The sequence below is a fragment of the Rahnella woolbedingensis genome (assembly GCF_003602095.1).
Classification (GTDB): domain Bacteria; phylum Pseudomonadota; class Gammaproteobacteria; order Enterobacterales; family Enterobacteriaceae; genus Rahnella; species Rahnella woolbedingensis.
In genome coordinates, this window is the sequence record NZ_RAHH01000017.1 from 57672 (window position 1) to 115342 (window position 57671).

Genomic DNA, 57671 nt, shown 5'->3' on the forward strand with positions numbered 1-57671 from the left:
CGCACTGCAATTCCACGAAGAGCACGGCGAAGTGTGCCCGGCTCAGTGGGAAAAAGGCAAAAAAGGTATGGGCGCATCTCCGGACGGCGTAGCTAAATACCTGACAGAAAACGCGTCAAACCTGTAATCCCTTCACGGATTACAAGGTCAATAACGGTCAGCCCAGCTGGCCGTTTTTTTTGCCTGCAATCCTTCGCGATCACATTTTCCTCTCCCCGTTCCTCATTCCTCCCCTTTTGCGTCTACGCTGAAAACGTTCCGGTGACGTCATTATGGCGTGCAGTTTGCATAATTATTTGTCTGAACACTGCCGGAAAAAATCACAAAAAAGCGTTTTCACACAATAACCTGAAGGTTATGACTCATAAGACAGGGTAATAAACAGGAGCCCCTATGTTACGGAAATCACTCATCGCGCTGGCCTTGCTGACCAGCTTTCCGTTGTACGCCGCGTCCAGTCCTGCGGTTGAAGCCAAAAACGGCATGGTTGTCACCTCGCAATATCTGGCCTCTCAGGTCGGTGTCGATATTCTCAAAATGGGCGGTAATGCCATTGATGCCGCCGTGGCTGTCGGTTACGCGCAGGCCGTCGTCAACCCATGTTGTGGCAATATCGGTGGCGGTGGCTTCATGACGGTGCATCTTGCCGATGGCAAAGACACCTTTATCAACTTTCGTGAAACCGCCCCTGCTGCCGCCAGCGCCAATATGTATCTGGATGCCGATGGTAACGTGAAAAAAGGCGCCAGCCTGTACGGCTATCTTGCCGCTGGCGTGCCCGGCACGGTGCTGGGGCTGGATACGGTGCAAAAGGAATACGGCAAACTGACGCGCCAGCAGGTGATGGCACCGGCGATTAAACTTGCCCGTCAGGGCTTTGTGCTGACCCGCGCCGATACCGATATTCTCGATACCAAAGTCGACCGTTTCAAAGAAGATCCAGAAGCGGCACGTATTTTCCTGCGCAAAGACGGCAGTGCGCTGCAGCCCGGCGATAAACTGGTGCAAACCGATTTAGCCAATACGCTGGAATCCATCTCAAAACACGGACCGGATGCTTTCTATAAAGGCAAAATCCCGGCGGCTGTCGAAGCAGCCTCGAAAAAAGGCGGCGGTATCCTGACAGCTGCAGATTTCGCGAACTATAAAGTCACCGAAGACGCGCCGATCACCTGCAGCTATCGCGGCTATAAATTCGTTTCAGCCCCACCGCCAAGCTCCGGCGGCGTGACGATGTGTGAAATTCTCAACATCGTGGAAGGCTATGACATAAAAAGCATGGGCTTCAATTCAGCGGCGTCGATTCACGTTCTTACCGAAGCCATGCGCCATGCTTATATGGACCGAAATACCTATCTCGGCGACCCCGAGTTTGTAAAAAACCCCATCGACCGCTTGATCAGCAAAAGCTACGCCGAAGAAATCCGCAAGAAAATAGAAGCCGACAAAGCCACGCCGTCTACGGCCGTTCAGCCGGGCATGGAGCCGCATGAGAAACCGGAAACGACCCATTACTCTATCGTCGATAAAATGGGTAACGCCGTCTCTACCACTTACACCATCAACGGCCTCTTTGGCTCGGTGGTTATCGCGCCGGGTACCGGTTTCTTCCTAAACGATGAAATGGATGATTTCACCACCAAAGTCGGCGAGAAAAATCTCTTCGGTCTGGTTCAGGGTGTTAAAAACTCAATCGCCCCCGGTAAGCGCCCACTATCGTCGATGAGCCCGAGTTTAGTTACTAAGGACGGCAAAACCTTCATGGTTCTCGGCTCGCCGGGCGGTTCGCGTATCATCACCATTACTTTGCAGACGGCGCTGAATGTCATCGATCACGGTATGCCGCCGCAGGAAGCGGTAAATGCGCCACGTATTCATCATCAGTGGCTGCCGGATGAAGTCTATTACGAGCAGCGCGGCGTTTCTCAGGACAGCCTGAATATCCTGCAGAAGATGGGCTACAAAATGGTGGAACAGACGCCATGGGGTGCTGCAGAACTGATTATGGTGGGATTACCGGGTGCTGCTGGCGTGACATCCGCCACCTCAGGTAATGACTCGGCGGTATCAGGCAAGGTTCGCGAAGGTTATCTGTATGGCGCGAATGATGTGCGGCGACCAGCAGGCGCTGCCATCGGTTATTAACCAGCATCCTTCGGGCTGTCTCTGCGTTGGCTGCCTTCATTCAGTTGCCGCCTTGATAAAGCCTGAATGATTTCGTTAATCAGATTGTTACACAATAAAAAGCCCCCGGGATCGCTAAGATCTCGGGGGCTTTTCTTTACCGCAAGGTAAGTGTTTGCTTACGCTTTGTCGTTCAGCGTCAGTGCTTCATTCTTACGATCGTTGCGGCGTTTGAAGGCATAACCGACCAGCAGCGCGACGACCCAAACCATACCGACATACAACGAAACGCGGGTATCCGGGAAGTAGCCAATCAGGCCGATGATGAACACCAGGAAAATAATACCGAATACGGAGGTGTATACACCGCCACGCAGCGGGAATTCCAGCTCTTTCACCTGTTGTTTGCTCAGCTTGCGACGGAATCCAATCTGGGAGAACAGGATCATAATCCATACCCAAACGGTCGCGAACGTCGCCAGAGAAGCGATCACCAGGAACACGTTTGACGGCATAATGTAGTTCAGATAAACCGCCACCAGCAGTGCCGCCATCATCACCAGAACGGTGACCCACGGCGTGCCCAGACGCGAAACCTTGCTGAACATTTTCGGTGCCTGTCCCTGCTCTGCCATCCCGTGCAGCATACGACCGACGCCGAACACATCAGAGTTAATCGCAGAAAGGGACGCAGTGATCACCACGAAATTCAGGATCGCCGCCGCCGCAGTAATGCCCATATGCTGGAAGGTCAGTACGAACGGACTGCCCTGCGTACCCACCTGATTCCATGGGAAAATGGACATAATTACAAACAGCGTACCCACGTAAAACACCAGAATACGCAGCGGAACGGAGTTAATCGCTTTCGGGATAGATTGCTTTGGATTTTCAGCTTCACCGGCCGTGATCCCGATGATTTCGATGCCGCCATAAGCAAACATCACCAGCTGGAGCGACAGAACCGTCCCCATGATGCCCTGGCTGAAGAAGCCGCCATTGCTCCAAAGATTGTGGATGCCGGTCGCCTGCCCGCCGTTGCCAATGCCCCAGAAGATAATGCCAAAGCCCGCCACGATCATGATGATAATGGTCAGTACCTTGAAGAATGAGAACCAGAATTCGAGCTCGCCGAAGACTTTCACGCTGACCAGATTGATCGCGCCGATAATCAGCACTACGCTGAGCACCCAGGTCCATTGCGGCACATCCGGGAACCAGACGCCCATATAAATGCCGAATGCCGTCACATCAGCGATGGCAACGATCAGGATTTCGAAACAATATGTCCAGCCGGTGATGTAACCCGCCATCGGCCCGAGATAATCCTGTGCGTAACGTGCAAATGAACCGCTCTGAGGATTGTGAACGGACATCTCGCCAAGGGCTCGCATAATGATGAATGCGATAATCCCACCGACCAGATAAGCCAGCAATACGCTCGGCCCCGCCATTTTGATGGCATCTGCAGAGCCATAAAACAGACCGGTTCCGATGGCTGATCCCAGTGCCATAAAGCGAATATGGCGCGTTGTCAGACCACGTTTTAGCTTCGTGCCCGGCCCTTCGTTCTGTGCTGTTGGTTGTTCAGCTTCTTGCTGCATGTGCATTAACCCGTGTTGTTTTTAAATATCAAAAAATCGAATTCTAAAAAAATAACTTTTAACCTGCCAATGAAAAAGCCACGGAAGGGTTCTCCGTGGCCTTTTTGGCTAAATATTCGTCAGACAATCGTTATTTAAAGCCTTCGAACATTCACCCGATAATCATTGGTGCGCGGTAACACTGCGCGGGCCGCTGATTTTGTCATAAATTCCGACCAGTACCAGCATTAATAATGACGGTGGTAACCAGGCGAGACCTTGCGCAGCCAGTGGCAGGTTCGCGGTCCAGGCTGGCATCAGGTCAGCAAAAGCAGAAGCCTTGATACCATCAACAATGCCGAATACCAGACTCACCACCATCACCGGTGCCACGATGCGTGTGGTGCTGTTCCACCAGCGCAGGGTGAAGCTCAGTACAACCAGCGCGATACATGGCGGATAAATCGCTGTCAGTACTGGCACGGAAATCTGAATCAGATGGCTCAACCCGAGGTTGGACACCAGCATCGAGAACAGACCCAGAATGAACACCAGCGTTTTGTAAGACAGCGGCAGATATTGGGCAAAGAATTCTGCGCAGGCGCAGGTCAGGCCAACCGCCGTAACCATACAGGCGATGAAGATCAGCGCACCGAGGAAGAAGCTACCGATACCACCGAAAGTATGTGCCACGTAAGCATGCAGGATAACCGCACCATTAGTTGCATCCGGCACCAGCGAGGCGCTGTTTTCACCGAGTTTGAACAGGCTCAGGTAAACCAGCATCAGGCCAAGACCGGCAATCAGCCCGGCCAGAACAGTATAGCGGGTCAGCAATTTCGCATCAGTCACACCGCGTGAACGCGCCGCATTGACGATAACAATGCCGAAGACCAGCGCACCCAGCGTATCCATTGTCAGATAGCCGTTAACAAAGCCGCTGGAGAAAGGAACCGTCTGGTAAGCGCCGACAGCAGGCATTGGCTGACCGGCCGGCCACAGCAATGCGGCGATACCCAGTGCAGCCAGAGCGACCATTTTCAGCGGTGCCAGGAAATGGCCGACGGTATCGAGCAGACGGCCCGGATACAGGGAAATACCGATCACCAGAGAGAAATAAATCACACTGTAGATAAGCAGCGGCAGCGGGCCGTCACCGGTCATCGGTGCAATACCGACTTCAAAGGAAACCGTCGCGGTACGCGGCGTGGCAAACAGAGGCCCGACGGCCAGATAACAGATGGTCGCCAGAAGAATACCGGCACCACGGCCAATTGGCGTACTCAGGGCATCCACTCCGCCGCCAACGCGGGCGAGCGCAATGACTGTCATCACCGGGAGTCCGACCGCGGTAATCATAAAGCCGGCAGCAGCCCACCAGACGTCATGACCTGCCTGCAGACCCACCATTGGCGGGAAGATGATATTCCCTGCCCCGACGAATAAGGCGAAAGTCATGAAACCCAGCGCCAGAATATCTTTATTTGTTAAACGAGTACTCATGATTGGTGTCGTGTTGCCTGTTCAAATGAATAAAGTGTCCGTTACTGTCGTCGTGCCACGTCGTCATAAGGATTAATGGCGTAAATCAGCCAGAGAGCACCATGTGAGGAACGAAGTGAGCTAAAAACGCCTGATGATATGCAGAAAATTACGTTGTTATGCAGGGAGTATCGAGCGACAGCGGACGCTAAGGTAAACGTTTATAGCGTATAAAGGCAAGCCGTGATCCAAAAAGCAGAGTGTTTGACCAGATTAATGTCAGCAGGCAGGTATATTCACTAAATACAGTGAAAAACACACCATATGATATGTATGATTTTTGAACTAATGAAGCACAAGATATGCTCCGATAAGACGAAAAATGCGTGAAATCACCATTCTCAGGTTATTTCACGCACAGTTCACAGCATTTTTACAAGGTCATAATTTAACCACTTTCAGTTATCACCAGACGCGGGCGGCGATATCGACGACCAGCTTCAGTTTTTCCCACTGTTGCGCTTCAGTCAGGCTGTTGCCCTCTTCCGTTGAAGCGAAACCACATTGCGGGCTGAGGCAAATCTGATTGATATCCAGATATTCTGCTGCTTCTGCCAGACGCGCTTCTACAGTTTTCGCCAGCTCCAGTTCACCTGATTTGGTGGTAATCAGACCCAGTACCGCCTGCTGATGGCCTTTTTTGATGAAACGCAACGGCTCAAAGCCACCGGAACGTTCGTTGTCGTATTCCAGGAAGAAAGCGTCGATGTTCACGCCGCCGAACAAAATCTCTGCCACCGGTTCATAGCCGCCTTCTGAAATCCAGGTTGAACGGAAGTTGCCACGGCAAACATGCAGACCTATCACCATGTCATCCGGTTTACCGGCGATGGCTTTGTTCAGCACGTCAGCGTAAGTACGCGCTAACTCTTGCGGAGAATCACCCCGTTCGCGGATTTGCTTCTTCTGATCTTCAGAACACAGATAAGCCCACACGGTGTCATCGAGTTGCAGATAGCGACAACCGGCATCGTAGAACTCCTTAATAGCTTCACGGTAAACCTGCGCCAGATCGTCAAAGTAGTCTTTCAAATCCGGATACACTTCTTTACTGATGGCGTTACGGCCACCGCGGAAATGCATCACACTCGGGCTTGGAATTGTCATTTTCGGTACGGCGGTTCCGCTGATACTTTTCAGGAAACGGAAATCTTCCAGCATCGGGTGTGAGCCAAAACCGAGTTTGCTGACCACTTTGATGCTGCGCGCTTTGGTTTGAACGCCGTTGAACTGGATCCCCTGCACCGCATCGTAACCTTCCACGCCTTCCAGACCTTCGAAGAAATCGAAGTGCCACCATGCACGGCGGAACTCACCGTCAGTGACCACCTGCAGACCCGCTTCACGTTGTAAATCCACCACCCGGCGAATTTCCGTGTCTTCCACCGCACGCAACTGTGCGGCATCAATCTCACCGGCCTGGAATTGCTTACGCGCTTCTTTAATCGCCGCAGGGCGCAGGAAACTGCCGACGACGTCAGCGCGGAATGGAGGTGTTGTACGTTGCATGAAGAACTCCTTAATAACATCCCGCCGGTAGCGAAATGCGAATGGTTCACAAAGTAAATAATTACGCTGCGTTACATTTAGACATCTGGATGTCTAAACGTCTTTAACAGGATACTGTCATGCAGATTATTCACGGGCAACAGAGGAATCTTCATGGGACGTGAAAGAAATTCATGATCGGTTCTTCATATTTCATGATGCCGGACAAACTTTTGTCTTTGTATAAGGCAGTTGCTAAAGATTTGCTCAATTTCACACAACAGCAACTTGAAATAGAACTTCGAACTGGATTAATTAAAGAGGTGATTTCTAATGGTTGATGAACGTTTGCTAAAATTGCAGCGGATGGCTCAACGCTTCCATGATTCATCTGGCGTGATTTCACAAACCACGATGCGCGAAATTAACAAAATTGTTGATGAAGCCGTGCAGGAAGAGAGGCTGAAAGCCCTTGCAGAAAGCTCTGCTGAACGTATTCGCGCTTTGCGTGCAAAAGAAAATATCAGTCAGGGTGTACTGGCAAGACTCATCAATATGTCGGCCAACAGTATTCAGAAGTGGGAGCGGGATGAAACCAAACCCACTGGTGCGGCTCTGATCTTACTGATGCTAATCGAAGAAAAAGGTCTGCAAATCATTTGTTGAAAAAAGCCACAGTCATTTGCTGTGGCTTGTTTACTTATCCCTTCACACCGCTTTCGCTGGACTGCTCCTGAGGAACAATCAGCTTCGGCGCCAGCGTAAATATAAAGCGGGTGCCGACGCCGACTTCACTCATTACTTCAAGCTTGGCGTTGTGATGGCTCAGGGCGTGCTTGACGATGGCCAGCCCGAGCCCGCTGCCGCCGGTCTGGCGTGAACGGGCTTTATCGACACGGTAGAAACGTTCGGTGAGGCGCGGCAGGTGCTGTGGCGCTATGCCCGGCCCGTTATCGCTTATCTGGAATTGCGCCCCGTGAGGCGTTTGCTGCCAGCTGACTTCAATCCGCGTGCCGGTCGGGGTGTGATTGACGGCGTTGTACACCAGATTCGACACCGCGCTGCGCAGCTGATCTTCGTTCCCGAAAACCTTCAGCTTCTCGTTTACGCGGAACACCACTTCATGGCGGCCACCGCTTAAGGATTGCACTTCGCGCTCCAGCATGCCGAGCATCACCGAAATATCGACTTTCTCGTGCATATCGATATTTGCCGATGCTTCGATTTTCGACAGCGTCAGCAGCTGTTTGACCAGCCCGTCCATACGCCGCGTTTGCTCCTGCATGGTGTCCAGCGCTTTGGTACGGAAGGGCTCTTCCAGCTTAGCGTCTTCCATCATTTCCAGATAACCCTGCAATACGGTCAGCGGGGTTCTCAGTTCATGACTGACGTTAGCGAAGAAGTTCCGCCGTGCGCCTTCCAGCTGACGCATCTGCGTGACATCGCGCGCCACCATCAGCAACTGTCCTTCGGAATACGGCATGACGCGAAACTCAACATAATGCTCATTGTTGAGTTGCAGATTCAGGGCACGGCTGAAATCACGGGTCTGGACCCAGGTACGAAATTCCGGGTAACGCAGCAGGTTAAAGATGTGCTGTCCGTTATCTTCCGGCCAGCGGAAGCCGAGCAAATCCTGCGCCAGTCCGTTACACCAGAAAATATTGCCCTCTTCCGTGGTCAGTACCACGGCGTCCGGTAACGATTCCGCACCGCTGCGAAAACGTTTGATGAGTTGCCCTAATTCGCGACGGCGACGGCGGTTACGCATCTGCATCTGGTTGAGCCCGTAAAACAGGGGCTCCCAGCTCCAGCGGCCATTTGGCGGGGTGATGCTGCGGTCAAGCCACAGCCAGTGAGAGAGTTTGAGCTGGTTATAATAATTCCAGCCCAGTGCCGCCATCAGCGACACAAAGAGTAGCCAGCCAAAATGGCCGACAAAAATACCGAGGATTAACGCTGGCAGGCAAAAGAGAAAGAATTCACCGGCCAATCGTTTCCATGACAAACGTTCTAGCACACAGATTCTCCGCTGTGGGGACTCAATAACGCGTTGAAAAACGGTATCCGGTTCCACGAACAGTTTGGATCATTCTGTCATGTCCACTGGTTTCCAGCGCTTTACGTAAACGACGAATATGCACGTCTACCGTGCGATCTTCCACATAAACGTTAGTGCCCCAGACGTTATTGAGCAACTGTTCGCGGCTGTAAACACGTTCGGAGTGGGTCATAAAGAAGTGCAATAGCTTAAATTCGGTCGGCCCCATGTCGAGCGCCTGCTCATTGGCCATTACCCGGTGAGATGACGGATCCAGACTCAGACCCTGCATGTCGATCACTTCTTCTACCGCCATTGGCGAGATGCGGCGCATCACGGCTTTAATGCGGGCAACCAGTTCTTTCGGAGAAAACGGTTTGGTGATGTAATCATCGGCACCGACTTCCAGGCCGCGTACCCGGTCTTCTTCTTCACCGCGGGCGGTCAGCATCATCACCGGAATTTCGCGGGTCAGAGCTTCGCGTTTCAGATGTTTGATAAACTGAATACCGGAACCGCCGGGTAACATCCAGTCAAGCAGGATGAGTTCAGGATAAGGTTCTACCAGCTGGCCAACGGCTGAATCAAAATCTTCAGCTTCTACTGCCTGATAACCATTTTGTTCCAGTACAAAACACACCATTTCACGGATTGGAGCTTCGTCTTCAACCACCAGTATACGTCTTGCCATCGTAGGTCCTGCCAATAGGTTAGCTTTCTTTTATTTGCTTGCGGGCGCCATTATGCGTCAGTTTTGTGACAGATTTATGAATGAAAATGATGGCTCAATAAAGGCAAATATGACAGATATTTTCCTGCCATCTTCCTGAAACTGAGCTGATTTATCGGGGACAGGTTCCCCCGCCGACGTTTATACTTTGCCCCATTGTCATCATCCAGGATCCACACGGGAGTCTCATGCGCCTGATCCACACGTCAGACTGGCACCTCGGCCAGTACTTTTTCACCAAAAGCCGTGCTGCCGAACATCAGGCATTTTTGCGCTGGCTGACCGGTCAGGTGCAGCAACATCAGGTAGATGCCGTGATAGTCGCGGGCGATATTTTCGATACAGGCTCTCCGCCGAGCTATGCCCGTGAGCTTTACAATCGCTTCGTCGTCGAGTTGCAACAAACCGGCTGTCAGCTGGTGGTACTGGCCGGAAATCACGATTCTGTCGCCACGCTAAATGAATCACGTGAGTTGCTTTCCTGCCTGAATACGCGGGTGATTGCGACCGTCGGCGAAAACCTCTCTGAACAGATTTTAGTGCTCAACCAGCGGGACGGGAAACCGGGCGCGGTGCTTTGCGCTATTCCGTTTTTACGCCCGCGTGATTTGCTCGCCAGCCAGGCGGGACAATCTGGCAACGACAAACAGCTGGCATTACAGGAAGCCATCGCCGCACATTACGACGCGCTGTGGCAGGCCGCGCAGGCTAAACGAGATGAGCTCGGCGTACCACTGCCCATTATTGCCACCGGCCATCTGACCACCGTTGGCGTCAGTACGTCCGATTCCGTGCGCGACATTTATATAGGCACGCTCGATGCGTTTCCGGCGCAGGCATTTCCGCCGGTTGATTACGTAGCGCTCGGCCATATTCACCGCGCACAATGCGTCGCCAAAACCGAACATATCCGTTACAGCGGTTCGCCGATTGCCCTGAGTTTTGACGAACTGAGCAAAGCCAAAAGTGTGTACTTACTTGATTTCGACGGCGCGACGCTTAACGCCATCGACACGCTGGAAATCCCCGTTTTTCAGCCGATGCAGATAATCAAAGGCTCACTGGCAGAGATTGAAAAACAGCTGGTGCAGTTTACCGGCGGCGACGCGCAAAAGCCGGTCTGGCTGGATATCGAAGTCGCCACGCAAGATTATCTCAGTGATATTCAGCGCCGCATCCAGGCGCTGACCGCCGATCTGCCGGTGGAAGTGGTGCTGTTACGGCGCAGCAAAGAGCAGCGCATTCACAGTATTGAGCAGCAGGAAAAGGAAACGCTCAGCGAACTGAGCGTCAGCGATGTATTTGAACGACGGCTGGCGCTGGAGCCAGACCCTGACGAGCCGCGTCAGGCGCGGATGCGCACGTTGTTTGCGCAGGTCGTTGAACAGGTCACCAGCGGTCAGAATACGGAGGATGGCGCACAATGAAAATTCTCAGCCTGCGTTTAAAAAACCTGAACTCGCTGGAAGGCGAATGGAAAATTGATTTCACCGCCGAACCGTTCGCCAGCAACGGATTATTCGCCATCACCGGCCCGACCGGTGCGGGGAAAACGACCCTACTCGATGCCATTTGTCTGGCGCTTTATCACCAGACGCCACGTCTGAACATCACGCCAAGTCAGAATGAACTGATGACCCGCCACACCGCAGAGTCGCTGGCGGAAGTGGAGTTTGAAGTCAAAGGCATAGGTTACCGCGCATTCTGGAGCCAGCGCCGCGCCAAAAACTCCCCGGACGGTAATTTGCAGGCGCCAAAAGTCGAGCTGGCCTTGCTGGCCGACGGCAAAATTCTGGCCGATAAAGTACGCGACAAACTCGACGCCATCGCCACGCTGACCGGGCTGGATTTTGGCCGTTTCACCAAATCGATGATGCTTTCACAGGGGCAGTTCGCCGCGTTTCTCAATGCCGATGCCAATGATCGCGCCGAATTGCTGGAAGAACTCACCGGCACCGAAATTTACGGGCTGCTGTCTGAACGCGTGTTTGAGCAACATAAAGAAGCGCGTATTACGCTCGACGGCCTGCATCAGCGCATGGCCGGGATCGAGCTGCTCAGCGAGGAACAGCGCCAGGCGCTCGAGGCGCAACTTGCTGAACTGAATACGCAGGAAATCAGCCTCAGCCAGCAGGCGCAACAACGCCAGCGGGATCTTAACTGGCTGCAACAATGGCAGCAGGTGCAGCAAAAACAGCAGCAGTCTCAGCAACAGCTGACTGCCGCCGAGCAGGAAAATCTGGCCGCTGCGCCGCAGTTACAGCAGCTGGCGCGCAGCGAACCGGCAGAAAAACTGCGTCCGTTGCTCAATGATCGCCAGCGTTGTCAGGATGAATCGCAGCGTCTTCAGCAACAACTGACGCACCTGACGCAGCAACAGCAACGGCAAATCGCGCAGATGACACCGCTGAATCTGGCGGTGGAGCAGGCGCAAACGGCGCGCCAGAAACAGGCGGAAGAACAGCGTCAGATGCAGACGCTGATCGAAGAAAAAATCCTGCCGCTGGATGGCGAAATTATCCAGTGGCGTAAATCACTGGCTGAAACGCAGCAGTCGGTCAGTGACGTGCAGAAACTGGTCAGCGAGCATAACGCGGCACTGGTACAAATGACCGCCGAACGGCAGAAACTGGATGAAGAAAGCCGTCAGCATCAGACCCGCCAGACCACGCTGACAGATGCGCTGAACGCCGCACAACAACGTCAGGCGGAGCTGGAAAAACAGCATCCGCTGGCAGCGTTGCAGAAACGGCAAACCGAACTGACGCAGCTTCGTCCGGTGCGCCAGCAGCTGTTCTCACTCGCGCAAATTTTCCCGCAGCTGAACCGGCGCGTGCAGCAACAGCATAAAGATTTTGCGCAGAACCAGACTCAACTGGCTGAAGAAGAACAGCGTCTGGGCGCGATCCGTCTGCAATGTCAGAAACAGCTGGAACACCTGAACGATGTGAAAGCGCTGCATAAACAGGAAATGCTGATTGTCAGCCTCGAGGCCGAGCGCGCGAATCTGCAAAGCGGCAAAGCCTGTCCATTGTGCGGCTCGACAACTCATCCGGCGATTGAACATTATCAGGAAGTTAAGCCTTCTGAAACGGCGCAACGCGTCGAGAAAATGCAGCTGGAATTCGATGCGGCAAAAGCCAGCGGCATCGAGCTGTCAGCAAAAATCAAAAGTCTGAAAGAGCAGCAAACTCGCCTGCAAACCCAGCTGGAGCAGGATAGCCAGCAACTTAACGCGCATACCGAAAACTGGCAGCGACTCAGCGCGCCGCTGAACCTGACATTCACATTGCATAACGCCGCTGACATCACGCAATGGCTGACCGCCCGCGACGAAGAAGAGCAGCAATTGCAGGCGCTGACTGGCCAGCACGAACACCTGGCGCGGGCGTTGCAACAGGCGAAAGACGCCCTGAATGACGCCCTGAATGCGCAGCAAAAAGTGCAGCAGCAAAGCGCGTTGCTGACCGAACGCGTTACCCGGCTGGAAGAAACACAGGCCAAATCTCAGCAGGACTTTGCGCGGCTGCAAAAGCTGTTCGCAGAAGGTGAGAAATCCCTTTCTGAACTGAATGCCAAACGTCTTGAACTGTTCGGTGACCGGCAGGTGGCGCAGGTTCGCGAGCACTTACATCAGCAACAGCAGGCGGCAGAAAAAGCGGTCAGCGAAGCACAGACCGCACTGCAAAAAGCACAGGAACTGCGCGATCAGCTGGCCGGTCAGCTTGCGGGGACGCAGCAGCAACAATTGCAGGCCGCAGAACAACTGACGCAGGCGGAACAGGCGTGGCAACAGGCGCTGAGCGCCAGCGGATTTGCTGATGAAGCCACGGTGAAACTGGCGCTGCTCGATGATGCACTGCGCCAGCAACTTCAGCAGCGCAAAGAACATCTGCAACAGCAACTGGCGCAGGCGAACGCATTGCTGAGCGATGCCCAACAACAGCTGGAAAAACATCGGCTCGCCCGCCCTGCTCATCTTAGTGAAACACAAAGTGATCTTGAAGCCCTGACGGCGCAGCAGGCCGAACTGGCGCAACAGCTGAAAGCGTTACAACAACGTCTGGGCGAAATCACCAATAAACTCAATGACGATAAAGCGCGCAGCGGCAATCAGCAGGCGCTGATTACACAGATTGCGCAGGCGCAGCTGACCTGTGATGACTGGGGTTATCTCAATCAGATGATAGGCTCCAGCGACGGCGCGAAATTCCGTAAATTCGCGCAGGGTCTGACGCTCGACCATCTGGTGTATCTGGCGAACCGTCAGCTGGAAAAACTGCACGGGCGTTATCTGTTGCAGCGTAAAACCAGCGATGCGCTGGAGTTACAGGTCGTCGATACCTGGCAGGCCGATGCGGTGCGCGACACCCGCACGTTATCCGGCGGCGAAAGTTTCCTGGTCAGTCTGGCACTGGCGCTGGCGCTTTCGGATCTGGTCAGCGATAAAACCCGTATTGATTCACTGTTCCTCGACGAAGGTTTCGGCACGCTCGACGCCGATACGCTGGATACCGCGCTGGACGCGCTCGATAGCCTGAATGCCTCGGGCAAAACCATCGGCGTCATCAGCCATGTCGAAGCGATGAAAGACCGCATTCCGGTACAGATAAAAGTGACCAAGGTGAACGGTCTGGGCGTCAGCCGCCTGAGCAGTGAGTTTAAAGTCTGACCCGTTTTACAGCGGAGTATCTGACTGAATAATTGCTAGCCATCTGCTCCGCAATGGATCCGGATTGTGAGCGCCTGCACAAAATTCGCACCAGTGCAGTGCGTTCATTCATCCCAACCTGCTGAATTCCCGCTAATTCCCTTCTCCCGATAAACTGGCACGCCCTGTGCTTAAGGTTATGTATACAAGTTGCAGTACAAGTTGCAGCGCCTACATAACCGCTAAGGGAACCGCCCATGAAAAACATCAAACCTGAAGTCGATAAGAAACGCCGCCAGCTGATGAAATGGCTCGCCATTACCGGCGGCGTATCCACGCTTGGCGGCATGATCCCCACCTCTGTTTTTGCAGCTGACGACGATGAAATTCGCATTGGTTACTGGCCGATTGTTGGCGGTTTACCGTTATATGTCGCACTGGAGCAAGGCTTTTTTAAAGAGGCCGGACTGAATGTGAAAGGCGTGAAATTTGCCAGCGCACAGCAAATTGTCGAAGGGATGATCACCGGCAGGATCCACGGCTGCGCCAATGGTACAGCCACCGGCGCACTGGGACTGGGGGCGATCACCTCGCCGGATTTGTTCAAAATCATCTGCTCGAATCCGTCTAATCATCAGCTGGTTCTGGATGAATTTCTGGTGCCGCTGAACAGCACCGCGAAAGCGATCAGTGATCTGAAAGGCAAGAAGATCGCCTGCGGTCCGGGGATCCAGAACGTGACGATGGCGAAGATCATTCTGAAGAAAAATGGTTTCACCAATCCTTCCGTGATCGAACTGCCGGTCGGGCAGCACGCCCCGGCTCTGGCCGCCGGACAAATTGACGGCGTATATACGCTCGAGCCAACCGGCACCGTCGGGCGCATGAAGAATCTCTCCCGCACGCTGGAAACCGGCGTGATTTCTAAATATGTGCTCGGCAATGCCGATGCTCCGTGGTTTGGCGGCGCAGCGGCGCTGAACTCCAGCTTTATCGCCAGCAAACCCGAACAAACCAAAAAGTTTATTGCCGCTTATCAGAAAGCGGTGGATTTCATTGCGGCGCATCCAGATAAAGCCCGCGAAAATGTCGCCGGTTACACCAGCATCGAACCGGCGCTGGTCAAAGAAGTGCCGCTGCCGGGCTTTGTGATGTATCCCGATTTGAAAGGCGACAATCTGCAATGGTTCCAGAAGTTTTATGACGTCTTTACCCAAAGAAAAATCTTCAGCAAGCCGGTGGATGTCGCTTCGCTGATTTATCAGGGATAAGGAGAAACAGGATGACTTCACGCTGGTCTTCAAGGTTACTGCCGCTGGTCGGCCCCGTACTGCTGTTTTTATTCTGGCAACTGGCCGTCAGTGCAAAATGGCTGAATCCCGTGCTTCTGCCTTCGCCCGTCGAGACGATTGGCTATATGTTTCAGTCATTTTTCGATGCGTCCATGCGCACCGACATCGGTGCCACGCTGTACCGCACGCTGGTGTCCTTCGCCTTTGCCGCGGTGATCGGCGTGCCGCTGGGCGTGATTTTAGGCAGCAACGAAAAGATTTACCGCAGCCTGGAATTTCTGATCGACTTCTTCCGCTCCACGCCGTCATCAGCGCTGATCCCGCTGTTTATGCTGATTTTCGGCATTACTGATGCCAACAAAATTGCCATCGCCGCCTTTGCCGCGGTGCTGGTTATTCTGTTTAACAGCGCGTACGGCGTAATGAATGCGAAGAAAACCCGCCTGATGGCGGCAAGAGTCATGGGGATCTCCCGCTGGCATATTTTCAAAGACATCCTGCTGATGGAAAGTCTGGCGCAAACCTTTGTTGGCCTGCGCACCGGCGTGTCGATTGCACTGGTGATCGTGATCGTCGCCGAAATGTTTATCGGATCCGAAACCGGCCTCGGCCACCGGATCATTGATGCCCAGCAGGTGTTCAACATTAAAGATATGTACGCGTCGATCCTGATAACCGGCGCGCTGGGTTATCTGCTGAATCTGGCCTTTTTGCTGATCGAGAAAAAAACCGTCCACTGGAGTAGCAAAGCATGACGCAACCTCTCTCGCTGAATCCTGATTACAAAGGCCCGCAGTTGCCGCAATACGCCACGCGCCCGGACACTCATGTGACCATCCGCGGACTGAGCAAGGCGTTTGCCGGACAACCGCTGTATACCGATCTCAATCTCGACTTGCCGCGCGGAAAAATTGTGTCGATCTTCGGCCCGAACGGCTGCGGTAAATCGACCTTAATGAACATGGTCGCCGGGCTGATCCCGGTGGACAAAGGCGACATTCTGTTTGACGGCAAAACGCTGGCGCAGACCACCATCGGTTATGTGTTTCAGAACTACCGTGACGCGCTGTTTCCGTGGATGAGTGCGCGCGCAAACATCGCGTATCCGCTGATCCGCCACGGCATGAGTAAAGCGGACGTCAATGCACGCGTGGAAGAACTGACGCAGATGTTTGATATCCGCTTCGACCTCAAACGCTATCCGTATGAGCTTTCCGGCGGCCAGCAGCAAACCGTGTGCATCATGCGGGCGCTGGCGACGCGTCCGGAGGTCATGTTCCTTGACGAGCCTTTCTCGGCGCTGGATTTTGAAATGACGCTGTTTATCCGCGATAAATTGCAGGAAGTTCAGCTGGCGACTGGCGTCACCATGCTGATCGTATCGCACGATCTGGAAGATGCGGTGTTTCTGGCGGATGAGATTTTACTGCTGACGCGACGACCGACGCAGATTGCGGAAATTGTCCCGTTCGACCTGCCGCGCCCGCGTGGTTCAGAAATTATGAGCCATCCGGAATTTATCCGCGTGAAAGCGCATACGCTGGAAGTGTTTAAACGGGAGATGGCGCTTTAACTGCGGAGTCATGAATAAGATCAGGGGCGCGAATTCTGCGCCCCTGTGATTTTCATATGATGAATCAATACTTACAGCGCAAAACGCGATTGTGGCCACAGCCAGGCCGCGCCGCGCACCCCGCTCGAATCACCGTGAACGGCTTTGAGGATTGGCGTTTCACATTCGCCGCCAAACACCCATTGTTTGATAAGCAGCGGAACGGTCTGATACAAACGGTCCACATTGCTCATGCCGCCGCCCAAAACAATCACGTCCGGGTCGAGAATATTCACCACGTTCGCCAGGGCTTTTGCCAGACGACGCTCGTAACGACCCAGCGCCAGTTCTGCCATTTCGTCGCCCTGCTCCACCAGCGCAATAATCTCTGCCCCTTTCAACCTCTGACCTGTATGACGGAAGTAGTCCTCGGCAAAACCGGTGCCGGAAACAAACGTCTCAACACAGCCAGATTTTCCGCAATAACACGGCACTTCGCGGGCAAACTGCATTTCTTCCTCGTCCTGCCACGGCAGCGGATTGTGGCCCCATTCGCCTGCGTTACCGTTGCCGCCCGCGTGCGCCACGCCGTTAAGCGCAATGCCGGAACCACAGCCGGTGCCGATAATCACGGCAAACACGGTATGACGACCTGCGCCTGCGCCATCGGTGGCTTCAGATACCGCCAGACAATTGGCGTCGTTAGCAATATGCACTTCGCGTTTCAGCAACAGCGCCAGATCCTCATCCAGTTGCTGACCGTTCAACCAGACCGAATTGGCATTCTTCACTTTGCCGGTGAACGGCGATAACGTGCCGGGGATGCCGAGCCCCACGCTGCCGCGCTGGCCGGTGCCTTTCTCGGCGTCCAGCACCAGCCCTTCAATGGCTTTAAGTGTGCGCTCGTAGTCATTTCTCGGCGTATCGACGCGTTTGCGAAACAGCTCCTTGCCTTCATCAGATAACGCAATGACTTCTATTTTTGTGCCGCCTAAATCAATGCCAATTCGCACGTTTTCGTCTCCTTTTTATATCCTGCAGGGTCAGTTTTTCTGAGTCTGTTCAGTTTAGAAGCCAGCGGCTTCTCTCACCAGAATAAGCTGTTATGCAATGTTACAGGCCGCGGCGATTTCTTAACGACGACCGGCGCTCAATTGGTTATCATGCCGCCCTGTATTCATTTACTCAGCGTACCACGAGTGCGCCGGAACAGGGATAACGCCATGTTATGGTTTAAGAATTTGTTGGTTTACCGTTTGAGCCGTGAAGTTTCGTTATCTGCTGACGAAATGGAAAAACAGCTCAGTGCTTTCACCTTTACCCCGTGCGGCAGCCAGGATATGGCGAAAACCGGCTGGGTTTCACCGATGGGTTCTCACGGTGGCGACGCACTGACGCACGTCAACGGCGGGCAGATCCTGATATGCGCACGCAAAGAAGAAAAAATTCTGCCTTCTCCGGTGATTAAACAGGAGTTACAGGCCAAAATTGATCAGCTCGAAGGTGAGCAACACCGCAAGCTGAAAAAGACTGAAAAAGATTCCCTGAAAGATGAAGTGCTGCACAGCCTGATGCCGCGCGCATTCAGCCGCTTCAGCCAGACTTTCATGTGGATTGATACCGTCAACGGTCTGATTATGGTCGATGCCGCCAGCGCCAAAAAGGCCGAAGATATGCTGGCTCTGCTGCGTAAAAGCCTGGGTTCGCTGCCGGTCGTACCGCTGACCATGGAAAGCCCGATCGAACTGACGATGACCGAATGGGTGCGCTCCGGCGAAACGCCTGCCGGTTTCACCTTACAGGACGAAGCCGAGCTGAAAGCGATTCTGGAAGAAGGCGGCGTGATCCGCTGTAAGAAACAGGCGCTGGTCAGCGACGAAATTGCCACGCACATTGAGAACGGCAAACTGGTGACCAAGCTGGCGGTTGACTGGCAGGAACGTATCGCTGTGGTACTGGCCGACGACGGCAGCATTAAACGCCTGAAATTCAGCGACGTAATTCGTGATCAAAATGAAGACATCGACCGCGAAGATTTCGCCGGACGTTTCGATGCCGATTTCGTGCTGATGACCGGTGAACTGGCGGCGTTAATCCAGAACCTGATCGAAGCATTAGGCGGCGAAGCGCAGAGATAATCCCTCTTGCTGCAGAAATAAGAAAAGGCGCTCGAATGGGCGCCTTTCTTGTTTTTGCTGTGTCTGAATACGTTATTTGGTCAGATACTTACAGAGATATGACGTGGTTTCGCCAACCTGCAAGTTGAATTCACTTTTGCCCGGAATGTAGAAGGTTTCGCCTGGCTTGAAGACCTGCCAGTCCGGAGATCCTGGGATCAGCACTTTCAGTGAGCCGCTGATGACGGTCATTTCTTCCGGCTTTGCAGTCCCGAACGTGTATTCACCGACGGCCATCACACCAACACTGGCTGAACCGGTACTTTCGCTGTCGAAACCAATCGACTTCACTTTCCCGTCAAAATACTCATTATTTTTCAACATAGATTGGCCCTTTGCGATAATTTTCAGAGCCTTCATATTAGGGGCAGAAACTGTCTTCTGTCACTGATTATTACCGCTTTATCTGCACCAGACGACACCGCCCGCAAAGCGGTGTCACTGATTTGATTTTACGGCCACACAGTGCCATTGTGGATAGCTGTATGCCCCGTCCGCCACATCTTCAGACCACCAGCTCCGCCGCCAGTTTGGCCATCAGCACATTCGATAACAACACCGGAATATTCAGATGCTTTTTCAGCACATCCACGTGATGTTTGTTGAAGCCGATACAATCGAGCACCACCACTTCCGCACCCTGTTCAGCCAGGCGCATCGCGGCTTCCGTCAGCGCCTGATCGTCAGAAAGGTACGGACTGGCGACAGCGAAACACGGCGCTTTGGCTAATTTGCGCCATTTGTTAGCCTGTTCAATCACCTGTGATTCTACCGGCACCACAATGCCTGCCCGGTGCTCACCCACCATCGAGCCAATCAGCGGTGGAATAATGCGATCCGGCTCGAGAAGCAGGGCATTACTGGCATGCAGATGGTTAAACTCACCGGTACACAGCAGCAGAATGGTCATGCAGCCCAGCGCTTCCAGCACATCAATCTTTTCCTGTAAGCCGTGCTCCACGCGCGGCGCGGCCAGCGAGACCTGCGAACCATCCAGCAAACGGGTGACCAGCACCGCGTCGCCTGGCGCAGGTGCATATCGCTCTTCAATTTGCTCCGTGCTTAACCCGTCCAGCAGCCCCACATGGGTGACTGATTTGGCCGGCAGATGCGCCATCAGCAGCGGCATAATGTCGCTGCGTGGCGCCTGTCCGATGGTTAACGTCGCAAGTGATGTCATCATCTGATTACTTCCGGTTTTGCAGGTGACGCAAGCTTCCATACAGCGACAACAGGAGTTGATATTCATCGGCATCGAAGAACTGACAGGTGCCGCGGCCGAACTCTTTCGCCACTTCCACGGCAAATTTCGCCGCCAGCGCGATATCCACTTCATGACTTGCGCCGGTGCCACAGCCCGGCACCACAGATTCCGCCGTAATCGCCACACCGACTACCGGTACGCTGGTTGCCGTTGATGGTTGCAGAATGCTGTTCAGGTGATGGACACCGTTGCCGTACGGCGTGATGTCCTGTGTAGTGATCGGGAAAGTCACCGCCGGTTTGCCGCTGGTCATTTCCATGATGCGCAGCAAATCCTCGGAAACACGCAGGATATAGCCCTCTTTCACCGTCGGTGAAATGGCGTATCCCTTGTGATTGATAATGCGGTTCCCTTTGGTGGTATCGACAGACAGAATGGCATCGACGCCCTCCACTACTTCGTTATCGTTCATGGTCACGTCATCAATCGGCGAATCCATGAAGTCGACCGGATCGTGCGGTCGGGTTGGCGCATTCGGGCAAATATGTGTGGTAACAATCACATCGCCTTCAAGCACGTCGCCCTTGCGTTGCATGTCCGCCAGCTTTAGTGCGCTGGTCACCGCGGCTATGGCGCCGTCGGCATCGGATACCAGCCCGATACGCGTCGGACGCGCACCAATCCCGCCAAGACGACCAATAATTCCGAGCGTTGGCGCAGTGCCGCCGCCGCTCTTACCTTTGCTGCCCGCAATGGTGATGCGGACAAAATCGGTACCGCCCTTCGGGCCGTCAGCACGGTGGGTGCTGGCGATTATGCCGGGATAACCGGCGAATAAGTCCACAATGTCCTGGCCGCTGACATGTGCACTGTCAATCAGTTCGAATACGGTTAATGTCTGTTGCAAACTCATCACAAAATCCTCTTAAAACCCCGCAACCGGCGCATAAGACGCAGTGGCAAAACGGTCGCGGGCGCTGTTCATCGCGGAACAGTCGGTGTGTCATGCTGGCTAAAAGTGAGCCCTGGTGTTGGTGCTGTATTCACTACTTTTTGGCGCTGAAAACCGAAGTGAAGAAGCTGTAAAGTGCGTCACCGGCAATAAAACCTGCTGCCAGCACTTCCATTGGTGTGCGCCCTTTTTCACCCCAGATACGAATAATGATAATGCGCAGCACAATGCCGCAGACTACCGCCCATCCGGCCATTACGCTGTTGATCAGTAAACCGGTGGCGAGCAGTACGCCGAGCTGGCGTTTCGGTCCGCCAATCAGCTGGATCAATGCGCCCGGAATGGCCCAGATCAGTAAGCTGTGAGCGATCCCCGGTTGTGCTCCGGCCTGAATGGTTTTGGCATACACGCGCGCCACCGGCGGCACTAAATCCTGTGCAAAATAGCCGTAATGGGCGTACCAGACCACAGGGATGGCGATAATAAAGGCCAGTAAAGCGGCGAATAACTGGATGCGGCGGCCATAGAGTTCAGCCTGTAAATCTTTGCCATAACCGCGCAGGATGAAACCGGCTTTCAGGTCAAAGCCCATATCGGCAAACGCCGGACCAGTCGCGGCGGTAAAGCCCGTCAGCACGCACAGAGCCAGCGGCGGGAAGCCAATCAGAATGCCGACAATCAGCGTAATCAGCGCCACGGCAAAGGCCGGGAACCAGCCGGAGTGCATTGCCGCAATCCCGACAATCAGTTCATGGAAGAAGGCGGCAAACGCGGCGTAAATCACAAACGCAATCAGCATCCCCACCGACATTTCACTGTAAAGACCACCGGCCAGCGCCAGCAATGCGGCAATCGCGATATAACCGAAAGCGCCCAGCCCCAGTGCTTTACGCACCTCTTTTGCCGGCTGGGTAAAGGTGGTTTTGGCGTCGCTACCTTTGGCACGCACCACCTGAATCACCTGCAACAGTGAAACCAGCCCCGCGCCGACCATCATGCCGTGCGGAATATACAGCGCGTTCAGATCTAAACCGGCAACTGGCTGGGCATAAGCGCGGATAAGCAACCCAATACCGAACATGCTCAGTGCCCAGATATTGCCGATAAACGCCGTACCGAAGGCCGCCATTGGAATTTTGAGCATCGCTCCCGCCAGCCCGACCACCACACCGGCCACCAGCAACCACGCCTGACGCCCGCCGTTATCACCGGCTTTTATAGCTTCAGCGGCAGCAACGCCCGGTGGCCACGCATTACTGGCGGGGAATACTTTGGTATCAAACAGACGGTAAAGCAGATAGGCATCGAGCAACATCGCCACCGCTACGCCGGTGAACATCGGCATAATCAGTTGCGGCTGCCCCATGACATAAGGAACAGCAATCGGCATCAGCAGACTGTTTGCTGCGCCAAATGTCGCGGAGGAAATCACGGTTTGCGCCAGATTCTGTGTGTGAACAGAACGGTAGCGCTGAAATGCCTGCATCGGAATGCGCGCCAGTAACATGGCAAACAACGCTCCGATAATCGACGTGTTAGGCGTAACGCCTAATGTGGTAATCAGCTGAACTCCAATGATTGCGCCCAAAACAGACAGCAGGATCATCACGATGAGAGTGCCAATATCCTTTAGCGGATTTTCCTTATTATTTTTAGCAGGTTGATCTGACATAAGGCCCCTGGTGTTGGCAAATATGAAAACAGCGATTTTGCGGGTCCGTTATTAGTCATTACCTCTCCGGTTAATTACCGGCAGGTAAATGCCAATACTCATCACCCAATTTTTCGGCAAGTTGCCGGGTTACAGCAATCAGTCCGTCCCGGATCCCTTCCGGAATTTCTTTTCCCTGTGCGGGGGATGGGAAAGATAAACACAGCCCCACGATCTCATTGCGATGCTTATTAAAGATGCTGGTGGCTAAGGTACTTATTCCCAGCAACGTTTCGTTATTGGCAAATGACACCCCCGTAAGGCGAACTTCTGCCAGTCGGGATAACAAAACAGTCAGGCTTTCCGGCGCATTCGCCGACTGCGCATGGTACTTACCGCTGAAACGCTGGCGGACTTCATCATCGGTATAGCGTGACAAAATGGCCCGACCAATGGCCGTTTCATGCGCAGGCAACAGGCTTCCCGCAGGAGTGACCACTTGCAAATAGGTTCTGCCGGGGAACATGCGCATCACCATAATATCCCGCCCTTCGAGCATCGAGATGTACCCGGTGCATTGCGTTAGCTGGCTGAGTTGCGTCATATAGGGCGACGCTAAATCTACCAGTGGCGCCGATAAATAATGGCTTGAGACGGCCAGTAATAGCTTTCCAATCTGATAAAGACGACTGTCCGGGTCACGTTCCAGCATCCCTTGCGTTTCCATGGTCATAAGCAAACGCGAAACCGTGCTTTTCGGTAATTTTAAATTTTCGACAACATCACTGAATGACAAACCGGGATGTCCCTGACGGATTTCCTGTTTTGAAAATAACTTCAGCACGGCGGCCGCATTTTCTAATGTCGTCATAAGGAGAAAGTTCCGATATATGGAACAAGGTTCCTGTTTAGATAAATAAAAACTAAGGCTGATACGTGTCAGCGTCAAGCCGTTTATTTTTCACGCAGAATGAGACAGACAAATGAATATGCTTAAAGAAATTCCTAAAGCCATTTAATTCACAGAAAGAGAGATTGAATGCCGAGTAATGATGAGGTGACGCGCGTAAAACTCAGCAGATAATTTTGATTAAATATTGCGCAAAATATAGAGCGCGATCGAGGCTTCAACAAGAATGAACGTGACTGACCAGATAGCAGGCATCGCTTTCGCGTGCTGGCTGAAGAAGTGTCTCAGGGATTTCATCATGGGTTCCGTTGCAGAAGTAGACATAAAAGTAATAACCTGAGTGATTACTTTACGCCTGCAAATTCATCGGCACAACACTTAAGCCCCGGGACATCGATCACAAAAATGGCCCGTTTAATTTACAGTTATCAGGGCGCGGGATTGTAAGACATAAAAAACGAGCCACCGGGGGCTCGTAATCATTATTGCAGTCGGGTGATTTAGCGCGCGACCGGCAATGCCAGCGTATCGAGAATGGCATTCACCACGCCTGCGGGATCCAACGTACCGTCAACCACATGATGAGCAGCCTGCTGATATAGAGCTTCGCGCTCATTCAGCACTTCCTTCATTTCTTCGGTAATGGGTTTACCGGTCAGGGTAGGTCGCTGATCTTCCAGCGGAGAATCTTCCAGACGATTGGCCAGCGTCGAGGCTGGCGAACGCAGATAAATAACCGTACCGGCATCACGCATGAAATCGCGGTTTTCCTGCGCCAGGACCACACCGCCACCGGTCGCGATCACCGTGAAGGGGGCGCAAATCGCTTTCAGCGTCTCAGTTTCGCGGCGGCGGAAACCTTCCCAGCCTTCACGTTCAACGATATCCGCCACGCTCATCCCGGATGTGCTCAGCAATGTCAGATCGGTATCAACAAATTTATAGCCCAGTGCTTTCGCCAGAGCGCTGCCGACTGTCGTTTTACCCGCACCGCGCGCGCCTACCATGAAAATGGGTTGTGTCATTACCGCTATCCTTTATTTCCCGGGAGCCGTTAGCCCGCCTGATGAAAATCCATCATCAATATGAAGTTGAACGTTAAAAAGTGGTCATTGTACTGGCCTGGCGCTGTACTCGCTAAATAGTACAACAAAAAAGCCTCACTGGCAGATTTTTATCATCTGCCGGTGAAGCTTCTGTAGCGTTTTATTTACGCTATAGCGTTCATCATACTGAAAAATCCTTGTCGCGCAAAGGCCTGCGGGCAGCTTTGCGATCCAGCTTCCATAAGTTGCTGTATCAGCGAGGTTTACAGATATACACCAGCGCCGGTGGAAAATTCTTTACCACGCGGATTTTTTTCCAGGTGAAATAGCGTGACAGCAGTTTCTCCGAGAGGTGGCTATATTGGAACAGGACAAGCACCCCGTCCTTTTCTTTCAGCTGCTGGCGGGTGGCCTGCAAAATCCGGATGCTGGTGCGCACCGGCATTGACAGCAGCGGCAGACAGGAAAACACCGCGTCATACTGAGTGCTCATATGCTCTGCAGAATGCGCCATCACCTGTAGACGGGGGTCGTCCATCTGGTTCAGCTTGCGGACAAACGCAGGCTGTATTTCAAATGCCTCGAGTTTTGCATCCGCACGCATCCGGCTGAGAATCCGGCGGGTCAGCACGCCGTCGGCCGCGCCCAGTTCAGCAATCTCCAGCGACGTAGCCCAGTCAATCTGGCTGAGCATCGCGTGGCACAACCACGGGGATGACGGCATCAGCGTCCCCATCGTCCTGGGTGAACTAATAAAATTTTGTAAATAGAAAAATTGATTCTGAATCGAAATACCTGTGTTCTTAATTGTCATTCTTGCGGCATTCAGCATATTAACTTCCTCCTGAGGACATAGACCCTTATATACCGCAAAAATTCTTAAGAAATGATTAATAAAGGAAATAATCGTCAGAAAGAAGAAGATAAATTAAAACACATGGGATGATTCTCAAAAGAGCCCCAGAATGAAGAAAATAAAAAGGCCAATGTCAGGTGACATTGGCCTTCTCGCTACAGGAAAATACTTAATTAGATTTTATAAAAAAGGTTTTATATAAAATCTGAATTTTATTTATACAGTTCAACACTTGCACGGTTCAGGCTGGAGTCGCCCGGAGTACCCTGACCGATCACACGGTAGTGGGTCGCGCCTTTATCGTTCGCTACCTGGTTCAGTTGGTCACGCATGCTGCCCGGGACGGTATTAGGTGCGCTGACTGAAACAACACCCAGTGACTGATAATTACCGCTTTGCGCCTGCATTTCTGAAATTGGCGTAGCAGCAAGAGCAGAGAATGAAGCAACGGTAATAGCAATAGCTGTAATTGCAGGTAAGAGTTTCATAATACGCACCTTTCTTTGTTAGTTTCGTTAATTAATGGAGCGGAAGTCATCCGTTGAATTAATTATCGGCGAATCAATGAAAGCGGACGTAATCGAACGTAAAGAAGTTTAACCTTTGTGGTAAAAATAAGGAGAGAGTGAAAGCAAATATTTCTGTGAGCGTAACTGGTGGAAAAACGAGGATATTTAATGGAGAAAGTATGGAGAGAATTCAAAGTTATTCAAGAACGGGACAACATTCGCACAAATCGACGCCGCTATGCAATCGCTGATATGATTATTTTTTATGAATTTTCTGTTGCTGTGATCTCCTGCAAGTTCATGGCACAGAGTTCGGGTTCCGCGTGTGCGGAAAACCTTTGCACAATGATGAAAGGGAGTGTTTATGGCGGGTGGCAGCCTTCTGGCTTTAATCGATGATATAGCATCGATTCTTGATGACGTTGCGGCGATGAGTAAAGTCGCCGCTAAAAAGACAGCCAGCGTATTGGGCGACGATCTGGCGCTGAATGCTCAGCAGGTGACCGGGGTGAAAGCCGATCGTGAATTGCCGATTGTCTGGGCGGTCGCCAAAGGCTCAATGATTAACAAAGCAATTCTGGTGCCGCTGGCGTTACTGATCAGCGCCTTTATCCCCTGGGCTATCACGCCTTTACTGATGATTGGCGGTGCTTACCTGTGTTATGAAGGCTTCGAAAAAGTCGCTCACAAATTCATGCCCGGTGAGCATCACGAAGAAGAAAAACCAGCAGCGGCTGAAGTAAAAAATGAAGCCGATGCTAAAAAACAGGAAAAAGAGAAGGTCAAAGGTGCCGTTCGTACTGACTTTATTCTTTCTGCTGAAATCATCGTGATCTCACTGGGAATTGTGTCATCCGCACCTTTCCTCAATCAGGTTACCGTGATGGTACTGATTGCTGTAGCGATGACCATTGGCGTTTACGGGCTGGTCGGGGCGATTGTCAAAATTGACGACGCCGGTTTGTACCTGAGCAAGCTGAACGGCGAAAGCGGCATGATGAACGCCGTCCGCGCCTTTGGTCGCGGCATCGTGAATCTCGCGCCGTGGCTGATGAAGATACTGTCGGTGGTCGGCACCATCGCCATGTTCCTGGTCGGTGGCAGCATTATCAGCCACGGTTTACCGTTCATGCACAGCCTGATTGAACCGCTGACACACGGGCATGAAAGCTGGGTGAATACGCTGATTACCGGCGCCACCGATTTGGTTATCGGTCTGGTGGTCGGTGCCGCCGTACTGGCGCTGGTGATGATTGGGAAAAAGATGTTCGGGAAGAAATAACAGAAAACTGTCTTCGCGCCCTCTGGTCAAGGGAGGGCGCGACCACACTGCTATTCTTTAGTTTTTCGATGCCACCAGCATCATAATATCGCTGGTAAATGAGCCGTCGGGCTGAATTTCAAAATGTTTGACCACATCCTCAGACATCACTTTTTGCAGTTCGCGGATAGCGACAGCGAAATGTTCCGGTGTCCGCATACGTGCTATCCAGCTGGTGAATTCCAGCGGCAGGCGGTCGGTGGTGACTTCGCGGGAAATCAGGCCTGCTTCTGAAGCCATATTCAGCCATTCGCCCGGAGAATAATTGCGGACATGAGAGGTGTCGCGCAGTACTTCAATCGTTTGCAGATAAATATCCAGCAGCGGATGCCCCGGTGATACCACATCCATCATAATAAATTTACCGCCCGGCTTCAGCACACGCGCCACTTCGCGCAGCGCCTGCCCGACATCATGCCAGTGATGTGCAGAATAGCGGCTGATAATGATATCCGCGCTGCGGTCGTCAAACGGCAGTGACTCTGCAACGCCCTGCTGTACCGTAATGTTGTTCAGATCTTTATCTTTTGCCGCCTGCGCCACCACTTCCAGCATCTGCGCCGACAAATCGTAGGCAATCACATTTTTGACCACTCCGGCCGCAACAAAGCTGGCGTGTCCCGCACCACATCCCAGATCAATCACCCGCGCATCCGGAAAAGGTGCCAGCAGCGTCGCCAGACGTTGCAGATCCGCGCCCTGTGAGTGAACGGCGCTGGTCAGATAATCTTTTGCCTGTGAACCAAACTGCTTATCAACGGCCTGTGTATGGGTGTTTTTCGTGTTCATCATTGCTCCTGTCTGTCTTGTTTTTGTAATGAGAAAGCGGGTTTCAATTGACCTCAAAATCACTATAGGCATTGTTTTATACGGGTACAATATGAGCATTTATACTGGTATAAGTTACTCCCTGTTTAAACACTTCCTGTTTAAGAAGCATCTGTCTAAGAGGACGTCATGATTGATAACGCAGAGTCGCTGAGCGGCCCGAAGGCGCTGGGCACCTTTTTACGCACACACCGCGAACGGGTGACACCGGAAATGGTGGGGCTGCCGGGCTCACCCCGTCGCAGAACCAGCGGACTGCGGCGTGAAGAATTGGCGCAAATCAGCGGCATCAGTGCCACGTGGTATACGTGGATTGAACAGGGACGCGATGTGTCGATATCAGCCGCCACGCTTGACCGTCTGGCGAAATCGCTGCGCATGGAACCTGCCGCGCGTGAGTATTTATTCAGCCTCGCGTCGGTGAAAGACCCTGAGGCGTTGCCGTCTTCCGCCACGCCGGACGCGGGTCTGAAAGATTACGTCAATCAGCTGAGCTGCCCCGGTTACCTGCTCGACAGTTGCTGGAATGTGCTGGCGTGGAACCCGCAGGCTGGCGCGCTCTTCAGCGGCTGGCTCGGCGTGGACGAGGATCCCAATTTGCTGGATTTTATGTTTCTGCATCCGCTGGCGCGTCAGCTGGTGACTAACTGGCCGGAACGCGCCAAACGCGTGGTGGCGGAATTTCGTGCGGAAACCAGTCATTACCCCCATTCTGAAGCGGTTCGCCAGTCAGTGCTCCGGTTACGGGAACGTAGCACTGAATTCAACCAGTGGTGGACGCAACAGGAAGTGCTGGCACGCGAAGGGGGTGAACGGCGCTTTAATCATCCTGTCAGCGGTGAAATTCGTTACCGGCAACAGACATTTTTTCCGGCAGGATATGCGGAGTGCAAACTGGTCATGCTGCTGCCGGAAGAATAAAGCCGTGAACAGGCAGCCCGCTGTTTTTTCACGCTTAATCGGAATTTTCGCCAATTGACAGACTGCTGCCTGATATGTGAGGCTGACTTACAGGTTTCCTCAATAGCTGGTTTCCTCAATGACAGGACAAAGCCCATGCTGACACGCCAGATTTATCAGGATGAAGAGATCGAAATCCGCGCTGCCACCGAGCTGGAAGCCATCACTCACTTTGCCGCCGTTCAGGCCTCGGTCAAGGAAATTGGTGCATGGGAAAGCTGGTGTAACGATAAATATTCTCCTGAAGACAGCCGCAAATATCTTACCGACAGTGAGCAAAAACGTCATCGCGGCGTAGAATTCAATTTCTGTGTTTTCGAGCGTTCCGGCGGTGATCTGATTGGCAGCGTGGGCATCAACCGCATCGTTCAGGAATATAAGTTTTCAAATCTCGGCTACTGGATCCGCACCGGTTATACCGGCCGGGGGCTGGCAACGCTGGCGGTCAGAGCCGCAGCGCGTTTTGCGTTTACCGAACTTGAGCTGACCCGTCTGGAAATCGTGGTGATGGACGGCAATGAACGTAGCCGCCGCGTGGCAGAAAAAGCGGGCGCGACGTCCGAAGGTCTGCACCGTAACCGGCTTTATTATCACGGTCAGCCGCGTGACGCCTGGGTGTATTCTTTGATCCCGGGCGATCTCTGAGGCTGGCTCCACAAAAAAGATAAGGCAACAGAACATGACTTTTTCTACCCATACCGTATCTACCGACTGGCTGGCGAAGAATCTGAACTCACCGGATGTAGTCATTATCGATTGTCGTAAATCCAAACCAGGCATTACGCCACCGGTAGATTTTCACGGCAAATATCTTGAAGCGCATATTCCCAATGCGATTTATGTGGAAGTTGACAGCATTTCCGACTGCACAACCGGCCTGCCGCATATGATGCCGACCGCAGAGGAATTCGCTGCGTCGATGAGCCGTTTAGGCGTGGCGGATACGCAAACCGTCGTGCTTTATGATGAAGGTGATTTGTTCTCTGCACCGCGCGTGTGGTGGATGCTGACCAGTTTCGGCGCGAAAAGCGTGCGCGTGCTGGATGGCGGCCTGAATGCGTGGATTGCCGAAGGTAAACCGACCCAATGCGGTGAGCACACCCGCGTCCCTTCAACATTTAATGCAAAACTGGTGCGTCCGGTCGTCGTCAGCGCAGAACAGGTCAAAGACGCGCTCGGCAAGGTACAGATTATCGACGCCCGTTCGCTGGCGCGTTTTAAAGCCGAAGCACCGGAACCCCGTCCGGGTCTGCATGGCGGCCATATTCCCGGCAGCCTGAGCGTACCTTTTACCGAGCTGACACAGAACGGACACCTGAAATCGCCACCGGAACTGAAAGCCACGTTTGAAAAGCTGGGCGTAGATCTGGATAAACCGGTGATCACCAGTTGTGGCTCCGGTGTGACCGCCGCGGCGCTGGCGTTCGGACTGGATTCTCTTGGCGTTAAAAATGTGCAGCTTTACGACGGTTCATGGGCTGAATGGGGCGATGTGAACGAAGATTTCCCCATCGAAACGCACTGATTTAACGACGCGTAAGAAATCAACGCCGGGTTCTCAGACCCGGTTTTTTTATGTGATATTTCAGGGAGTCATGACGTCGTCAGTTCACGCACGCCAAACTCCTGAGCAATGTTTTTCATCAATGTAATCACGCCATACGCCTGACGTGGCACTTCACTGAACTCTTCAATCAGCAGCGGTTTACTGACCGGCTCGTGTGCAATTTCATGCAGTGCCTGACGCAAAATGGCCAGATGTTCCGGCGAAGTTTGTGGTGAAGTGATCAGCGGCAAACCCGGCACGGCTGCCGTCTGGCCGATAACCACCAGGCCGCTGAGCGCTGACGGCTCGTTACGGTGCAGAAGTTCCAGCGTCACGCAGTCGATCGCCGTCATATCTGCCCGGTTTTGCTGAACATAATGCAGAGATTCGCGGTGACTGCCGGTGGCGGCAGCCTGAGAGAAGAATCTCCCTACCTGTGCCAGCGGAGCCACCAGCGCGCGCAGGCTATTGTATCCGGACTGCGAATCAGTGCTGTTGAACGCCAGTCGCCGGTGACGAAAATCAGGCAAATGCAGTTTTGCATCTTCATCACGCGCCAGCAAAAAACTGCGGTAACGATAACCGTCGCAGCCCGGCGCCCGGTAACTAAAAGTGCCGACCAGCTGAACATCCGGCAGGCTTTCTACCAGCGGAAAGCCACAGGTCTGACTCAGCAGCAAATCCATCTGCTGCCAGTGCGTGAATAAATCCTGCGGCCAGCTCAGCGATTGCGGTGTGGCATCCAGGCCTGCGCGCTTGAGCTTTTCCCGCAGAACATCAGCGAAAGCTTCCACGTCCGGTTCAGAGACAGCATACATCGGTAAAGACATCAGCATTATCCGGCTACTCCGTCAGGGGTTTACTGCTGATAATCATAGTCGCTGCGCGCGGTTTGCGTTGGCTCACGGGTGCTGGCAAAGGGATGTGCTTCCACACTGACCGGACTGTGCGTGTGTTGCCGGAACCACTGCCGGTACCCTTTCACCACAAATCCCTCGCTGCGCGCTATGTAGGCTTCGCGTTCGGCAAAATACACCTGTCGTAGAGCAAACCACGGCACACCCGGCAAATCGTGATGTACCAGGTGATAATTGAGATTAAGAAACAGGAGCCGCCAGAGAATACCGGCTTCATTGAGCGCTGAGCGTGCCTGCGGCGAATGTTCGGCGCGATGTTCATAAAAGGAACGGATTTTAGTCAGGCTCAGCGCCGGATAGCTCACCGCCAGAATGAAGTACCCGGCTGACAGGCCGCGAAGCGACATCCAGTACAACAATCCTGCCAGCAAAACTGCGTGAACTCCCCACATGCCGACCGTACGCCATTCCCCGCGAATTACCGCTGTCAGCGCGCCGGTCAGCGTGGCGGAAATATCCAGCAGCGGCGCGATAAGCATCCGTCCCGGCAATGTATTACGCAGACGGACAACCGTCTTCATCGCCGGAGACAGACTTTCCCAGCTGGCACGGCTGAAATAATAAGCCTCAGGATCGTCGCCCGGCAGCGTCAGATGTTCATTACGGTGATGCTGTAAATGCGTGTCACGGTACAGGCCATAGGGATACCAGACCGCCAGCGGCAGCGTGCCGAGCAGCTGATTCAGCCAGGGCTTGCGGGTCGGATGGCCGTGAATGAGCTCGTGTTGCAGCGACATGTACCAGGCCGTGAACCAGATAAGCGCAGGCGTGGCAATCCACGGACTGAGATCTTGCCAAAAATACACCAGCGCAAACCAGCCGCTGTAAACCGTGACGATCAGCGTCCAGGTAGGGATTTCAAGCCGCCACCAGAAACGGGCGGAACGTGAAGCGATGTCTGCCCGCTGACGGGCACTGAGGTAAAACGAGGAGGACGCCATAATGTGCCAAAGTGAGAAACCTTTGGCACATTATCTGGCAGAGGAAAGCCGCCGCTAACTAACTTAAAACGCAATCTATTGCCAGTCAGCGGCTTAAGACATCAGCCCTGCAAATCCTTTTGCACTGCCTGATTAAATTGCTCCATCGGGCAGAAACCTTGCTTATCAACAGTACAGCCTTCGATTTGCAAGGTGACGCGTTCCGGTGGATTTTTCAGGCTCAGCGCCACATTGTTGCGCAGCTGACGGGCGGTCGGATAAACATACTCAATCTTCATCAGATCTTTATCGGTCTTTTTGTCATGCCAGCGTTGGAAGACCACGGTTCCGTTGATTGGCGTCCGTTCGTACTGACCCGGCAGCTGGTAATCTTTGGTTTTCAGCGCCGCAAGCAGTGACGCGATATTGGAATCATGCCCGACCAGCACGGCCAGTTTTGCCTGCCGTGCGGCTTTCTGATCCGCGGTCGTCGCCAGTTTTGGATCCAGCGCACCGGAAATAAAGGTCAGCAACGGTTTAGCCGCATTGGCAGCAATCGCCGGCGAGCCGAACAGCGTTTCGTGATAAAGGTTTTTGATATCCTCGAGTTTCTTCCACTGCTCCGGCGTCGTAATTTTCCCCCACGCCACGTCTTTCATCGGATAGCCTTCGTAATATTGCAGCATAAACGCGTCCGCCGCGCCGGTCGCCATACGCAGCGGCCCCGTGATACCCGGTTCTTTACCCTGCGTCAGCACAACTTCTGAAGGCTGCGAGGCCAGATCGCACTGCTGTTTTTCTTTGCAGATTTTACTGTTTTTATAATCAAGGATACTTTCCAGCAGCTGGTAGTTTGGCTTGAGTCGCTGATTCAGTCCTGCCAGACCGCCATCCCCCGCATGCTGATTAACCGAATTCAGCGCGCTGGTTTTGAAATTATCATTGACTTCTGCGGTGATAATCGGATTAAACACCGGATCCATTTTGCCAATTTCTACGCGGTTAATAACGGAAACATCGCAGCCAGGGAAAGCCCCGGTGGAAAAATGTTTCGCGGTATCAATGGTGCGCGGCAAACTGTTGGCATACGTAAAGACCTGCGCATTTTCCGGACAGCCGGTCGCTGGCAGTAATTTATCTTTCGCCAGCCACGCCCTGAAGTACCGGCCCATATGTTCAGAATTCTGGCCGCCTTTGGGTGTCAGCAACCCGCCTTCGGTTTTCCACACCGGCCAGGTGTGCGTCGTGGATTCGGCGAGCACATCACCGTAATTGACCAACGGCGCGCGGATGCCATGGCGGCTGAGCACCAGCACTTGCTGGAGTTCTAAATTTTCAGACTGAGCCGCCTGAGCGGCCGGAAGCGAAAGCGGTAAAACGCAGGCAAGTGCAGACAACGCAAGATAACGGGACGCTTTTTTCACAAGTGATCCTCTTAATGAATAGTTTTGTAGATTCCCTGAAAACAAAAAACACCACAAAAACCAACGGATTGATTCTTGCGGTGAATTTTCAGCATAGTGGAATATTCGCCAAAAGGGAGGGATCAGGTTCACATCCTGAACCCGGTCTTTGTTCAGTCACAAAGAAAGCAACTCAGAACTGATACCGCAGCCAGGCAAAGAAAACGTTGCCGTTGTTATAGGTTCCCGGAATATACGTCGCCTGAAATGTCAGTTTGTCATAACCGATGGAAGCCAGCGGTAAAACGATGGGTATCGGAATATAGGCGTAGTCATCACGCGCCGTGACCGCCGCGGTATATCCTAAACCTAAACGAAAATTTTTATCTTCCGCAGGCGTCCATATTTTTTCCCAGCCGTAGCCACCGATAGGTTCCCATTTATTATGAGAGTCCTTAAACGCCATAAAATAGATGCCGTTCCAGTTTCCTTTTTCATCGTAGCGGGAAATGCCATACCCCCCGCCCCACGGGCGCTCATTATATTTGTCCGTTTTCTCTTTATCGTAAGTTAAACGGTTATGCCAGGTAATCACCGGCAGATACAAATCCTGTGAATCGGAATCATTCCAGGTCGTTGAAACTTTCTCTTTAAAATCTGACCACGTGTCTGAAAAACTGAATCCCTGCTGCTGACTTTCTGGCGTAGTGACGGGATGGACTCCGCTATTTGTCGCCCAAGCAAGCGGACTGCCTAATAGAATAAATAAAAAATAAATTTTCCCAATGAAATTTTTCAACCGCATAATAATTCTCACTTCTTTTTGAAGCTTTATCATATACAAATCATGGTTGAAGAAGTTAAACGCGGACATAACAAAAAACGGCTGCACACTATAATTATATGAAATTACAGTAGTTGGGTTTTTATTTATCGGAATTATCTGTCATGTACTTACGACAGGTTTATGTTATTCAGACGCTATCTTACAGAAGAGTCTTACAGATTGGTCTTAGAAATCCCACCGGAACCAGCCAAAGAGTACATTCCCTTTCGTGCTAGTTCCCGGTACGTATGTGGCCTGGAAAGTCAGCCGGGAATAGCCTGCGGAAACCAGCGGCAATACCATCGGAAACGGCACGTAATCATAATTGTCGCGCGCTGAAACAGCGGCGATATATCCAACTCCCAAACGAAGTTCTTTATCATCCAGCGGTTGCCATATTTTCTCATATCCGTACCCCGCCACCGGTTCCCAGTTATTAAAGGAGTCTTTAAAGGCCATAGCATAAAGCGCATGCCAGTTGCCCTTTTCATCATAACGGGAAACACCATAACCACCGCCCCAGGGGTGTTCATTATATCCATCAATTTGTTTTTTACTGTGTGTGTGCCGGTTATGACGCGTCAGCACAGGAAGAAAGAGATCCTGACTTTGCGGTGCATTCCATGTTTCAGTGATATTATTTTTAAAAGAATCCCATAGCCCTTCATTATTTCCCTGAGAAGAAACATTCTGCCCGCCAGAATTAATAACGTTTTCCTGCGCCTGTACATTAATGGACAGTAATAATGAAAGCGTAAAAATTAAACATGGGAGTACGGCACGTGAATTCGCGTGAATGACATTATTCATTAGCGTATAAGCCCTGTTGAGTTGACCCGGGCATTATATGATGCCTTACACATATAAATAGTTAATGACAAATTAAGTAGCAATAAAACTCATGAATATTCTAGAGCCATTTCATTGAAAAACAGCCAGTTATGAATTATTTGCCACCTCATTTTTGACACATTTATTTACACTCATAAACTTCAGACAAAAAATATTTTATTTCCTGATAATCAGACATAAAAAAATCCGCAGGCTTTCGCACTGCGGATTTTTATTACCAGCGCTGTTTTACGATTAGCCCAGCTGTTTACGCGCGTTACGGAACATACGCATCCACGGGCTGTCTTCGCCCCACTCTTCCGGATGCCAGGAGTTACTGACGGTACGGAAAACGCGCTCAGGATGCGGCATCATGACGGTAACACGGCCTGACAGGTTGGTGACCGCCGTAATGCCGTTCGGTGAACCGTTCGGGTTCGCCGGATAGGCTTCGGTCGCCTGACCGTTGTTGTCCACGAAGCGCAGCGCCACCAGATTGCTGTGCTCAATTTGCGCCAGATGCGCCGCGTCACGCACTTCCACATGGCCTTCGCCGTGTGACACTGCGATTGGCATGTGTGAACCGGCCATACCCTGCATGAACATTGACGGACTGGCGGTGACTTCTGCCAGACTGAAACGCGCTTCGAAGCGGTCAGACAGGTTGCGCACGAAACGCGGCCAGTGTTCTGCACCTGGGATCAGCTCTTTCAGGTTCGACATCATCTGGCAGCCGTTACACACACCCAGCGCCAGAGTTTGCGGACGGTGGAAGAATTCTTCGAACTCTTCACGCACGCGGTCATTGAACAGAACAGACTTCGCCCAGCCTTCACCCGCGCCCAGCACGTCACCATAAGAGAACCCGCCGCACGCCACCAGCGTGTGGAAATCCTGCAGATCACGGCGACCGGCCAGCAGATCACTCATGTGCACGTCAACCGCATCGAAACCAGCGCGGTGGAAGGCGGCAGCCATTTCAACGTGGGAGTTCACGCCCTGCTCGCGCAGTACCGCCACTTTCGGACGCGCACCCTTCGCAATGTAAGGCGCAGCGACATCTTCGTCAGGGGCAAATGTCAGTTTGACGTTCAGACCCGGATCCAGATCGTTGGTTTTCGCCTGATGTTCCTGATCGGCACATTCAGGATTATCGCGCAGACGCTGCATCTGCCAGGTCGTTTCCGCCCACCAGGTACGCAGCGTGGTGCGGCTTTCGCTGTACACCGGCTTGTCACCCGAGGAAATAATGAAGCGGTCACCGGTTTCAACCGTGCCGAGGTAATGCGTACAATCCGCCAGACCAAAATCAGCCAGCGTTTTCTCCACCGCTTCACGGTCTGATGCACGAACCTGGATAACGGCACCCAGTTCTTCGTTGAATAATGCCGCCAGCGAGTCGTTGCCCAGCGCGGCGATATCTGCGGTCAGACCGCAATGTCCGGCAAAGGCCATTTCGGCCAGCGTCACCAGCAAACCACCGTCGGAACGGTCATGGTAAGCGAGCAATTTCTGCTCAGAGACCAGCGCCTGCATAGCGTTAAAGAAGCCACCCAGTTGTTCAGCGCTGCGCACATCTGCTGGCGTGTTGCCGAGCTGGCGGTATACCTGAGCCAGCGCCGTTGCACCCAGTGCGTTGTGACCCGCACCTAAATCAACCAGCAGCAGCGCAGAGTCACCTTTATCGGTACGCAGTTGCGGCGTTACGGTGTGGCGCACGTCTTCGACACGGGCAAAAGCCGTGATTACCAGCGACAGCGGAGAGGTCATCTCGCGTTGCTCGTTACCTTCCTGCCAGCGGGTTTTCATCGACATGGAGTCTTTGCCGACCGGAATGGTGATACCCAGCGCCGGACAAAGTTCTTCGCCTACGGCTTTTACGGCAGCATACAGACCCGCATCTTCACCCGGATGACCGGCCGCAGACATCCAGTTTGCAGAAAGCTTGACGCGTTTCAGGCTGCCGATTTCGACCGCAGCGATGTTAGTCAGCGCTTCACCCACGGCCATGCGGCCAGACGCTGCGAAATCAAGCAGCGCGACTGGCGCACGTTCGCCCAGGGACATCGCCTCGCCGTGATAGCTGTCGAGGCTGGCGGTAGTAACCGCACAGTCAGCGACCGGGATCTGCCACGGGCCGACCATCTGATCGCGCGCGACCATACCGGTGACGGTGCGGTCGCCGATGGTGATCAGGAAAGTTTTTTCCGCCACGGCAGGCAGATGCAGAACGCGTTTTACCGCTTCAGTAATCTGAATATTTTCCGCATTCAGTTCGTCGCCTATAGCTTTCAGCGTGGTGACGTCGCGGGTCATTTTCGGGGTTTTACCCAGCAGAACGTCCAGCGGCATATCAATCGGCTGGTTGTCGAAATGGCTGTCTTCCAGAGAAAGATGCATTTCTTCGGTCGCTTCACCGATCACCGCGTAAGGTGCGCGTTCGCGCTGACAGATAGCATCAAACTGTTCCAGCTGAGCAGGCGAAACCGCCAGCACGTAACGTTCCTGCGATTCGTTACACCAGACTTCCAGCGGGCTCATGCCCGGTTCATCGTTGAGGATATCGCGCAGCTGGAAACGGCCACCACGGTTGCCATCGCTGACCAGCTCCGGCATGGCGTTGGATAAACCGCCCGCGCCGACATCATGGATAAACAGGATCGGGTTGGCTTCGCCGAGCTGCCAGCAGCGGTCGATGACTTCCTGACAACGACGTTCCATTTCCGGGTTGTCGCGCTGTACGGAAGCAAAATCCAGATCCGCATCAGACTGACCGGACGCCATAGAAGACGCCGCACCGCCGCCCAGACCGATATTCATCGCCGGACCGCCGAGCACAATCAGTTTCGCGCCAACGGTGATTTCACCTTTCTGCACGTGATCCGCACGGATATTACCGATACCGCCCGCCAGCATGATCGGCTTGTGGTAACCGCGCAGCTCAGGGCCGTTGTGGCTGTTGACGTTTTCTTCGTAAGTACGGAAGTAGCCCAGCAGTGCCGGACGACCAAATTCGTTGTTGAAAGCTGCGCCGCCCAGCGGGCCATCGGTCATGATATCCAGCGCGGTAACGATACGATCCGGCTTACCGAAATCTTCTTCCCACGGCTGTTCAAAGCCCGGAATGCGCAGGTTGGAAACGGAAAATCCGACCAGACCGGCTTTCGGTTTCGCACCACGACCGGTTGCGCCTTCGTCACGGATTTCACCGCCGGAGCCGGTTGCCGCACCCGGCCACGGAGAGATCGCCGTCGGGTGGTTATGGGTTTCAACCTTCATCAGGATATGCGCCTGCTCCTGATGGAAATCGTACAGACCGTCTTTCGCATCGGCGTAGAAACGACCGACCTGCGAGCCTTCCATTACGGCGGCGTTATCCTTATACGCGGACAGCACGTAATCAGGGGTCTGTTCGAACGTGTTCTTAATCATCTTGAACAGGGATTTAGGCTGAGTTTCGCCGTCGATAATCCAGTCTGCGTTGAAGATTTTGTGGCGACAGTGTTCTGAGTTGGCCTGTGCGAACATATACAGTTCGATGTCCGTCGGGTTGCGCCCCAACGACGTAAAGGCTTCCATCAGATAATCAATTTCATCCTGCGCCAGCGCCAGACCCAATTTGGTATTGGCGGCTTCCAGTGCGCCACGGCCAACGCCCAGGATATCCACATGCTGTACCGGCGCGGGCTGATGCTGCGCGAACAGCGCGCTGACGTCTTCAGGATGGGTAAAGACAGTTTCCATCATGCGGTCATGCAGCAAAGCGCCCAGCTCGTTCCATTGTGCTTCGGTCAGTTGCGGTGCCTGCACATAAAATGCCAGACCCCGCTCGAGGCGCAGAACCTGTGACAGACCGCAGTTATGTGCGATGTCGGTGGCTTTGGAAGACCACGGAGAAATGGTGCCAGGGCGCGGGGTAACCAGCAATAAACGACCGGAAGGAGCGTGTTCAGCGAGAGAAGGACCGTATTTCAGGAGGCGTTGTAACTTGGTTTGTTCGTCCGAGCTCAGCGGCGCGCTGACGTCGGCAAAGTGTACATATTCGGCGTAGATATCACTGACCGGAAGGCGGGCTTCCTGACAACGGGACAATAATTTGTTAATGCGAAAAGCCGACAAAGCGGGCGAACCACGCAGTATTTCCATAATCACAGATCTCTCGTCTTCGAAGACACTGACCACAGTGCTTCATTGGGCGCAACAGGGGGAAAACGCGGGCTATTATAAAGAAAGCTGGCGTCCGACGAAACCGTTTGCGTAGGGAATATTCATATTCCTTAATAACATTACATTTATCATGGCTATTATGAATAAAGTTGCAGACTGTCGTTTTGTTGAGCAAAATGCGTCAGCACTGGGGATATAACCATACTAACTGCACAGCATAGGTTAAAAAAACAAGAGCGCCGCAGCGAGATAACTATTTGACGCGACTAAAAATTAATTATGTTCTGATGGGGATTGCCGCCCTGTTACTGGCGCTGGCCTTATGGCCTGCCGTGCCGTGGCACAGGGGTGAAGGCGATCAGCTGGAACAGATAAAATCCCGTGGAGAATTGCGCGTAAGCACGCTTAATTCTCCACTGACTTTTATGGACTCCCCTGAAGGCAATCTGGGCTTCGATTATGAACTGGCTAAACGCTTTGCAGATTATCTGGGCGTGCAGCTGGTAGTGACTCAGCACACCACCATCGAAAGCATGTTCGACGATCTCGATCACGAGAAAGCCGACATGCTGGCTTCCGGTCTGGTGTACAACAATGAGCGTCTGAAAAACTATCGTGCCGGCCCGGAATACTATTCCGTTACCCAGCAGTTGGTTTACCGGCAGGGTGCCGCGCGCCCGAAAAGTTTCGCAGACATCAAAGGATCGCTGATGGTGTCTGCCGGCAGCGCGCATATCGCCACGCTGGAAGACGCCAGCAAAAAATACCCTGACCTCACCTGGTCCACCACCGACAAATTGTCACCACGCGATCTGTTACAACAGGTCGAGAATGGCAAACTCGATTATACGCTGGGGGATTCGGTCACTATCGCCCTGATGCAGCGCGTCTATCCACGCCTTGCGGTGGCGTTTGATGCCACTGACGACGAACCCGTCACCTGGTATTACCGCAAAAAGCCTGACGACGACAGCCTTTCTGCCGCCATGCTGGATTTCTTCAGTCAGATATCCGAAGACGGCACGCTGGAAAAGCTGGAAGAAAAATACCTCGGTCACGTCGGTGATTTTGATTACGTCGATACCCGTACTTTCCTTAACGCCATCGACAGTACGCTGCCGGATTTACAGCCGCTGTTTGAAAAATACGCCCAGAACATTGACTGGCGTTTGCTGGCCGCCATCGCTTATCAGGAATCCCACTGGGATCCGCAGGCTAAATCACCGACCGGTGTGCGTGGCGTGATGATGCTGACCCGTGCGACGGCCGGCGGGCTGAATGTGGATGACCGGACAGATGCCGAGCAAAGTATCCGCGGCGGCGCGCAGTATCTGTCGCATCTGATGGATAAAATGCCGGAATCTATTCCGCAGGATGAACGGATCTGGTTTGCGCTGGCGGCGTATAACATGGGTTACGGCCATATGCTGGATGCCCGTAAGCTGACGGCGCAGCAGAAAGGCAATCCGGACAGCTGGGCAGATGTAAAACAGCGCCTGCCGATGCTGAATCAGAAACGTTTCTTCAGCCGGACGACCTACGGTTATGCACGCGGAACTCAGGCGTATAACTACGTCGAGAATATCCGCCGCTATCAGCTCAGTCTGGTGGGATATCTGATGGAAAAAGAGAAGAAGCAGGCGCAGAAGGCTGCGCTACAGGCCCAACTGGGTCAGGGATATCCGGTGGTGGATGCACAGGAAGCGCTGGGAAAATAAGGCCTGAACAGCCTTATTCCGCTGAATTACCGGAAGTCGTTTCTCCGGTCTGAGCCGCGCGTTCTGCCAGACGGAGTGCTTTCTTCTGGCTTCGGCGAAATCGAAAAAACGCACTCAGCTGTTCAGAACAGGCATCCGCCAGAACGCCTGACGTAATTTCTATCTGATGATTCATGCCGGGGTGACGCAGAATATCCATCAGGGAACCGGCTGCACCGGTTTTGGCATCGGCTGCGCCATACACCACGCGACGGATACGGCTGTGGATCATTGCGCCGGCGCACATCACGCAAGGTTCCAGAGTCACATACAGCGTGGCATCCAGCAGGCGGTAATTTTGCACGGCGTTTCCGCCCTGGCGCAGCGCCATAATTTCCGCATGCGCCGTCGGATCATGATGTCCGATAGAACGGTTCCAGCCTTCGCCAATCACCTGATTGTCTAAAACCAGCACGGCGCCCACCGGTACTTCACCCTCCTCCTGCGCCTTCAGCGCCAGAGTCATTGCGTATTCCATCCAGCGTTCGTCGTCATTCATTTCTGCTAATTCTGTCACTGACACTTCAACCTCAGTCATTTTAATCCGCAGTCATTATACCTTTGTTAGCGCCGCCCGCCCACGGGCCATAATCACCAGCATGCGGCAGTTCATGAGCGGTACAGCAAATTTCCCTGAATGGTCAGAACTCAACACTCTGATAGCCGGACTCTGATAGCCGGAATGGCTTATGGAAATAGATAATAACCTTAAGTTTCATACTAATCAGACCGGAGAATCAGCCCGTTTAATCTGTCTATTCTTGCGCCAGATCAATTGATGTTACCGGTAACAATAATATGGTTTCTTTGACCCTACTTAGAGCTGACAACAAGGAAATGATTATGGCTACTGCAACTTTCTTTATCCCGTCCGTCAATGTTATTGGTTCTGGCGCACTCAATGATGCAGCCACCGCTATCGCGCAGCATGGTTTGCGCCACGCACTGATCGTCACGGATAAAGTGTTACTCGATATCGGCGTAGTTAAACAGGTTCAGAAATTACTGGCACAAAGCGATGTACAAAGCAGCGTTTATCATGGAACGCATCCTAACCCAACCACCCGAAATGTCCGGGAAGGTCTGGAGATCCTGAAAAAAAATGCCTGTGATTGCGTGATTTCACTCGGTGGCGGTTCACCGCATGACTGCGCCAAAGGTATTGCGTTGCTGGCCACTAACGGTGGCGACATCAGAGATTACGAAGGCGTTGACCGCTCTGCGAAACCCCAGTTGCCACTGATTTCTATCAACACCACCGCCGGTACAGCTTCTGAGATGACGCGTTTTTGCATCATCACCGATGAAGAACGCCACATCAAAATGGCTATCGTGGATAAAAACGTGACGCCGCTGATGTCCGTCAACGATCCGCATCTGATGGCCGGCATGCCAAAAGGGCTGACTGCTGCCACCGGAATGGACGCATTGACCCACGCCATCGAAGCTTACGTTTCCAGCGCGGCAAATCCGATTACAGACGCCTGTGCGCTGAAAGCGGTGACGATGATTGCTGATTCCCTGCGTAACGCGGTGAGTGACGGCAAAGACATGCTGGCGCGTGAAAATATGGCGTACGCGCAATTCCTCGCGGGTATGGCCTTCAATAATGCGTCGCTGGGATATGTTCATGCAATGGCGCACCAGTTGGGCGGGTTCTACGATCTTCCTCACGGCGTCTGTAACGCAGTGCTGCTGCCGTTCGTCCAGGAATATAATGCCCGCGTAGCCAGCGGCCGCCTGAAAGATGTGGCGGCGGCAATGCGTATTGATGTGGCGGGAATGTCGGATGCACAAGGCGCCAAAGCCTGTATAGAAGCGATCCGCAACCTAGCGCGGGATGTCGGTATTCCTGCCGGGTTACGTGACCTGAAGGTCAAAGAAGAAGATTTTACTACGCTGGCGACCAACGCGCTGAAAGACGCCTGTGCGATAACCAATCCTATTCAGGGTACGCATGAGGATATCGTCGGTATTTTCAAGGCGGCCTACTGATCACAACGATAAATGAGCCATAAAATACACAGCAAACAGGCCGGATTTCCGGCCTGTTTTTTATTGCGACACGCACTATCTGTTATTCAAGTTGCTGTTATTCAAGTTGCTGTAATTCGCCTTGTTTACTGACGCGAAAACGGTGCTCACAAAAGAACAGCAGCGGGTTGTCCTGTTTGCTGTCGCTGTAGCCGCTGTAAAGTTTAAGCGGTGAGCCAATCCGGCTTTCAAGCTGGACGACTTTTTCTTCCCCAAGACAGCGCAGAGGCAGCACCCAGCCACCTTTACCCCGCGCAATACGGCTGCCGACCAGGCGCACCTGCGGTAAAAACAGCGAAGTGTGGTAAACCTGCTGCACCAGATTTTCAGGCGAGCCGGTGATCAGCCAGACTTCGGTATCGTCGCTGTCCAGATACTCGCGCAACCGGCGCTGTACAACCGGAAATCCCACCACTTTCTCGCGAAACGCAGTGACGAATTGCAGCTCCAGGGCTTTGAGTCGCGCCTCACTGTGACCGAAGGTAATGGCCCACAGCAACAGGCTCATCGGCCATCGCGCAGCACGCCCGTGGACAAATAAGCCGATGGCAACCAGCGGCAGAACCGGCACGACCAGAATCAGGTTCTGCGGCATCCTCCGGAGCAGAAACCGCAGAAAACTCCCGAACATATCCTGCTGATGCAGCGTTCCGTCGAGATCAAAAAATACCACCCGTCGGTCAGGCTTAGTACTCAATCCATTACTCCTCGGGATCGTTGAACCCCATCAGCCAGGTAAAAATGAAACCTGCTAACACGGTAATGACTAAACCGGCCAGATACAACATCACTTTGCCGGAAATAATAGTCAGAGCCAGCGGCAATCCGGAAATCCCAAACGTGATAACCGTGGCGACTTTCCAGTAACAGATTAGCGCACCGCCGACGGCTCCGCCTAAACACGCGCCAATAAATGGCCGCCCAAGCGGCAGCGTCACCCCAAAAATTAACGGTTCGCCGATGCCCAGAATTCCCACCGGCAGCGCACCTTTAATCACCTTTTTCAGCCGGGCATTGCGCGTTTTCATGTAAACCGCAATCGCCGCGCCGACCTGTCCGACGCCCGCCATCGCCAGAATAGGCAGCAAAGGATTGGAACCATGCGCCTGAATCAGTTCCACGTGAATAGGCACCAACCCCTGATGCAGGCCTGAAAGCACCAGCGGCAGAAACGCCCCGGCCAGCACCGCGCCGACCCATAATCCGCCTTTATCGATAGCAATATTGACGCCATGCGCGATTCCGTCAGAGATATAGCCACCGATCGGCTGGAGGATAACAATCGCCAGCGTCGCGGTGATAAGCGTGGTGATCAGCGGATTGAGGATCAGTTCGACGGATTCCGGCAGCCACTGTCGCAGGCGCTTTTCGAGCCAGCACATTAGTGCGACGACCAGCAACACGGCTATCACCCCGCCGCGTCCCGGCTGTAATGTTTCGCCAAACAGCGTAATTTGCGCCAGCGCCGGACTGGAGAGGATCCCCGCCATCACGCCGCCCATAGCCTGCGAACCGCCAAAAACGCGGGCAGCATTCACACCGACCAGAATATTCATGATGGCAAACACGGCACCGCCGAAAATCGCCAGCAGGCCGAGAATATTGGGATAATCAGTCGCAATGGAACCGGCAATATCAGGCCGTTTGAGCAGATTGATAATGCCCATAATCAGACCTGAGGCGATAAACGCCGGGATCAGCGGAATGAAAACATCCGCCAGTTTGCGCAGCGCGCCACTCATCGGCGCAGAGTATTTGGCTTTCGCACTGGCTTTGTTGCGGGCAATATCACCTTCCCCCGCCGCACTGGCGGTGCCCGCCGGGCTCAGCAACAGGCGCATGGCATCCACCACTTTAGCCGCCGCGCCCGGCCCGACGATAAACTGATGCTGCTCACCCTGCTTCAGATACCCTTTAATTCCTTCCAGCGTTTTCAGGCTGGTCAGATCCAGACGTGCATCGTCATAAACTTCCACGCGCACGCGGGTCATGCAGTTTTCGAGCTTGCTGATATTTCCTTCGCCGCCCACACCCTGCAATATTTTAGAAGCCAGCAGGTGAGTTTTATCCATTGTTGTCGCCATGCTTTTCTCCTGATTTAGCCCGCCAGTGCTGCGCGCAGGAATCCGTTATGTTGCTCCAGACGTTCTTTCGCCTGTTGTGCATCAATGCCCGCCAGTAACATAAGAATGGCCGGTTTCACTTCGAAATCAGTCTGATAAAGCGCCAGTTCAGCATCACTTCGCGCTGCACCCGTAGCTTCCACAACAATGCGACAGGCACGATCCACCAGTTTGACGTTGGTGGCTTTCACATCGACCATCAGGTTCTGATAGACCTTGCCGGTTTTCACCATCGCACCGGTAGAAATCATGTTCAGAACCAGTTTTTGCGCAGTGCCGGATTTCAGACGGGTGGACCCGGTCAGCGCCTCGGGCCCGACAACCGGAGAAATCGCAATCGTCGCTACCTGTGCAATCGGTGAATCCGGGTTACAGGAAATCGCTACCGTGGCACAACCCTGTTCTGTGGCGTAACGTAACGCGCCGATGACGTAAGGCGTGCGGCCGCTCGCGGCTAAGCCGACAACGGTGTCATCCGCGCTCAGATTCAGATTTTTTAAATCTTCAATGCCCAGCGAGTCGCTGTCTTCCGCCCCTTCTACTGCTTTGAGCAATGCGCCCGGGCCACCGGCAATCAGTCCGACAACCATGCCGTGAGGCACACCGAATGTCGGCGGGCACTCCGAGGCATCCAGAACGCCCAGACGCCCGCTGGTTCCCGCACCGAGATAAATCAGACGGCCACCGGCTTTAAATGACGCTGCGGCTTTATCTACCGCCTGCGCAATCTGAGGCAGAACTTTACCGATCGCTTCCGGTACTTTGTAATCTTCGCGGTTAAAACAGGCCACGAGATCAGCCGTGGACATCTCATCGAGATTCAACGTGTCCGGGTTACGGGTTTCGGAAATGAGCGTGCCTAGATTCATCTGGGTGGTCATGATTGTCTCCTGAATTTTTAATTCAAATTAATTACTCAATATTTGAATATTTTATTCATCAATGCGAGGGATATTTGCTACTTTAGGTAAGATAATCCGCAAAACGTGACCTACGTATTCTGAGAAGACGGGATAAGCCACCATGAGTTGTATGATCCGTATCCGCCAGTTGTATCCGACACTGGCACAAAATGACCGCAAGCTGGCTGATTTTTTACTGGCTCAGCCGGATAAAGCGCGTCATATGAGCTCACAAAAACTGGCCGTCATGGCGGGAGTCAGCCAGTCGGGCGTGGTGAAATTCGCCCAGAAACTCGGTTACAAAGGCTTTCCTGCACTGAAACTGGCCATGAGCGAAACTCTGGCTTCACCCAAAAACAGTGAACCGGTCACCGTACATAATCAAATTTTAAGCACGGACAGTCTGCACGTTGTGGGCGAGAAACTGCTGACCGAGAAACAATCCGCATTGCGTGCGACACTGGATATCAACAGCGAACCACGCTTGCAAATTGCGTTGTCGATGCTGGGCAGTGCCCGCAAAATTGTGCTGAGCGGCATTGGTGCGTCGGGGTTAGTGGCAAGGGATCTGGCGTTTAAGCTGTTGAAAATAGGCGTCACGGCCATTGCCGAATCGGATACTCACGTTTTAGTGGCCACCGCACAGGCACTTTCAAAGGAAGATTTACTGCTGGCGATTTCGTTCAGCGGTGAACGCAGCGAAATCAATCTGGCGGCGCGGGTTGCCCGGGAAAGTGGCGCTAAAGTTCTGGCGATCACCGGGTTTTCACCGAATACCTTGCAACAGCAGGCCGATCACTGTTTGTACACGGTCGCGGAATTACCGGCTACACGCGGTGCCGCGCTGTCAGCCACCACGGCGCAGTATTCACTGACCGATCTGCTGTTTGTCGCGCTGGTTCAGCAAGATACCGAACATGCACCGGAGCGGATACGCCACAGCGAAGAACTGGTTAAAAAGCTGGTTTGATCAGGATCATTTGAGGGGTGGAAAGGCTGCGAGGCAGAACCTACACCAGCGCAATTCTGCTATACTGCTCGCCCTGATGACTGAACGATACGAGAAAACGCCATGGCCCTGCTGATCACACACAAATGCATCAATTGCGATATGTGCGAACCGGAGTGCCCGAATCAGGCGATCTCGATGGGCAATGAGATTTACGAAATTGACAGCGACCGTTGCACGGAATGTGTCGGGCATTACGACAAGCCGACCTGCCAGAGCGTCTGCCCGATAGACAATACGATCATCATCAATGCGCAACACACTGAAACCAACGAAGAGCTTTGGGATAAGTTTGTGGTATTGCATCACGCCGTATGACTCATTGCGTGATGCAATGGATTAGTTCTCAATAATCACTGTTGCGCAGGCATAACGCCGCTCATCAGCCAACGTGACATGTACCGATTTCACGCCCATTTGTGCCGCCATTTCTGCCGCGCGGGCATGAAAAACCAGCCCCGGTTTACCCAGCACATCATTGATCACTTCAAACTGCTCAAACGCCAGACCGTTACGAATACCGGTTCCCAGCGCTTTCGCCGCGGCCTCCTTCACGGCAAACCGCTTGGCCAGAAAACGAACCGGCTGCTGATGCTGCTGATAAACAGCCCATTCATTGGCGCATAAAATACGCTTCGCCAGCCGGTCGCCGCTGCGTTCAATCACTGCTTCGATACGGGAAATCTCAACGATATCCGTACCTAAACCTAAAATGCTCATTACCGGCGGGCTTCTCTCATCAGATTTTTCATTTCACGTACCGCACCGGATAAGCCGTCGATCACTGCCTGACCGATGATAGCGTGGCCGATATTCAGCTCATGCATTTCCGGCAGCGCTGCAATCGGCTGAACGTTGTGGTAAGTCAGCCCGTGACCGGCATTCACTTTCAGGCCTTTGCCTGCTGCGTAAGCCGCACCTTGCTTAATGCGTTCCAGCTCAGCCTGACGCTCAAGGTCAGTTTTCGCTTCAGCATACGCACCGGTATGAATTTCGATGTAAGGGGCCCCCACCGCAACGGCGGCATCAATCTGGCGCATATCGGGGTCGATAAACAGGGAAACCAGAATGCCGGCTTCGCTGAGACGGGAAACAGCCACGGTCATTTTATCCAACTGACCGGCGACATCCAGACCACCTTCAGTGGTGACTTCCTCACGCTTTTCCGGCACCAGGCAGCAGAAATGCGGCAAAACTTCACAGGCAATTCCGACCATTTCATCGGTGACAGCCATTTCGAGATTCATGCGAGTCTGGATGGTCTGGCGCAGAAGGCGCACGTCGCGGTCAGTGATGTGACGGCGATCTTCACGCAGGTGAACGGTGATCCCATCAGCACCAGCCTGTTCAGCGATGAATGCCGCCTGAACCGGATCAGGGTAAGCCGTACCGCGTGCATTACGCAGTGTCGCGATGTGATCAATGTTAACGCCCAACAGCAACTCAGCCATAACAGCTCCAGATTTGAGAATGAATTGATTTATGAGTGGATCAGAAAAGCCAATTTCTGCAGTTTACACCCTTGGGCGTAGCGACGTGTAGCCCGAAATCTGAATTAGCTGGCAGAATTGTCAGAAGGTGCGACAGGCTTTTTGACCTGAAACTGGCGGAACAGCTCACGGCTTTTCAGTGGCTTGCCACCAAGATAGGGCTTGAGCGCAATACGGGTAAAACGTTTGGCGGCGCGCAGCGTGGAAACATCCGGAAAATCACGGCTGGCCAGTGCTTTCAAATCTTTACCAGTAAAGGTGGAGTTGTCGATCACCAGACTGGCGATAAAACCTTTTTCTTCGCGGTAACGGTAGGTCATGGAGTCGCTGACTTCTTCGCCGCTGCCTGCGCAATGCAGGAAATCCACGCCGTAACCCAGATGATGCAGGAGTGCGAGCTCAAACTGACGCAGCGCATATTCTGGAGAGCCAGTCGCACCCGCCAGATTTTGCAGACAATTGAGATAATCGAAGAACAACGAAGAGTAATTGGCTTCCTGCTCAAGCACTCGGGAAACGAGCTCATTAACGTACAGGCCGCTGTAAAGCATCAAACCCGAAAGAGGAAGTGCCAGAGAGACCGGCTCGGCGTTACGCAGGGTTTTCACTTCTCCCCGCCCGCTCCAACGAACCAGTAAAGGCGTAAAAGGCTGCAGGCAGCCTTTCAGATTGGACCGGCGGCCACGCGCTCCTTTAGCCAGAATGCGCACCCGCCCTTGTCCTTCAGTGAAAAGATCCAGCATGAGACTGGTTTCACTGTAAGGTCGCCCATGCAAAACAAATGCGCGTTGCCAGCCTTCCATAGGCGCGGACCTTATAAGTCGTCTGTATAACCCAGACTGCGCAGCGCACGTTCGTCGTCTGCCCAACCGGATTTGACCTTAACCCACAATTCAAGATGAACCTTCGCTTCAAACATGTTTTCCATGTCCTGACGAGATTCGATACCGATGGTCTTGATTTTTGAGCCTTTGTTACCGATAACCATTTTCTTCTGGCCTTCACGTTCTACCAGAATCAGGCCATTGATATCGTAACCGCCACGTTCATTACTCACAAACCGCTCGATTTCTACGGTCACGGAGTAAGGCAGTTCTTCACCCAGGAAACGCATCAGTTTTTCACGGATGATTTCAGAAGCCATAAAGCGCTGTGAGCGGTCAGTAATGTAATCTTCAGGGAAGTGATGAACTGCTTCCGGTAGACGCTTACGCACGATGCTGGCGATGGTATCTACGTTGATACGTTTTTCGGCAGACATTGGCACGATGTCGATAAAGTTCATCTGTTCGCTGAGGAACTGCAAGTGTGGCAACAGCTTCGATTTGTCAGTGACATTATCGATTTTGTTGATAGCCAGCAGAACCGGCGCTTTGATATCGCGCAATTTATTCACGACCATTTCGTCGTCAGGCGTCCAGTGGGTGCCTTCAACCACGAAAATAACCAGTTCAACATCACCGATCGAACTGCTGGCAGCACGGTTCATCAGGCGGTTGATCGCCCGCTTTTCTTCCATGTGCAGCCCGGGGGTGTCCACGTAAATCGCCTGATAAGGGCCTTCTGTATGGATACCCATAATACGGTGACGTGTTGTTTGCGGTTTACGCGAAGTAATGGAGATCTTCTGCCCCAATAATTCGTTCAGCAAAGTTGATTTACCGACGTTAGGACGGCCAACGATTGCTATAAAACCACAGTAATTCTTTTCTTCGCTCATTCAAGCTCCAGCTGTATCAGCGCTTGTTCCGCTGCCGCCTGCTCGGCTTTTCTGCGACTTGAACCGGTTCCTACAACCGGTTGGTTCAAGCCACTAACCTGGCAGTGGATGGTAAACTCTTGGTCGTGCGCTTCACCGCGAACCTGCACAACCAGATAAGAAGGCAACGGCAGATGGCGACCTTGCAAAAACTCCTGTAAACGGGTTTTTGGGTCTTTCTGCTTATCACCGGGACTGATTTCGTCTAAACGACTACGGTACCAATCGAGAATCAGCTTTTCGACGTTCTGGATATCACTGTCCAGGAATACGCCGCCAATGAGTGCCTCCACCGTATCCGCAAGAATTGACTCACGGCGGAAACCACCACTTTTTAATTCGCCCGGCCCTAAACGTAAGCATTCGCCAAGATCGAATTCACGTGCCATTTCAGCTAACGTATTTCCGCGCACCAGCGTGGCGCGCATGCGACTCATATCGCCCTCGTCTACCCGAGGAAAACGTTGGTACAGTGCGTTAGCAATCACATAACTAAGAATGGAATCACCCAGGAACTCTAAACGCTCATTGTGTTTACTGCTTGCGCTGCGGTGAGTCAGTGCCTGCAATAAAAGCTCCTGCTGTTGAAAAGTGTAGCCCAGCTTCCGCTGAAGCCTGTTTATTACGATGGGATTCATGAGTTACCAATAGATCAAGAATGCGTCAAAAACTTCAGCATACGGAACAGGCCTGCTTCGCCCTAAGCCAATCCAAAGCTGTTTCGTTTGCAGTGGCTCCTCCTGTTCGTTTTAAATAAAAACGTAAAATCAGGGGAGCCAACTTTTATCGCCCGAAAGGATATTCTACAACGAGTGGAAATATAATGCTGCGCTAACGGGCACCATTAATTAATGAATTCCACCAATACGGCTTAAACGAACACCGGTAGGCCATTCACCTTCCTGTTTTTTAAAGCTCATCCAAATTGCAGAAGCTTTACCCACTAAATTCTGTTCAGGTACGAAACCCCAATAACGGCTGTCAGCGCTGTTATCACGGTTATCGCCCATCATGAAATAATGGCCAGCAGGAACCACCCATGTCCCCAGCGGCTGACCAGGTTGCTGATAATAAGCTCCCAGTTGGTCACGCGCGCCCGGTACGGTCAGAATATGATGCGTCACGTTGCCCAGCGTTTCATTGCGCTGAACCAGACGAACGCCGTCCTGCGGAACGTTAGCGGTCGGTGGCGTTTCAAAGAAACCACTGCTGGCTTCGCTGCCTGAAGACTGACCGAAAGTCTGTACGAAATCGCTGGCAACGCCGGTGTCATAAGTCACCGCCAAAGCCGTATTGCAATTTTTACCGCTTTCGCATGCTGGCTGAATTGTCACCTGCTTACTGAACGGATCGTACGTCACACGGTCGCCCGGCAAACCGACCAGACGTTTAATATAGTCCACGCTTGGATTGAGCGGATATTTAAATACCACCACATCGCCGCGTTTAGGCTCACCGGTCGGGATAAGCTTGGTCTGGGTAATAGGATCCTTCAGACCATAGGCATATTTTTCGACCACGATGAAATCGCCAATAAGCAGCGTTGGCATCATGGAGCCGGATGGGATCTGGAACGGTTCATAAATAAATGAACGCACCACGAACACAACTAACAATACCGGGAAAACCGAAGCACAGGTTTCCACCCAGCCTGGCTGCTTCGCGACCTTGCTCAGCGTTGTATCGTCAACTGCCCCGCCCGTTTCGGCTTTAATCTTTGCAACTTTAGCCCGGCGTGCAGGTGCCAGCTTGAAACGATCAAGGCACCAGATAATCCCTGAAACCAGCGTCGCAACCGCCAGGATCAGGGCAAACATGTTAGCCATGCATACTCCCTACAACATCAATGAGGTTTTATTTGCTGTCTTTGCCCACGTGAAGAATGGCCAGGAACGCTTCCTGTGGTAACTCAACGTTACCCACTTGTTTCATGCGTTTCTTACCGTCTTTCTGCTTCTGCAGAAGTTTCTTCTTACGGCTGACGTCACCGCCATAACATTTGGCGAGAACGTTTTTACGTAATTGCTTCACGGTGGAACGGGCAATGATGTGAGCACCAATTGCCGCCTGAATAGCAATGTCGAACTGCTGACGCGGGATCAGTTCCTGCATCTTCTCAACCAACTGGCGTCCACGGAACTGTGAATTGCCACGGTGAGTAATCAGCGCCAGTGCATCCACACGGTCGCCGTTGATTAGAACATCAACACGTACCATGTCAGAAGTCTGAAAACGTTTGAAATTGTAATCGAGGGACGCGTAGCCACGAGACGTTGACTTCAGACGGTCGAAGAAATCGAGCACCACTTCCGCCATTGGAATTTCATAGGTCAGCGCAACCTGGTTACCGTGATAGACCATGTTGGTCTGCACGCCGCGTTTCTCAATACACAAGGTGATCACGCTGCCCAGATATTCCTGCGGCATCAGCATATGACACTCTGCGATTGGCTCGCGTAATTCCAGAATGTTATTCAGCGCCGGAAGTTTAGACGGGCTGTCGACGTAAATGGTTTCATTGCCGGTGGTCAGAACTTCATACACAACGGTCGGTGCCGTAGTGATCAGATCCAGATCGTATTCACGCTCCAGACGTTCCTGAATGATTTCCATGTGTAGCAGGCCGAGGAAACCGATACGAAAGCCAAAGCCTAACGCTGTAGAACTTTCAGGTTCATAGAACAGAGAAGCATCGTTCAGGCTCAGCTTGCCAAGCGCATCACGGAAGTTTTCATAGTCATCGGAACTGACCGGGAAGAGACCGGCATATACCTGCGGCTTCACTTTCTTAAAGCCAGGCAAAACTTTATCCGCAGGGTTACGTTGCAGCGTCAAGGTATCGCCCACCGGTGCGCCAAGGATGTCCTTGATCGCACAAACCAGCCAGCCGACTTCGCCGCAGTTCAGGACATCTTTATCAACGCGTTTAGGCGTGAAGATACCCAGACGATCGGCGTTATACACCTGTCCGGTACTCATGACTTTAATTTTGTCGCCCTTTCTCATGGTGCCGTTTTTGATACGGACCAGAGAAACCACGCCAAGGTAGTTATCGAACCAGGAATCGATGATCAGTGCCTGTAATGGCGCTTCCGGATCACCTTCCGGTGGCGGAACATCACGCACCAGACGTTCCAGAACTTCAGGAACACCCACGCCGGTTTTCGCTGAACAACGCACAGCATCCGTTGCATCAATACCTACGATGTCTTCGATTTCTTGTGCTGCGCGATCGGGATCAGCGGCAGGCAAATCGATTTTGTTCAGGACCGGAACCACTTCCAGATCCATTTCCATCGCGGTGTAGCAGTTCGCCAGCGTCTGCGCTTCTACGCCCTGACCCGCATCAACCACCAGCAGTGCGCCTTCACAGGCGGCCAGTGAACGTGAAACTTCGTAGGAGAAGTCAACATGTCCGGGGGTATCGATGAAGTTCAGGTGGTAAACCTGTCCATCTTTCGCTTTGTAATCGAGCGTTACGCTCTGCGCTTTGATGGTGATACCGCGCTCACGCTCAAGATCCATAGAATCGAGAACCTGGGCTTCCATTTCACGATCGGACAAGCCGCCGCAAATTTGAATAATACGGTCTGACAGCGTCGACTTACCGTGGTCAATGTGGGCAATAATGGAGAAATTTCGTATATGCTTCATTATAAAAGTTTTTCTACCTTGGTATTTCTGAATCATTCGCCATGAACATACAGCGACGGTTTGTAGGTTGGCTGTCTTTCGCCTAAGTCGCAGCATTCTACATGCCAGCACCGTGAAAACCTAGTCTCGGTACATCCTAACTCCAGATTATGCGTGCTTTTTCTGAGGTAAATCCCCACATTTTCATTTGTTTTCATTCCCTGGCTGATTTTACCTCCGTCACCTTTACCTCTTTCCGGCATTTTCTCTTAGTTATCCGACCCGCACAGGTTTTAGGAAAATGCCCATATACAAAAACGAACCCTCACGCCTAATATATTGTTATAAAAGAAATTACATTATTTCAATCCACAAAGTTTTAATTCTAATTATTCCTTATTCTTTTTTTATTTTAATTCAATCCGGTCACAAGGTTATCAATATGATCAATGAAGGGCGGCTGCTCAGTCAGCATGGCTTTGCCAAAGCCAACTCTTGGATCACTCTGGTCCTGTCAGTGCTTTTGCTGGTGGGCGGTGCTGTACAGATCGCTTTCTTCCTCGCTTTCGGCCATACCGCAGACGGGCTGCACAGTGTCGCAGTCTCTGCCCTGCTGAGTATTGCGCTCGGGCTGGTGCTTATTTTATTGAGGCGTTTTATCCGACCAGATCAGGTCTATCGGCTTCATGAAAATGGTATTTTGGTTATAAGCCAACTCGATAAGAAGAACCGGTTTATTCCGTTCGACAGAATCACGGATATATACCGTTTCAGAACGGGTAAATATACGCGTCGTATTTTAAATACCATGATATTCAGAGAAGAAAATAGCAAAACATGGCATCGGATCACGCCGAACATTGCTAATTCAGAACGTCTGATTGATGTTATTAAGAATGAGCAGCTGATGTTCCGTGGCCCCTCGGCCTTAAATACGCTGGCACAAGGCGGAGACATTCTTTTTACCTGCATGGTAAATTCGCACTGCGGACTTAAACGGTTTATCGGTTCTAACCTTCTGACAACGAACGAAAAAAGGATCCGATTGAGTGCATTAATGCTGACTACTGATGAAGGGAAGACAATACCGGTAGAGGACATTCAGTTTATCAGCGGCGGAAGCAACAGTCCGTTAATCAGATTGCTCGACAAACACGGTCGGATTTTGTTCTCTGTCGCTTATATTTCACTCTCCAGTGCCGATCTTTTCATCGCACTGATTGAGCATATGATTCAGAACCGGATCCCTGTCAGAAATTAAAAATGCCACAGACCCGGCTGAGTCAGTGGCATTCAATTCGCTTTTGCTAATTCAGATATTACGAAGGAAACTCGCTATCTGCGGAATAACGAAATGCATTGGGAGGTAACCCCACCTGCAACACGACCGGCTGATAACCGGATTTTCCGTCGACTTTTGCCGCGAGTGCTTTGGCGATGATAAAGCCCAGCCCGCCTCCCAGCACAGCGCCGATGACAGCGTACATGTCTGCTTTAAACAGAGCCTGCAATATACCGCCTCCGGCAATTACCCCAAACAGTGGCGTCATATAAACCAGAAATGCGGAACGCAGCAAACTGCCTTCCGGTATTCCCAGTTCAACTTTTTGCCCCGGCTCCAGAGGTTCGGCGAAACTGACCTGAAGATTGTGACCAGTTTGAGGTCCAAGTTCATTCAGCACCCGGGCACCACAACCTGAACGCGAATGGCAGCTACTGCAACCTGACTGCGTTTCACAGCGCAGTGATGCAATACCGTTTTGCCACGACACCACAGTGGCCCATTCTTTCATCATACGATCACCCGGATTTTTTTAGCCAAAAGTCATTTTGCAGAGAAGACAATACTGTCTGTAATACGTTTTGCTGTGGAAGGTGGCAGTTCACCGACGACAGTAATCTCATTTCCGTTACGCACTTCCGTTTGTACGGTTCTGCGCCCTTGCCTGATCAACTGCTCAGAAAGGCCATTCGTTGTCGCACTGATATTGACAGAGAAGCTGAACAATCCGTCAGTGTACAACCGGGATTCTATAGTGACTGGCATATTTGGCAAGCTTCTGCGACTGCTGGCCACTTCAGTGACACCCGCCGGAAGCCATTTTACCTGCCAGCCAAACTTCACCTGCTCAGAGGCAGGCAATGAAAGGACCGGTGGCAGATTGGCTTTCTCGATTTCTGCAAGAGTCCCGATGACTTGCTTCCCATCATCAAAACTGATGACCCGGAATTGTTCCAGCGTTTCGCCGTCACGGTCTAATAAGTCGACACGCATTGGCAATTTCGTCTGTTCATCCACCCAGATCACATAGCTGAATCTTGTACCGTCACGCGACACCACGCGGATCACCTGACTCAGGCGATCTGCGGCACGCGCACGACCGACAGCAATGAAATCATAGTATTTTGACAGCTGGGAAAAATCGCTGAAGACAATGGAAGGCAGGGAATCAACGATATGATCGCCATCCAGAGTAAAAGGCTGAAGCCCGGTTTCAAAGTAACTGATGTCTTTTCCACGCTGGACAATTTCACGGCGCGGACCATCCATCAGAACCAGTTGAGCGAGCGAGGATTGATTAGAAACAGCATGACGATAGCGAAAGGAATCAATCCCTTGCTTCGTGATGTTAATAAAACCCATTTCATAATTCAGCGACTGACTGGCTTTGCCCATCCCTTGTAATAACGCCTCGGAAGTAGGATCTGCCGAGGCGATACTTGGAGTAAGCAGGCTGCCCGTCACTAAACAAGCGGCAAACCAAAATTGCTTCATTACTGCGTTTGCGTTCCTAAAGACTGAGTTCCTGGGACCTGAACAGCGGCTTGCTGTGGAGTAACAGGTTCGAGCTGGAGCTGCTCAGAATGCAAGCGGCGCTGCAGTTCGTAATCCTGCAACATAGCGTTGATACGCTTACGTTGCTCCTGCACATTTTG

General features: G+C 52.6%; 54 protein-coding genes (2 of these 54 cut by a window edge). 18 read left to right on the forward strand and 36 right to left on the reverse strand.

The genetic code is table 11. The annotated features are described in order from the left end of the window. Both D6C13_RS15215 and ggt read left to right on the forward strand, forming a co-directional pair. A protein-coding gene (locus D6C13_RS15215) for a peroxiredoxin C (protein WP_095924927.1) crosses the window boundary here: on the forward strand, positions 1 to 127 show its 3' end. 476 nt of this gene lie to the left of the window's left edge; 127 of the gene's 603 nt are visible here — the last part of the coding sequence; its start codon lies beyond the left edge, outside the window; the stop codon is at positions 125 to 127. Positions 128 to 393: 266 nt separating this feature from the next. Beyond that, positions 394 to 2145 carry a gamma-glutamyltransferase gene (gene ggt / locus D6C13_RS15220; RefSeq protein WP_120133559.1) on the forward strand — a complete coding sequence of 584 codons (1752 nt, stop codon included), beginning with the start codon at positions 394 to 396 and terminating at the stop codon, positions 2143 to 2145. A 158-nt stretch (positions 2146 to 2303) separates the two neighbouring features. On the opposite strand, the gene proY is transcribed toward ggt, so the two are convergent. From proY to D6C13_RS15235, 3 genes are all read right to left on the reverse strand, one after another. Continuing rightward, the gene (gene proY, locus D6C13_RS15225; protein ID WP_208642900.1) at positions 2304 to 3728 is read right to left on the reverse strand and encodes a proline-specific permease ProY; all 1425 of its coding nucleotides are present in this window, start codon (positions 3726 to 3728) and stop codon (positions 2304 to 2306) included. Positions 3729 to 3890: 162 nt separating this feature from the next. Further along, a complete protein-coding gene (gene brnQ, locus D6C13_RS15230; protein WP_120133561.1) occupies positions 3891 to 5210 on the reverse strand; it encodes a branched-chain amino acid transport system II carrier protein in 1320 nt (439 codons plus the stop codon). A gap of 444 nt (positions 5211 to 5654) precedes the next feature. Further along, positions 5655 to 6758: a cobalamin-independent methionine synthase II family protein gene (locus D6C13_RS15235; RefSeq protein ID WP_120133562.1), complete on the reverse strand. Its 1104-nt coding sequence runs from the start codon at positions 6756 to 6758 to the stop codon at positions 5655 to 5657. A 312-nt stretch (positions 6759 to 7070) separates the two neighbouring features. Here D6C13_RS15235 and D6C13_RS15240 point away from each other — a divergent pair, with 312 nt between their 5' ends. After that, positions 7071 to 7403, forward strand: coding sequence for a helix-turn-helix domain-containing protein (locus D6C13_RS15240; protein ID WP_120133563.1), 333 nt, complete (start codon positions 7071 to 7073; stop codon positions 7401 to 7403). 34 nt (positions 7404 to 7437) lie between these two features. Here D6C13_RS15240 and phoR read toward each other — a convergent pair whose 3' ends face one another. Both phoR and phoB read right to left on the reverse strand, forming a co-directional pair. Continuing rightward, positions 7438 to 8757 (reverse strand): phosphate regulon sensor histidine kinase PhoR, encoded by a 1320-nt coding sequence (gene phoR / locus D6C13_RS15245; protein WP_120133564.1) that lies wholly within the window; start codon positions 8755 to 8757, stop codon positions 7438 to 7440. A gap of 22 nt (positions 8758 to 8779) precedes the next feature. After that, the gene (gene phoB / locus D6C13_RS15250; protein ID WP_112287479.1) at positions 8780 to 9469 is read right to left on the reverse strand and encodes a phosphate response regulator transcription factor PhoB; all 690 of its coding nucleotides are present in this window, start codon (positions 9467 to 9469) and stop codon (positions 8780 to 8782) included. A 227-nt stretch (positions 9470 to 9696) separates the two neighbouring features. On the opposite strand from phoB, the gene sbcD reads away from it, so the two are divergent. From sbcD to D6C13_RS15275, 5 genes are all read left to right on the forward strand, one after another. Continuing rightward, positions 9697 to 10935, forward strand: a complete 1239-nt coding sequence (gene sbcD, locus D6C13_RS15255) for an exonuclease subunit SbcD (protein ID WP_120133565.1) — start codon at positions 9697 to 9699, stop codon at positions 10933 to 10935. Then, a complete protein-coding gene (gene sbcC, locus D6C13_RS15260; protein WP_120133566.1) occupies positions 10932 to 14180 on the forward strand; it encodes an exonuclease subunit SbcC in 3249 nt (1082 codons plus the stop codon). The genes sbcD and sbcC overlap by 4 nt, the downstream gene beginning before the upstream one ends. A 236-nt stretch (positions 14181 to 14416) precedes the next feature. Further along, the gene (locus D6C13_RS15265) at positions 14417 to 15430 is read left to right on the forward strand and encodes an ABC transporter substrate-binding protein (protein ID WP_120133567.1); all 1014 of its coding nucleotides are present in this window, start codon (positions 14417 to 14419) and stop codon (positions 15428 to 15430) included. 11 nt (positions 15431 to 15441) lie between these two features. Continuing rightward, entirely contained in the window at positions 15442 to 16206 is a 765-nt protein-coding gene (locus D6C13_RS15270) for an ABC transporter permease (protein WP_120133568.1), read from the forward strand. Further along, positions 16203 to 17024, forward strand: a complete 822-nt coding sequence (locus D6C13_RS15275; protein ID WP_244212701.1) for an ABC transporter ATP-binding protein — start codon at positions 16203 to 16205, stop codon at positions 17022 to 17024. Before D6C13_RS15270 ends, D6C13_RS15275 begins: the two co-directional genes overlap by 4 nt. A 71-nt stretch (positions 17025 to 17095) precedes the next feature. Here D6C13_RS15275 and mak read toward each other — a convergent pair whose 3' ends face one another. Beyond that, positions 17096 to 18016, reverse strand: coding sequence for a fructokinase (gene mak, locus D6C13_RS15280; RefSeq protein ID WP_120133569.1), 921 nt, complete (start codon positions 18014 to 18016; stop codon positions 17096 to 17098). A gap of 210 nt (positions 18017 to 18226) precedes the next feature. On the opposite strand from mak, the gene rdgC reads away from it, so the two are divergent. Continuing rightward, positions 18227 to 19141 (forward strand): recombination-associated protein RdgC, encoded by a 915-nt coding sequence (gene rdgC / locus D6C13_RS15285; RefSeq protein WP_120133570.1) that lies wholly within the window; start codon positions 18227 to 18229, stop codon positions 19139 to 19141. Positions 19142 to 19213: 72 nt separating this feature from the next. Here the strand turns inward: rdgC and ppnP are convergent, their stop codons facing one another. The 9 genes from ppnP to D6C13_RS15325 all read right to left on the reverse strand — a co-directional run bounded on the left by ppnP (position 19214) and on the right by D6C13_RS15325 (position 26287). After that, positions 19214 to 19504 (reverse strand): pyrimidine/purine nucleoside phosphorylase, encoded by a 291-nt coding sequence (ppnP, locus tag D6C13_RS15290; RefSeq protein ID WP_013576688.1) that lies wholly within the window; start codon positions 19502 to 19504, stop codon positions 19214 to 19216. Between the two features lie 181 nt (positions 19505 to 19685). Continuing rightward, positions 19686 to 20363, reverse strand: coding sequence for an AroM family protein (locus D6C13_RS15295; RefSeq protein WP_120133571.1), 678 nt, complete (start codon positions 20361 to 20363; stop codon positions 19686 to 19688). A gap of 4 nt (positions 20364 to 20367) precedes the next feature. Beyond that, positions 20368 to 21297, reverse strand: coding sequence for a DUF1177 domain-containing protein (locus D6C13_RS15300; protein WP_120133572.1), 930 nt, complete (start codon positions 21295 to 21297; stop codon positions 20368 to 20370). A gap of 133 nt (positions 21298 to 21430) precedes the next feature. Next, positions 21431 to 23008: an OPT/YSL family transporter gene (locus tag D6C13_RS15305; protein WP_120133573.1), complete on the reverse strand. Its 1578-nt coding sequence runs from the start codon at positions 23006 to 23008 to the stop codon at positions 21431 to 21433. Positions 23009 to 23078: 70 nt separating this feature from the next. Continuing rightward, positions 23079 to 23858 (reverse strand): IclR family transcriptional regulator, encoded by a 780-nt coding sequence (locus D6C13_RS15310; RefSeq protein ID WP_120133574.1) that lies wholly within the window; start codon positions 23856 to 23858, stop codon positions 23079 to 23081. A gap of 219 nt (positions 23859 to 24077) precedes the next feature. After that, positions 24078 to 24221, reverse strand: a complete 144-nt coding sequence (locus D6C13_RS25650; protein WP_167458034.1) for a hypothetical protein — start codon at positions 24219 to 24221, stop codon at positions 24078 to 24080. 176 nt (positions 24222 to 24397) lie between these two features. Further along, a complete protein-coding gene (aroL, locus tag D6C13_RS15315) occupies positions 24398 to 24922 on the reverse strand; it encodes a shikimate kinase AroL (protein ID WP_120133575.1) in 525 nt (174 codons plus the stop codon). A 274-nt stretch (positions 24923 to 25196) separates the two neighbouring features. Continuing rightward, positions 25197 to 25775, reverse strand: a complete 579-nt coding sequence (locus D6C13_RS15320) for a class I SAM-dependent methyltransferase (protein WP_120133576.1) — start codon at positions 25773 to 25775, stop codon at positions 25197 to 25199. A gap of 236 nt (positions 25776 to 26011) precedes the next feature. Beyond that, positions 26012 to 26287: a YdgH/BhsA/McbA family protein gene (locus tag D6C13_RS15325; RefSeq protein ID WP_120133577.1), complete on the reverse strand. Its 276-nt coding sequence runs from the start codon at positions 26285 to 26287 to the stop codon at positions 26012 to 26014. Between the two features lie 385 nt (positions 26288 to 26672). Here D6C13_RS15325 and D6C13_RS15330 point away from each other — a divergent pair, with 385 nt between their 5' ends. After that, complete coding sequence (locus D6C13_RS15330) at positions 26673 to 27590, forward strand: DUF808 domain-containing protein (RefSeq protein WP_120133578.1); 918 nt, start codon at positions 26673 to 26675, stop codon at positions 27588 to 27590. Positions 27591 to 27647: 57 nt separating this feature from the next. Here D6C13_RS15330 and D6C13_RS15335 read toward each other — a convergent pair whose 3' ends face one another. Further along, positions 27648 to 28517, reverse strand: coding sequence for a class I SAM-dependent methyltransferase (locus D6C13_RS15335; protein ID WP_341868023.1), 870 nt, complete (start codon positions 28515 to 28517; stop codon positions 27648 to 27650). 69 nt (positions 28518 to 28586) lie between these two features. Between D6C13_RS15335 and D6C13_RS15340 the strand changes: the two genes are divergently transcribed. From D6C13_RS15340 to sseA, 3 genes are all read left to right on the forward strand, one after another. Then, positions 28587 to 29378, forward strand: a complete 792-nt coding sequence (locus tag D6C13_RS15340) for a helix-turn-helix transcriptional regulator (RefSeq protein WP_120133580.1) — start codon at positions 28587 to 28589, stop codon at positions 29376 to 29378. Positions 29379 to 29513: 135 nt separating this feature from the next. After that, a complete protein-coding gene (locus D6C13_RS15345) occupies positions 29514 to 30062 on the forward strand; it encodes a GNAT family N-acetyltransferase (RefSeq protein ID WP_120133581.1) in 549 nt (182 codons plus the stop codon). A gap of 34 nt (positions 30063 to 30096) precedes the next feature. Then, positions 30097 to 30942: a 3-mercaptopyruvate sulfurtransferase gene (gene sseA / locus D6C13_RS15350; RefSeq protein WP_120133582.1), complete on the forward strand. Its 846-nt coding sequence runs from the start codon at positions 30097 to 30099 to the stop codon at positions 30940 to 30942. 68 nt (positions 30943 to 31010) lie between these two features. Here sseA and D6C13_RS15355 read toward each other — a convergent pair whose 3' ends face one another. The 6 genes from D6C13_RS15355 to purL form a co-directional block, all read right to left on the reverse strand. Then, positions 31011 to 31799, reverse strand: coding sequence for a phosphate/phosphite/phosphonate ABC transporter substrate-binding protein (locus tag D6C13_RS15355; RefSeq protein ID WP_208642901.1), 789 nt, complete (start codon positions 31797 to 31799; stop codon positions 31011 to 31013). 23 nt (positions 31800 to 31822) lie between these two features. Then, entirely contained in the window at positions 31823 to 32821 is a 999-nt protein-coding gene (locus D6C13_RS15360; protein ID WP_120133584.1) for a fatty acid desaturase, read from the reverse strand. Positions 32822 to 32922: 101 nt separating this feature from the next. Continuing rightward, positions 32923 to 34224 carry a bifunctional glucose-1-phosphatase/inositol phosphatase gene (gene agp / locus D6C13_RS15365; RefSeq protein WP_120133585.1) on the reverse strand — a complete coding sequence of 434 codons (1302 nt, stop codon included), beginning with the start codon at positions 34222 to 34224 and terminating at the stop codon, positions 32923 to 32925. 172 nt (positions 34225 to 34396) lie between these two features. Beyond that, a complete protein-coding gene (pagP, locus tag D6C13_RS15370; protein ID WP_120133615.1) occupies positions 34397 to 35008 on the reverse strand; it encodes a lipid IV(A) palmitoyltransferase PagP in 612 nt (203 codons plus the stop codon). 207 nt (positions 35009 to 35215) lie between these two features. Continuing rightward, positions 35216 to 35839, reverse strand: coding sequence for a lipid IV(A) palmitoyltransferase PagP (gene pagP / locus D6C13_RS15375; protein WP_120133586.1), 624 nt, complete (start codon positions 35837 to 35839; stop codon positions 35216 to 35218). 276 nt (positions 35840 to 36115) lie between these two features. Next, positions 36116 to 40006 carry a phosphoribosylformylglycinamidine synthase gene (purL, locus tag D6C13_RS15380; RefSeq protein ID WP_120133587.1) on the reverse strand — a complete coding sequence of 1297 codons (3891 nt, stop codon included), beginning with the start codon at positions 40004 to 40006 and terminating at the stop codon, positions 36116 to 36118. A 278-nt stretch (positions 40007 to 40284) separates the two neighbouring features. Between purL and mltF the strand changes: the two genes are divergently transcribed. Further along, positions 40285 to 41745: a membrane-bound lytic murein transglycosylase MltF gene (gene mltF, locus D6C13_RS15385; RefSeq protein ID WP_120133588.1), complete on the forward strand. Its 1461-nt coding sequence runs from the start codon at positions 40285 to 40287 to the stop codon at positions 41743 to 41745. A 13-nt stretch (positions 41746 to 41758) separates the two neighbouring features. Here mltF and tadA read toward each other — a convergent pair whose 3' ends face one another. Further along, positions 41759 to 42322, reverse strand: a complete 564-nt coding sequence (tadA, locus tag D6C13_RS15390; protein WP_120133589.1) for a tRNA adenosine(34) deaminase TadA — start codon at positions 42320 to 42322, stop codon at positions 41759 to 41761. A 305-nt stretch (positions 42323 to 42627) separates the two neighbouring features. On the opposite strand from tadA, the gene yiaY reads away from it, so the two are divergent. Further along, entirely contained in the window at positions 42628 to 43779 is a 1152-nt protein-coding gene (gene yiaY, locus D6C13_RS15395) for an L-threonine dehydrogenase (protein WP_120133590.1), read from the forward strand. 97 nt (positions 43780 to 43876) lie between these two features. Here the strand turns inward: yiaY and yfhb are convergent, their stop codons facing one another. From yfhb to murQ, 3 genes are read right to left on the reverse strand one after another with little or no spacing between them, the layout of a single operon-like run. Further along, on the reverse strand, positions 43877 to 44515 hold the full coding sequence (gene yfhb / locus D6C13_RS15400) for a phosphatidylglycerophosphatase C (protein ID WP_120133591.1): 639 nt from the start codon (positions 44513 to 44515) through the stop codon (positions 43877 to 43879). 4 nt (positions 44516 to 44519) lie between these two features. After that, positions 44520 to 45890: a PTS transporter subunit EIIC gene (locus D6C13_RS15405; RefSeq protein WP_120133616.1), complete on the reverse strand. Its 1371-nt coding sequence runs from the start codon at positions 45888 to 45890 to the stop codon at positions 44520 to 44522. A 26-nt stretch (positions 45891 to 45916) separates the two neighbouring features. Further along, complete coding sequence (murQ, locus tag D6C13_RS15410; RefSeq protein WP_120133617.1) at positions 45917 to 46810, reverse strand: N-acetylmuramic acid 6-phosphate etherase; 894 nt, start codon at positions 46808 to 46810, stop codon at positions 45917 to 45919. A gap of 154 nt (positions 46811 to 46964) precedes the next feature. Between murQ and D6C13_RS15415 the strand changes: the two genes are divergently transcribed. Next, entirely contained in the window at positions 46965 to 47813 is an 849-nt protein-coding gene (locus D6C13_RS15415; RefSeq protein ID WP_120133592.1) for a MurR/RpiR family transcriptional regulator, read from the forward strand. A gap of 102 nt (positions 47814 to 47915) precedes the next feature. Next, positions 47916 to 48170, forward strand: a complete 255-nt coding sequence (locus tag D6C13_RS15420) for a YfhL family 4Fe-4S dicluster ferredoxin (protein ID WP_120133593.1) — start codon at positions 47916 to 47918, stop codon at positions 48168 to 48170. A gap of 21 nt (positions 48171 to 48191) precedes the next feature. Here D6C13_RS15420 and acpS read toward each other — a convergent pair whose 3' ends face one another. The 7 genes from acpS to lepA form a co-directional block, all read right to left on the reverse strand. Next, entirely contained in the window at positions 48192 to 48572 is a 381-nt protein-coding gene (acpS, locus tag D6C13_RS15425; RefSeq protein ID WP_120133594.1) for a holo-ACP synthase, read from the reverse strand. After that, on the reverse strand, positions 48572 to 49303 hold the full coding sequence (pdxJ, locus tag D6C13_RS15430; RefSeq protein ID WP_120133595.1) for a pyridoxine 5'-phosphate synthase: 732 nt from the start codon (positions 49301 to 49303) through the stop codon (positions 48572 to 48574). The genes acpS and pdxJ overlap by 1 nt, the downstream gene beginning before the upstream one ends. A gap of 104 nt (positions 49304 to 49407) precedes the next feature. Further along, complete coding sequence (gene recO / locus D6C13_RS15435; RefSeq protein WP_120133596.1) at positions 49408 to 50145, reverse strand: DNA repair protein RecO; 738 nt, start codon at positions 50143 to 50145, stop codon at positions 49408 to 49410. An 11-nt stretch (positions 50146 to 50156) separates the two neighbouring features. Next, positions 50157 to 51062, reverse strand: coding sequence for a GTPase Era (gene era, locus D6C13_RS15440; RefSeq protein ID WP_120133597.1), 906 nt, complete (start codon positions 51060 to 51062; stop codon positions 50157 to 50159). Beyond that, positions 51059 to 51739 carry a ribonuclease III gene (gene rnc, locus D6C13_RS15445; RefSeq protein ID WP_112164245.1) on the reverse strand — a complete coding sequence of 227 codons (681 nt, stop codon included), beginning with the start codon at positions 51737 to 51739 and terminating at the stop codon, positions 51059 to 51061. The genes era and rnc overlap by 4 nt, the downstream gene beginning before the upstream one ends. Positions 51740 to 51949: 210 nt before the next feature. Next, positions 51950 to 52927 (reverse strand): signal peptidase I, encoded by a 978-nt coding sequence (lepB, locus tag D6C13_RS15450; protein ID WP_120133598.1) that lies wholly within the window; start codon positions 52925 to 52927, stop codon positions 51950 to 51952. 28 nt (positions 52928 to 52955) lie between these two features. After that, the gene (gene lepA, locus D6C13_RS15455) at positions 52956 to 54755 is read right to left on the reverse strand and encodes a translation elongation factor 4 (protein WP_120133599.1); all 1800 of its coding nucleotides are present in this window, start codon (positions 54753 to 54755) and stop codon (positions 52956 to 52958) included. A 421-nt stretch (positions 54756 to 55176) separates the two neighbouring features. Here lepA and D6C13_RS15460 point away from each other — a divergent pair, with 421 nt between their 5' ends. Beyond that, positions 55177 to 55995, forward strand: a complete 819-nt coding sequence (locus D6C13_RS15460; protein ID WP_120133600.1) for a DUF6585 family protein — start codon at positions 55177 to 55179, stop codon at positions 55993 to 55995. Positions 55996 to 56053: 58 nt separating this feature from the next. Here D6C13_RS15460 and rseC read toward each other — a convergent pair whose 3' ends face one another. The 3 genes in view from rseC to rseA are tightly spaced (at most 29 nt apart) and all read right to left on the reverse strand, a layout consistent with a single transcriptional unit that may run on beyond the window. Further along, complete coding sequence (gene rseC / locus D6C13_RS15465; RefSeq protein ID WP_120133601.1) at positions 56054 to 56530, reverse strand: SoxR-reducing system protein RseC; 477 nt, start codon at positions 56528 to 56530, stop codon at positions 56054 to 56056. A 29-nt stretch (positions 56531 to 56559) separates the two neighbouring features. Next, on the reverse strand, positions 56560 to 57510 hold the full coding sequence (gene rseB / locus D6C13_RS15470) for a sigma-E factor regulatory protein RseB (RefSeq protein WP_120133602.1): 951 nt from the start codon (positions 57508 to 57510) through the stop codon (positions 56560 to 56562). Continuing rightward, on the reverse strand, positions 57510 to 57671 hold the 3' portion of the coding sequence (gene rseA, locus D6C13_RS15475; protein WP_120133603.1) for an anti-sigma-E factor RseA. 486 nt of this gene lie beyond the right edge of the window; 162 of the gene's 648 nt are visible here — the last part of the coding sequence; its start codon lies beyond the right edge, outside the window — the gene reads right to left on this strand; it ends in the stop codon at positions 57510 to 57512. The genes rseB and rseA overlap by 1 nt, the downstream gene beginning before the upstream one ends.

Excerpts from the sequence above, each read along its gene's own strand:
- D6C13_RS15275 (WP_244212701.1), top strand. The coding sequence starts at position 16,203 with ATGACGCAACCTCTCTCGCTGAATCCTGATTACAAAGGCCCGCAGTTG.
- pdxJ (WP_120133595.1), bottom strand. The coding sequence starts at position 49,303 with ATGGCTGAGTTGCTGTTGGGCGTTAACATTGATCACATCGCGACACTG.
- D6C13_RS15265 (WP_120133567.1), top strand. The coding sequence starts at position 14,417 with ATGAAAAACATCAAACCTGAAGTCGATAAGAAACGCCGCCAGCTGATG.
- D6C13_RS25650 (WP_167458034.1), bottom strand. The coding sequence starts at position 24,221 with ATGTCTACTTCTGCAACGGAACCCATGATGAAATCCCTGAGACACTTC.
- D6C13_RS15330 (WP_120133578.1), top strand. The coding sequence starts at position 26,673 with ATGGCGGGTGGCAGCCTTCTGGCTTTAATCGATGATATAGCATCGATT.
- D6C13_RS15460 (WP_120133600.1), top strand. The coding sequence starts at position 55,177 with ATGATCAATGAAGGGCGGCTGCTCAGTCAGCATGGCTTTGCCAAAGCC.
- D6C13_RS15360 (WP_120133584.1), bottom strand. The coding sequence starts at position 32,821 with ATGGCGTCCTCCTCGTTTTACCTCAGTGCCCGTCAGCGGGCAGACATC.
- ppnP (WP_013576688.1), bottom strand. The coding sequence starts at position 19,504 with ATGTTGAAAAATAATGAGTATTTTGACGGGAAAGTGAAGTCGATTGGT.
- D6C13_RS15345 (WP_120133581.1), top strand. The coding sequence starts at position 29,514 with ATGCTGACACGCCAGATTTATCAGGATGAAGAGATCGAAATCCGCGCT.
- pagP (WP_120133615.1), bottom strand. The coding sequence starts at position 35,008 with ATGCGGTTGAAAAATTTCATTGGGAAAATTTATTTTTTATTTATTCTA.
- murQ (WP_120133617.1), bottom strand. The coding sequence starts at position 46,810 with ATGAATCTAGGCACGCTCATTTCCGAAACCCGTAACCCGGACACGTTG.
- brnQ (WP_120133561.1), bottom strand. The coding sequence starts at position 5,210 with ATGAGTACTCGTTTAACAAATAAAGATATTCTGGCGCTGGGTTTCATG.
- D6C13_RS15415 (WP_120133592.1), top strand. The coding sequence starts at position 46,965 with ATGAGTTGTATGATCCGTATCCGCCAGTTGTATCCGACACTGGCACAA.
- rseB (WP_120133602.1), bottom strand. The coding sequence starts at position 57,510 with ATGAAGCAATTTTGGTTTGCCGCTTGTTTAGTGACGGGCAGCCTGCTT.
- aroL (WP_120133575.1), bottom strand. The coding sequence starts at position 24,922 with ATGACACAACCCATTTTCATGGTAGGCGCGCGCGGTGCGGGTAAAACG.
- D6C13_RS15355 (WP_208642901.1), bottom strand. The coding sequence starts at position 31,799 with ATGCTGATGTCTTTACCGATGTATGCTGTCTCTGAACCGGACGTGGAA.
- phoB (WP_112287479.1), bottom strand. The coding sequence starts at position 9,469 with ATGGCAAGACGTATACTGGTGGTTGAAGACGAAGCTCCAATCCGTGAA.
- purL (WP_120133587.1), bottom strand. The coding sequence starts at position 40,006 with ATGGAAATACTGCGTGGTTCGCCCGCTTTGTCGGCTTTTCGCATTAAC.
- D6C13_RS15420 (WP_120133593.1), top strand. The coding sequence starts at position 47,916 with ATGGCCCTGCTGATCACACACAAATGCATCAATTGCGATATGTGCGAA.
- acpS (WP_120133594.1), bottom strand. The coding sequence starts at position 48,572 with ATGAGCATTTTAGGTTTAGGTACGGATATCGTTGAGATTTCCCGTATC.
- tadA (WP_120133589.1), bottom strand. The coding sequence starts at position 42,322 with ATGACTGAGGTTGAAGTGTCAGTGACAGAATTAGCAGAAATGAATGAC.
- D6C13_RS15405 (WP_120133616.1), bottom strand. The coding sequence starts at position 45,890 with ATGGATAAAACTCACCTGCTGGCTTCTAAAATATTGCAGGGTGTGGGC.
- rseC (WP_120133601.1), bottom strand. The coding sequence starts at position 56,530 with ATGATGAAAGAATGGGCCACTGTGGTGTCGTGGCAAAACGGTATTGCA.
- ggt (WP_120133559.1), top strand. The coding sequence starts at position 394 with ATGTTACGGAAATCACTCATCGCGCTGGCCTTGCTGACCAGCTTTCCG.
- rdgC (WP_120133570.1), top strand. The coding sequence starts at position 18,227 with ATGTTATGGTTTAAGAATTTGTTGGTTTACCGTTTGAGCCGTGAAGTT.
- rnc (WP_112164245.1), bottom strand. The coding sequence starts at position 51,739 with ATGAATCCCATCGTAATAAACAGGCTTCAGCGGAAGCTGGGCTACACT.
- yiaY (WP_120133590.1), top strand. The coding sequence starts at position 42,628 with ATGGCTACTGCAACTTTCTTTATCCCGTCCGTCAATGTTATTGGTTCT.
- D6C13_RS15235 (WP_120133562.1), bottom strand. The coding sequence starts at position 6,758 with ATGCAACGTACAACACCTCCATTCCGCGCTGACGTCGTCGGCAGTTTC.
- D6C13_RS15340 (WP_120133580.1), top strand. The coding sequence starts at position 28,587 with ATGATTGATAACGCAGAGTCGCTGAGCGGCCCGAAGGCGCTGGGCACC.
- era (WP_120133597.1), bottom strand. The coding sequence starts at position 51,062 with ATGAGCGAAGAAAAGAATTACTGTGGTTTTATAGCAATCGTTGGCCGT.
- lepA (WP_120133599.1), bottom strand. The coding sequence starts at position 54,755 with ATGAAGCATATACGAAATTTCTCCATTATTGCCCACATTGACCACGGT.
- D6C13_RS15310 (WP_120133574.1), bottom strand. The coding sequence starts at position 23,858 with ATGACGACATTAGAAAATGCGGCCGCCGTGCTGAAGTTATTTTCAAAA.
- D6C13_RS15320 (WP_120133576.1), bottom strand. The coding sequence starts at position 25,775 with ATGCTGAATGCCGCAAGAATGACAATTAAGAACACAGGTATTTCGATT.
- D6C13_RS15325 (WP_120133577.1), bottom strand. The coding sequence starts at position 26,287 with ATGAAACTCTTACCTGCAATTACAGCTATTGCTATTACCGTTGCTTCA.
- D6C13_RS15270 (WP_120133568.1), top strand. The coding sequence starts at position 15,442 with ATGACTTCACGCTGGTCTTCAAGGTTACTGCCGCTGGTCGGCCCCGTA.
- recO (WP_120133596.1), bottom strand. The coding sequence starts at position 50,145 with ATGGAAGGCTGGCAACGCGCATTTGTTTTGCATGGGCGACCTTACAGT.
- lepB (WP_120133598.1), bottom strand. The coding sequence starts at position 52,927 with ATGGCTAACATGTTTGCCCTGATCCTGGCGGTTGCGACGCTGGTTTCA.
- sbcD (WP_120133565.1), top strand. The coding sequence starts at position 9,697 with ATGCGCCTGATCCACACGTCAGACTGGCACCTCGGCCAGTACTTTTTC.
- D6C13_RS15295 (WP_120133571.1), bottom strand. The coding sequence starts at position 20,363 with ATGATGACATCACTTGCGACGTTAACCATCGGACAGGCGCCACGCAGC.
- D6C13_RS15240 (WP_120133563.1), top strand. The coding sequence starts at position 7,071 with ATGGTTGATGAACGTTTGCTAAAATTGCAGCGGATGGCTCAACGCTTC.
- D6C13_RS15305 (WP_120133573.1), bottom strand. The coding sequence starts at position 23,008 with ATGTCAGATCAACCTGCTAAAAATAATAAGGAAAATCCGCTAAAGGAT.
- D6C13_RS15300 (WP_120133572.1), bottom strand. The coding sequence starts at position 21,297 with ATGAGTTTGCAACAGACATTAACCGTATTCGAACTGATTGACAGTGCA.
- proY (WP_208642900.1), bottom strand. The coding sequence starts at position 3,728 with ATGCAGCAAGAAGCTGAACAACCAACAGCACAGAACGAAGGGCCGGGC.
- sseA (WP_120133582.1), top strand. The coding sequence starts at position 30,097 with ATGACTTTTTCTACCCATACCGTATCTACCGACTGGCTGGCGAAGAAT.
- pagP (WP_120133586.1), bottom strand. The coding sequence starts at position 35,839 with ATGAATAATGTCATTCACGCGAATTCACGTGCCGTACTCCCATGTTTA.
- sbcC (WP_120133566.1), top strand. The coding sequence starts at position 10,932 with ATGAAAATTCTCAGCCTGCGTTTAAAAAACCTGAACTCGCTGGAAGGC.
- D6C13_RS15335 (WP_341868023.1), bottom strand. The coding sequence starts at position 28,517 with ATGCTCATATTGTACCCGTATAAAACAATGCCTATAGTGATTTTGAGG.